The sequence below is a fragment of the Planctobacterium sp. R6 genome, from assembly GCF_055755215.1.
In genome coordinates this window covers 173015-230685 of sequence record NZ_JBVTQY010000003.1, presented here as the reverse complement: position 1 = coordinate 230685, position 57671 = coordinate 173015, and the positions used below count along the sequence as shown (strand labels likewise).

At 47.1% G+C, this 57671-nt stretch carries 50 protein-coding genes (1 of these 50 cut by a window edge); 30 read left to right on the top strand and 20 right to left on the bottom strand.

Annotated features, from left to right (window positions below; translation table 11 throughout):
* Positions 1-662: 662 nt before the first annotated feature.
* Positions 663-1271: a DUF6680 family protein gene (locus AC0J20_RS03895; RefSeq protein WP_473020688.1), complete on the bottom strand. Its 609-nt coding sequence runs from the start codon at positions 1269-1271 to the stop codon at positions 663-665.
* A gap of 1837 nt (positions 1272-3108) precedes the next feature.
* On the opposite strand from AC0J20_RS03895, the gene mnmG reads away from it, so the two are divergent.
* The 13 genes from mnmG to AC0J20_RS03830 all read left to right on the top strand — a co-directional run bounded on the left by mnmG (position 3109) and on the right by AC0J20_RS03830 (position 14610).
* Positions 3109-5004, top strand: a complete 1896-nt coding sequence (gene mnmG / locus AC0J20_RS03890) for a tRNA uridine-5-carboxymethylaminomethyl(34) synthesis enzyme MnmG (RefSeq protein ID WP_473020687.1) — start codon at positions 3109-3111, stop codon at positions 5002-5004.
* A complete protein-coding gene (rsmG, locus tag AC0J20_RS03885; RefSeq protein WP_473020686.1) occupies positions 5004-5654 on the top strand; it encodes a 16S rRNA (guanine(527)-N(7))-methyltransferase RsmG in 651 nt (216 codons plus the stop codon). The genes mnmG and rsmG overlap by 1 nt, the downstream gene beginning before the upstream one ends.
* Positions 5655-5656: 2 nt before the next feature.
* Positions 5657-6424 (top strand): ParA family protein, encoded by a 768-nt coding sequence (locus tag AC0J20_RS03880; protein ID WP_229530443.1) that lies wholly within the window; start codon positions 5657-5659, stop codon positions 6422-6424.
* A 127-nt stretch (positions 6425-6551) separates the two neighbouring features.
* The gene (locus AC0J20_RS03875; RefSeq protein WP_229530442.1) at positions 6552-7442 is read left to right on the top strand and encodes a ParB/RepB/Spo0J family partition protein; all 891 of its coding nucleotides are present in this window, start codon (positions 6552-6554) and stop codon (positions 7440-7442) included.
* Positions 7443-7585: 143 nt separating this feature from the next.
* Entirely contained in the window at positions 7586-7981 is a 396-nt protein-coding gene (locus AC0J20_RS03870; protein WP_473020685.1) for an ATP synthase subunit I, read from the top strand.
* 34 nt (positions 7982-8015) lie between these two features.
* Positions 8016-8855, top strand: a complete 840-nt coding sequence (atpB, locus tag AC0J20_RS03865; RefSeq protein WP_473020683.1) for a F0F1 ATP synthase subunit A — start codon at positions 8016-8018, stop codon at positions 8853-8855.
* A gap of 89 nt (positions 8856-8944) precedes the next feature.
* A complete protein-coding gene (gene atpE, locus AC0J20_RS03860) occupies positions 8945-9184 on the top strand; it encodes a F0F1 ATP synthase subunit C (RefSeq protein ID WP_473020681.1) in 240 nt (79 codons plus the stop codon).
* A gap of 41 nt (positions 9185-9225) precedes the next feature.
* Complete coding sequence (gene atpF, locus AC0J20_RS03855) at positions 9226-9696, top strand: F0F1 ATP synthase subunit B (protein WP_473020680.1); 471 nt, start codon at positions 9226-9228, stop codon at positions 9694-9696.
* Between the two features lie 13 nt (positions 9697-9709).
* Positions 9710-10243, top strand: coding sequence for a F0F1 ATP synthase subunit delta (gene atpH / locus AC0J20_RS03850; protein WP_229530437.1), 534 nt, complete (start codon positions 9710-9712; stop codon positions 10241-10243).
* A 14-nt stretch (positions 10244-10257) separates the two neighbouring features.
* Positions 10258-11799: a F0F1 ATP synthase subunit alpha gene (atpA, locus tag AC0J20_RS03845; protein ID WP_229530436.1), complete on the top strand. Its 1542-nt coding sequence runs from the start codon at positions 10258-10260 to the stop codon at positions 11797-11799.
* 55 nt (positions 11800-11854) lie between these two features.
* The gene (gene atpG / locus AC0J20_RS03840) at positions 11855-12715 is read left to right on the top strand and encodes a F0F1 ATP synthase subunit gamma (RefSeq protein WP_229530435.1); all 861 of its coding nucleotides are present in this window, start codon (positions 11855-11857) and stop codon (positions 12713-12715) included.
* A 31-nt stretch (positions 12716-12746) separates the two neighbouring features.
* Positions 12747-14132 carry a F0F1 ATP synthase subunit beta gene (gene atpD / locus AC0J20_RS03835; protein WP_229530434.1) on the top strand — a complete coding sequence of 462 codons (1386 nt, stop codon included), beginning with the start codon at positions 12747-12749 and terminating at the stop codon, positions 14130-14132.
* A gap of 61 nt (positions 14133-14193) precedes the next feature.
* Positions 14194-14610, top strand: coding sequence for a F0F1 ATP synthase subunit epsilon (locus tag AC0J20_RS03830; RefSeq protein WP_229530433.1), 417 nt, complete (start codon positions 14194-14196; stop codon positions 14608-14610).
* A 47-nt stretch (positions 14611-14657) separates the two neighbouring features.
* Here the strand turns inward: AC0J20_RS03830 and AC0J20_RS03825 are convergent, their stop codons facing one another.
* The 3 genes from AC0J20_RS03825 to AC0J20_RS03815 all read right to left on the bottom strand — a co-directional run bounded on the left by AC0J20_RS03825 (position 14658) and on the right by AC0J20_RS03815 (position 17015).
* Positions 14658-15524 (bottom strand): phytanoyl-CoA dioxygenase family protein, encoded by an 867-nt coding sequence (locus AC0J20_RS03825; protein WP_473020679.1) that lies wholly within the window; start codon positions 15522-15524, stop codon positions 14658-14660.
* 4 nt (positions 15525-15528) lie between these two features.
* Positions 15529-16431 (bottom strand): phytanoyl-CoA dioxygenase family protein, encoded by a 903-nt coding sequence (locus tag AC0J20_RS03820; protein WP_473020678.1) that lies wholly within the window; start codon positions 16429-16431, stop codon positions 15529-15531.
* A 71-nt stretch (positions 16432-16502) separates the two neighbouring features.
* Entirely contained in the window at positions 16503-17015 is a 513-nt protein-coding gene (locus AC0J20_RS03815; protein ID WP_473020677.1) for a hypothetical protein, read from the bottom strand.
* Positions 17016-17095: 80 nt separating this feature from the next.
* Here AC0J20_RS03815 and AC0J20_RS03810 point away from each other — a divergent pair, with 80 nt between their 5' ends.
* The gene (locus AC0J20_RS03810) at positions 17096-17959 is read left to right on the top strand and encodes a helix-turn-helix transcriptional regulator (RefSeq protein ID WP_473020676.1); all 864 of its coding nucleotides are present in this window, start codon (positions 17096-17098) and stop codon (positions 17957-17959) included.
* On the opposite strand, the gene AC0J20_RS03805 is transcribed toward AC0J20_RS03810, so the two are convergent.
* The 3 genes from AC0J20_RS03805 to AC0J20_RS03795 form a co-directional block, all read right to left on the bottom strand.
* Entirely contained in the window at positions 17956-18312 is a 357-nt protein-coding gene (locus tag AC0J20_RS03805) for a DUF2750 domain-containing protein (protein ID WP_473020675.1), read from the bottom strand. The two genes, AC0J20_RS03810 and AC0J20_RS03805, sit on opposite strands and share 4 nt — an antisense overlap.
* A 112-nt stretch (positions 18313-18424) precedes the next feature.
* Entirely contained in the window at positions 18425-19264 is an 840-nt protein-coding gene (locus AC0J20_RS03800) for a cyanophycinase (RefSeq protein ID WP_473020674.1), read from the bottom strand.
* Positions 19265-19292: 28 nt separating this feature from the next.
* Positions 19293-21272 carry an acetate--CoA ligase family protein gene (locus AC0J20_RS03795; RefSeq protein WP_473020673.1) on the bottom strand — a complete coding sequence of 660 codons (1980 nt, stop codon included), beginning with the start codon at positions 21270-21272 and terminating at the stop codon, positions 19293-19295.
* 384 nt (positions 21273-21656) lie between these two features.
* Between AC0J20_RS03795 and AC0J20_RS03790 the strand changes: the two genes are divergently transcribed.
* Entirely contained in the window at positions 21657-22904 is a 1248-nt protein-coding gene (locus tag AC0J20_RS03790) for an amidohydrolase (protein WP_473020699.1), read from the top strand.
* A 411-nt stretch (positions 22905-23315) separates the two neighbouring features.
* On the opposite strand, the gene yjdN is transcribed toward AC0J20_RS03790, so the two are convergent.
* Positions 23316-23750 carry a VOC family metalloprotein YjdN gene (gene yjdN, locus AC0J20_RS03785; RefSeq protein WP_473020672.1) on the bottom strand — a complete coding sequence of 145 codons (435 nt, stop codon included), beginning with the start codon at positions 23748-23750 and terminating at the stop codon, positions 23316-23318.
* A gap of 191 nt (positions 23751-23941) precedes the next feature.
* Between yjdN and can the strand changes: the two genes are divergently transcribed.
* From can to AC0J20_RS03750, 7 genes are all read left to right on the top strand, one after another.
* Positions 23942-24541, top strand: a complete 600-nt coding sequence (gene can / locus AC0J20_RS03780; RefSeq protein ID WP_473020671.1) for a carbonate dehydratase — start codon at positions 23942-23944, stop codon at positions 24539-24541.
* A gap of 301 nt (positions 24542-24842) precedes the next feature.
* Entirely contained in the window at positions 24843-27095 is a 2253-nt protein-coding gene (locus tag AC0J20_RS03775) for an acyl-CoA dehydrogenase (protein ID WP_473020670.1), read from the top strand.
* A gap of 66 nt (positions 27096-27161) precedes the next feature.
* On the top strand, positions 27162-27323 hold the full coding sequence (locus tag AC0J20_RS03770) for a hypothetical protein (RefSeq protein ID WP_473020668.1): 162 nt from the start codon (positions 27162-27164) through the stop codon (positions 27321-27323).
* Positions 27324-27815, top strand: a complete 492-nt coding sequence (gene ubiG / locus AC0J20_RS03765; RefSeq protein WP_473020697.1) for a bifunctional 2-polyprenyl-6-hydroxyphenol methylase/3-demethylubiquinol 3-O-methyltransferase UbiG — start codon at positions 27324-27326, stop codon at positions 27813-27815.
* A gap of 478 nt (positions 27816-28293) precedes the next feature.
* Complete coding sequence (locus tag AC0J20_RS03760) at positions 28294-29352, top strand: transporter family protein (RefSeq protein ID WP_473020667.1); 1059 nt, start codon at positions 28294-28296, stop codon at positions 29350-29352.
* A gap of 9 nt (positions 29353-29361) precedes the next feature.
* Positions 29362-29907 (top strand): YfiR family protein, encoded by a 546-nt coding sequence (locus tag AC0J20_RS03755; protein ID WP_473020666.1) that lies wholly within the window; start codon positions 29362-29364, stop codon positions 29905-29907.
* Positions 29907-31973 carry a putative bifunctional diguanylate cyclase/phosphodiesterase gene (locus tag AC0J20_RS03750; protein ID WP_473020665.1) on the top strand — a complete coding sequence of 689 codons (2067 nt, stop codon included), beginning with the start codon at positions 29907-29909 and terminating at the stop codon, positions 31971-31973. The genes AC0J20_RS03755 and AC0J20_RS03750 overlap by 1 nt, the downstream gene beginning before the upstream one ends.
* Positions 31974-32025: 52 nt before the next feature.
* Here the strand turns inward: AC0J20_RS03750 and AC0J20_RS03745 are convergent, their stop codons facing one another.
* The 5 genes from AC0J20_RS03745 to AC0J20_RS03725 all read right to left on the bottom strand — a co-directional run bounded on the left by AC0J20_RS03745 (position 32026) and on the right by AC0J20_RS03725 (position 37785).
* Positions 32026-32394 carry a hypothetical protein gene (locus AC0J20_RS03745; protein ID WP_473020664.1) on the bottom strand — a complete coding sequence of 123 codons (369 nt, stop codon included), beginning with the start codon at positions 32392-32394 and terminating at the stop codon, positions 32026-32028.
* 89 nt (positions 32395-32483) lie between these two features.
* Positions 32484-33686: a Na+/H+ antiporter NhaA gene (gene nhaA, locus AC0J20_RS03740; RefSeq protein ID WP_473020696.1), complete on the bottom strand. Its 1203-nt coding sequence runs from the start codon at positions 33684-33686 to the stop codon at positions 32484-32486.
* A 169-nt stretch (positions 33687-33855) separates the two neighbouring features.
* Positions 33856-34461 carry an RraA family protein gene (locus AC0J20_RS03735; protein WP_473020663.1) on the bottom strand — a complete coding sequence of 202 codons (606 nt, stop codon included), beginning with the start codon at positions 34459-34461 and terminating at the stop codon, positions 33856-33858.
* Between the two features lie 159 nt (positions 34462-34620).
* Positions 34621-36546, bottom strand: a complete 1926-nt coding sequence (gene speA / locus AC0J20_RS03730) for a biosynthetic arginine decarboxylase (RefSeq protein ID WP_473020695.1) — start codon at positions 36544-36546, stop codon at positions 34621-34623.
* 81 nt (positions 36547-36627) lie between these two features.
* The gene (locus AC0J20_RS03725; RefSeq protein ID WP_473020662.1) at positions 36628-37785 is read right to left on the bottom strand and encodes an ATP-grasp domain-containing protein; all 1158 of its coding nucleotides are present in this window, start codon (positions 37783-37785) and stop codon (positions 36628-36630) included.
* A 339-nt stretch (positions 37786-38124) separates the two neighbouring features.
* Between AC0J20_RS03725 and ppc the strand changes: the two genes are divergently transcribed.
* Complete coding sequence (ppc, locus tag AC0J20_RS03720; protein WP_229530413.1) at positions 38125-40749, top strand: phosphoenolpyruvate carboxylase; 2625 nt, start codon at positions 38125-38127, stop codon at positions 40747-40749.
* Between the two features lie 61 nt (positions 40750-40810).
* Here the strand turns inward: ppc and AC0J20_RS03715 are convergent, their stop codons facing one another.
* The 3 genes from AC0J20_RS03715 to rpmE all read right to left on the bottom strand — a co-directional run bounded on the left by AC0J20_RS03715 (position 40811) and on the right by rpmE (position 42956).
* Positions 40811-40984 carry a hypothetical protein gene (locus AC0J20_RS03715; RefSeq protein WP_229530412.1) on the bottom strand — a complete coding sequence of 58 codons (174 nt, stop codon included), beginning with the start codon at positions 40982-40984 and terminating at the stop codon, positions 40811-40813.
* A gap of 180 nt (positions 40985-41164) precedes the next feature.
* The gene (locus AC0J20_RS03710; protein ID WP_229530411.1) at positions 41165-42421 is read right to left on the bottom strand and encodes a malic enzyme-like NAD(P)-binding protein; all 1257 of its coding nucleotides are present in this window, start codon (positions 42419-42421) and stop codon (positions 41165-41167) included.
* Between the two features lie 322 nt (positions 42422-42743).
* Complete coding sequence (gene rpmE / locus AC0J20_RS03705; protein WP_229530410.1) at positions 42744-42956, bottom strand: 50S ribosomal protein L31; 213 nt, start codon at positions 42954-42956, stop codon at positions 42744-42746.
* Positions 42957-43164: 208 nt separating this feature from the next.
* On the opposite strand from rpmE, the gene priA reads away from it, so the two are divergent.
* The 5 genes from priA to AC0J20_RS03680 all read left to right on the top strand — a co-directional run bounded on the left by priA (position 43165) and on the right by AC0J20_RS03680 (position 51308).
* A complete protein-coding gene (gene priA / locus AC0J20_RS03700) occupies positions 43165-45372 on the top strand; it encodes a primosomal protein N' (protein ID WP_473020661.1) in 2208 nt (735 codons plus the stop codon).
* 120 nt (positions 45373-45492) lie between these two features.
* A complete protein-coding gene (locus AC0J20_RS03695; RefSeq protein ID WP_473020660.1) occupies positions 45493-46116 on the top strand; it encodes an SPOR domain-containing protein in 624 nt (207 codons plus the stop codon).
* 347 nt (positions 46117-46463) lie between these two features.
* Positions 46464-46988 carry an ATP-dependent protease subunit HslV gene (gene hslV, locus AC0J20_RS03690; protein ID WP_229530406.1) on the top strand — a complete coding sequence of 175 codons (525 nt, stop codon included), beginning with the start codon at positions 46464-46466 and terminating at the stop codon, positions 46986-46988.
* 12 nt (positions 46989-47000) lie between these two features.
* A complete protein-coding gene (gene hslU, locus AC0J20_RS03685; protein WP_229530405.1) occupies positions 47001-48329 on the top strand; it encodes an HslU--HslV peptidase ATPase subunit in 1329 nt (442 codons plus the stop codon).
* Between the two features lie 354 nt (positions 48330-48683).
* Positions 48684-51308, top strand: coding sequence for an ExeM/NucH family extracellular endonuclease (locus tag AC0J20_RS03680; RefSeq protein WP_473020659.1), 2625 nt, complete (start codon positions 48684-48686; stop codon positions 51306-51308).
* A gap of 74 nt (positions 51309-51382) precedes the next feature.
* On the opposite strand, the gene AC0J20_RS03675 is transcribed toward AC0J20_RS03680, so the two are convergent.
* Positions 51383-52036, bottom strand: a complete 654-nt coding sequence (locus tag AC0J20_RS03675; RefSeq protein ID WP_473020658.1) for a hypothetical protein — start codon at positions 52034-52036, stop codon at positions 51383-51385.
* 506 nt (positions 52037-52542) lie between these two features.
* On the opposite strand from AC0J20_RS03675, the gene AC0J20_RS03670 reads away from it, so the two are divergent.
* Positions 52543-53220, top strand: coding sequence for a helix-turn-helix domain-containing protein (locus AC0J20_RS03670; protein ID WP_377307111.1), 678 nt, complete (start codon positions 52543-52545; stop codon positions 53218-53220).
* 172 nt (positions 53221-53392) lie between these two features.
* On the opposite strand, the gene AC0J20_RS03665 is transcribed toward AC0J20_RS03670, so the two are convergent.
* Genes AC0J20_RS03665 through AC0J20_RS03655 form a run of 3 tightly spaced genes read right to left on the bottom strand, consistent with a single transcriptional unit; the run spans position 53393 to position 57396 of the window.
* Positions 53393-54484: a DUF917 domain-containing protein gene (locus tag AC0J20_RS03665; protein WP_229530401.1), complete on the bottom strand. Its 1092-nt coding sequence runs from the start codon at positions 54482-54484 to the stop codon at positions 53393-53395.
* Between the two features lie 2 nt (positions 54485-54486).
* Entirely contained in the window at positions 54487-56043 is a 1557-nt protein-coding gene (locus AC0J20_RS03660; RefSeq protein WP_473020656.1) for a hydantoinase/oxoprolinase N-terminal domain-containing protein, read from the bottom strand.
* Positions 56044-56094: 51 nt separating this feature from the next.
* On the bottom strand, positions 56095-57396 hold the full coding sequence (locus tag AC0J20_RS03655) for a purine-cytosine permease family protein (protein ID WP_473020655.1): 1302 nt from the start codon (positions 57394-57396) through the stop codon (positions 56095-56097).
* A gap of 152 nt (positions 57397-57548) precedes the next feature.
* Between AC0J20_RS03655 and AC0J20_RS03650 the strand changes: the two genes are divergently transcribed.
* Positions 57549-57671, top strand: partial view of an Lrp/AsnC family transcriptional regulator gene (locus tag AC0J20_RS03650; RefSeq protein ID WP_229530398.1) — the 5' portion only. Its footprint extends 375 nt past the window's final position; 123 of the gene's 498 nt are visible here — the first part of the coding sequence; the start codon lies at positions 57549-57551; its stop codon lies beyond the right edge, outside the window.

Below are 57671 nucleotides of genomic sequence, written 5' to 3'. Positions count from 1 at the left end.
CGGAAGCTAGTTTTCCAACCTCAGAATGCAAATAGCCGAAAAAACAAAAAAGAAACGTTTCTCGGTTGTACGAATGCGAGGGCCAATAAGGCCGGTCTCACATAATATAAAAATTTTAAACAAGGTAGGTTCTTCGCAACCTAACCTTTTAACCAGAAAATACTAACAATGACACCCATCATAACAATAGTCTGAATCCGCTCTCTGATGTGTTTCTTCCCAGAAATTTAGAAAACACTAATGGTGAAATCTGAGATTTGAAAAAAGAGAGCTGAATGAATTTTAAAGTGGATGTCTTTTTATTGTTTAATACTATCTTAGCAAACCGTAATCCTTCAATATCTGTGATCTGATGTGATTCTTCTAAGGGGCGATCCCCTTAAACCCCCATTCGCCCATGGCGCGAGAAAACATAAGCTGCAAGGACAGAACCTGAAGACCATCAATGAAAGTATGTCCCTATACTTGCATTGATTTGAGCAACATCCCTGTTGCCCATCTTCAGGTTTTACCTGTCCTTTTCGCTTATCTCGCGAATGGGCCTGATACCAACGCACTTCGAACTTTACAATAAAGAGTTATAGTATGTCATAGGGCAATATCCTGTTTAAAATTCAAATACCGACTGGTTGAATTAAACAAGATACATTGCTATCAATATTTTACTGACCATCAGTATTAGTTTGAACTGGTTTATTTTGTACTTCAGATTGCTCTTTTGACGGAATTGGGTCGAAAGGAGGTAAATAGGTCACAGCCATTGGAATAGAACGCTTACCATCTAAAACCTCCACCAAACCTTCACGTATTCGAGTTTGTTCACTTTCTATTCGACCATGCCTTACAGGATTGTAACACCCCCTTTTAAGTTGAACCTCGTCAAAGTCGTAACCCAAAGATTGCGCCATTGCATAAAGCAAACTTGTAAATAGCTCAAAACTTTTGTCTGTCCATGCATCAAGACGCTCATCAGGAACTCGATTATTTAAATGGTCGTTGTACACTTTCCAAGCATTCGTAACTTTTTTGTCTGCCTCTGATTGCCAACGTTTTCCAAATAAAGATCTCCCATAAAATTCCAAGTCAATCATATTCAAAGCTGAAACATGTTGACCCGAAAGTCTAGTAGCTCTTGTCTCCATGAGAGTATGGAACAATCTAAGCTTTCGCTCTTTTCTTCCTTTGATACTTTCAATAAGCTTTTGAGCTTGCACCGCTAAAATCGGACCTAATATAACCGCACTGATAGTAATCCAATCTTTAATTTCCATATTTAGCTCCACAAATTACCTCTCAATCACTACCTACAATTAATCACTAATCTTTGACATAAAAAAGTTATGAATTCTCAACTTGAACTAGTGTGACGGCACACGGTAACAATACCACTCTATAAAGGTAGTTCAGATCAGAACCTATAATAAAGTTTAGTGTGACTGTTCCTACATAGAGTTACAATGACACTCATTTTAATTTTGTTAAAACCCCCTCCAATGTATGTTCGAAGTCCGTTGGTATCAGGCCCTTTCGCGAGATAATACTAAATAGCAGAGATAGTTAACATGAGTGACAACAGGGATGTTGTCGCAGCCAATGCCAGCGCAGGGACGCGCTGTCATTGGTGGTCATGCTGACTCTGCTATTTCGGATTATGTTGTCTCGCGCCAGGGCTAAAGGGGGTTTTAGGGGAGCTCCCCTAAGAAGAAGTCACATCTGAACACTGAAGTTAAAAACTTCGTAGATGGTTAAAAGACATCTGACCCAAGAAATAATTCCAGGACATCCATTCCTAAGTTCTTTCCTTTCCCGCCAATATATAGTTCGAAGTCCGTTGGTATCTGGCCCTTTCGCGAGATAATACTAAATAGCAGAAATAGTTAGCATGAGTGACAACAGGGATGTTGTCGCAGCCAATGCCAGCGCAGGGATGTGCTGTCATTGGCGGTCATGCTGACTCTGCTATTTCGGATTATGTTGTCTCGCGCCAGGGCTAAAGGGGGTTTTAGGGGAGCTCCCCTAAGAAGAAGTCACATCTGAACACTGAAGTTAAAAACTTCGTAGATGGTTAAAAGACATCTGACCCAAGAAATAATTCCAGGACATCCATTCCTAAGTTCTTTCCTTTCCCGCCAATATATAGTTCGAAGTCCGTTGGTATCAGGCCCTTTCGCGAGATAAGCCTAAATAGCACAAATAGTTAGCATGAGTGACAACAGGGATGCTGTCATTGGTGGTCATGCTGACTCTGCTATTTCGGATTATGTTGTCTCGCGCCAGGGCAAAAGGGGGTTTTAGGGGAACGCCCCTAAGAAAAGCAATATCAAAACTCGGAGCAAACAAGTTCGCTACTTGTATCCAGGAAATCTATTCTTAGGCTCTTCCCTTCCCCGCTGATGTATATTCGAAGTATGTTGATATCTAAGCGGAACGCTTTAAGAGAAATCACTCAAAACACTGCAATAAAAGCTTAATTCCATTCTAAATAAACATACTAATCAGCGAATTTTGATTAATTCACAGGTTTAATGACCCACTATTGCCTGCCACCAAACTAAAAAAATCATCAGTTATCTACTCAAAAAGCACAAAATAACCGCTACTTTTGCCTGGTTTATAAACGCCTGAATCTTAAAACGATTTATTTTGCACTTAACTGCAATTTATTGATCAAAAGTTATGCACACAGAAGATTTCGCGATAAATAACGCAGATCACAAGTTATACACATGAAAAACAAAAATTATGAACACCTGTGGATAAATACGGGAATAAAGGGTGAGATCATGGTTCGAAGATCGTTGAACAACGTTTGATCACTTTTTCCTATGTGGATAACTATACCACTTATCACCGTAATACACCCGTAATATACAGCTTTAAATGACAACTTATTAAACTCGTAAGACATTGTTTTTATTGAAATATATTGACTTTTCCACAGATTTTCAGGTGCTTAATAATAAAAATAATAAAAGATCTATACAGATCTTTATTTTTTATAAGGTTTGGAGAAAACCGCTAACATTTGCAAACTGACTAAAATATAATCAGTTTACAAATACAAATTTGTGTATAGAATAAGCGCCCCATTTTTAACAGAGGCTATTGATGATTTACGCACAAGATTACGATGTGATCATTGTCGGTGGTGGACATGCCGGCACTGAGGCTGCATTAGCCGCAGCCAGAATAGGTGTACGCACGCTTCTGTTAACCCAAAATATGGAAACTCTGGGTCAGATGTCTTGTAATCCCGCAATAGGCGGTATAGGTAAAGGACACTTAGTTAAAGAAATTGATGCCTTAGGGGGTGAAATGGCGGTGGCCATCGATCACGCCGGTATTCAGTTTCGCACCTTAAATGCCAGCAAAGGACCTGCGGTTCGGGCTACCCGTGCCCAGGCAGACAGAGCGCTGTATCGCAGTCACATTCGTCATAAACTGGAACATCAGGAAAATCTCACTATTTTCCAGCAATCCTGTGATGATTTTATTATCGAAAACGATCAGATCGTGGGTGTTGTTACACAGATGGGGGTGCGCTTTAAAGCCAAAGCTGTCGTGCTTACAGCTGGTACGTTCTTGGGTGGCGTGATCCATATTGGTCTGGAAAATCATCAAGGGGGGCGTGCAGGTGATGCCCCTTCTAATGCCCTGGCAAAACGATTGCGGGCATTGCCGTTCAGAGTCGACAGATTAAAAACCGGTACCCCTGCCCGACTGGATGCCCGCAGTCTGGATTATTCTGTGATGCAGGAACAACCGGGCGATACACCGTTACCGGTGTTTTCCTATCTGGGAAACAGAGAGCAACATCCGCGGCAGATTTCCTGTTACATCACCCACACCAATAGCCGGACCCACGATATTATCCGCTCCGGACTGGACCGTTCTCCTATGTACACCGGTGTGATTGAAGGCATAGGTCCGCGTTATTGTCCTTCCATCGAAGACAAAATCATGCGTTTTGCCGATAAGGAAACGCATCAGATTTTTGTGGAGCCCGAAGGTCTGAATTCCATTGAAGTCTACCCCAATGGGATCTCCACCAGTTTACCGTTCGATGTCCAGATGGCATTGATCCACAGTATTCGCGGTTTCGAAAACGCCCATGTCATTCGCCCTGGTTATGCCATCGAGTATGACTTTTTTGATCCCAGAGATCTGAAACAAACGCTGGAAACCAAATTTGTGAATGGCCTGTTTTTCGCCGGTCAAATCAACGGTACTACAGGCTATGAAGAAGCCGGTGCTCAGGGGTTGATGGCGGGCGCTAATGCCGCGCTGCAGGTACTGGGCAAAGATCCCCTGATCTTAGGTCGCGAACAGGCTTATCTTGGGGTTTTGATTGACGATTTGGCTACCCTGGGTACCAAAGAGCCCTACCGCATGTTTACCAGTCGCGCCGAATATCGCCTGTTACTGCGGGAAGACAACGCCGATATTCGCTTAACCGAATTAGGCTACAAAGCCGGTTTGGTGGATGAACATCGCTGGCAGGCGTTTAATGCCAAAGTGGAAGCGGTTGAGCAGGAAAAACAACGTTTGCGCTCTACCTGGGTGCATCCAAAACACCCGGTAGTACCAGAGCTGAACAGTATTTTGAAAAACCCGGTTACCCGCGAACACTCTCTGGAAGAGCTGATCCGCAGACCGGAAATGAATTACGCCACACTGATGTCATTGCCAGCACTGGATTCCGGTTTACTGGATGCCAATGAGCAAGCTGCGGAACAGGTGGAAATTCAAATCAAGTACGCGGGTTACATTGCTCGTCAGATGGATGAGATTGAACGCACCAAGCGCAATGAGCATACCAAGATCCCTGCGGATATGGATTTTTCGGTTATTTCCGGGTTGTCCAATGAAGTGGTGGCAAAATTATCGGATGCCAGACCCGAAACTATCGGTCAGGCTTCCCGAATTTCTGGTATCACGCCAGCGGCGATTTCGTTATTATTGGTTTATCTGAAAAAACACGGTTTATTGCGTAAATCCGCCTGATGAATTTTCCCTTTGAAAAAATTGCACTGGATTTTGATAATGCAGTGCAACAACTTGGCTTGTCTGTTTCCGCGGAGCAAAAACAAAAACTGCTGAGTTTTTTGCAATTGCTGCACAAATGGAACAAGGCCTATAATCTCACCTCGGTCAGAGATCCGGAGCAAATGCTTTATGTCCATATTCTGGACTCCATTGCTATTGCTCCTTTCCTGTCAGCACAACGCTATGTCGACGTAGGAACCGGACCGGGATTACCCGGCATTCCACTGGCCATTATGAATCCTGATAAACATTTTACGTTGTTAGACAGCTTAGGAAAGCGCATCAGGTTCATTAAACAGGTTGCATATGAATTATCTCTTACTAATATAGAGCCTGTGCAATCCAGGGTTGAGGATTTTCAACCCGACTCTGCCTTTGATGGTGTTCTCAGTCGAGCCTTTGCGTCAATTGCCGATATGTTACAGTGGTGTCATCACCTGACTGATCAAAACGGTGCATTTTTGGCGCTCAAAGGACAATATCCTGAGCAGGAATTGCAGGCTTTGCCGGCGCAGTTTTCTGTGCTTAAGGCGGAGCAAATTGTAGTACCGGGACTGGACGCAGATCGTTATCTGATAACCATGAAAAAAACAGAATTGGAAGAATAGTTTTGGGCAAGGTAATCGCAATAGCAAATCAAAAAGGTGGTGTGGGTAAAACCACTACCGCGGTCAATGTGGCTGCTTCCATGGCGGCAACGAAGCGCAAAGTGTTGTTGATAGATCTCGATCCCCAGGGCAATGCAACTATGGGTAGTGGCATTGATAAATACGAGGTGGAATCAACAGCTTACGAGTTATTGATTGAAGAAAAACCGATTCAGGATGTGATTGTTGAAGCCACCACAGGTAAATATCATCTGGTGGCAGCCAACGGTGACGTTACTGCGGCTGAAATTAAACTGATGGAAGTCTTTGCCCGGGAGTTGCGACTGCGCAATGCCATTCAGCCGGTACGCGAGCACTACGATTTTATTTTTATTGACTGCCCCCCTTCGCTCAGTCAGTTAACGGTCAATGCCATGGCAGCAGCCGATTCCGTATTAGTGCCTATGCAGTGTGAGTATTACGCGCTGGAAGGTTTAACGGCACTGCTGGATACCATTCAGAAGTTGGCGTCAGTGGTTAACCCACAGCTGAAAATCGAAGGCGTGTTACGCACCATGTACGACCCGCGCAACCGTCTGGCCAACGATGTATCTGAACAACTAAAGCGGCATTTTGGGGAGCAGGTATATCGCACCGTTATTCCCCGTAATGTGCGTCTGGCAGAAGCCCCCAGTTTTGGTGCGCCTGCCATGTATTACGAAAAATCATCCACAGGTGCCAAGGCCTACCTGGCGCTGGCCGGTGAAATTTTGCGTCGGGGTAAAAAGTAAATCAAACCTGTAGTTCGGGCCTTGGTCCGACAATACCAGGTCGTTTTGACAAAGCGGTCGGACTGACGTCCGGCCTGTAAAATCCGATTACCTTCAGGTAATTGCCAGTATTGTCCAAGAGATTATTATGTCAGCGAAGAAAAGAGGATTAGGACGGGGCTTAGATGCCTTGCTAGCAACCAGCCAGACACAGCGCGAAGTGAAAATCGATGATGTGCCTGAGATAGCGGAAAACAAAGGCGAATTACAAAAACTGCCGGTGGAATTTTTACAGCCTGGTCGCTATCAACCTCGTAAAGACATGTCTCCGGAAGCACTGGAAGAACTGGCCTCCTCCATTCGTTCGCAAGGAATTATCCAGCCTATCGTGGTTCGCCAGATGGCTGAAAACAAATATGAAATTATTGCCGGTGAACGTCGTTGGCGTGCAGCACAGCTTGCTGAACTGGATGTGGTGCCTTGCCTGATCAAAGACGTGCCGGATGAAGTGGCTGTTGCTATTGCCCTGATTGAGAACATTCAGCGCGAAGATCTCAATGCCATGGAAGAAGCCCAGGCACTGGAAAGATTAATTCTGGAATTTGAGTTAACCCACCAGGAAGTGGCTGAAGCGGTAGGCAAATCCCGCACCACCGTAACGAATCTTTTACGTCTGAATAATCTCAATGAGGATGTTAAAACCTTACTGGAACACGGTGACATCGAGATGGGGCACGCCAGAGCCTTGTTAACCCTGGAAGGTGAAAAACAAAGTGAAGCAGCACAAACGGTGGCCAACAAAGGGTTAACCGTCAGAGATACCGAGTCACTGGTGCGCAAAATTATGCAACCTAAGCCGGAAAAAGCAGAACCGGTAGAAGACCCGGATGTAAAAAGTCTGGAAAATCGTCTGGGTGAAAATCTCGGCACCACTGTTGCCATCTCTCATAATGCCAAAGGCAAAGGCAAGCTGGTGATCAACTTTGGCACCCTGGAACAATTAGACGGGATTTTGTCCCATATTGAAAAGAATTCATAAAAACGTCGCGGTAAAGTAATTCTGTGATGATAATGTAACCGGATCTTTCAGACTTAGAGCGGTTTGGCTTGAAAACTGGTTTTAAAGCAGTATACTTTTCGCGCTTTAAGTTTCTGTGTGACCCTATGAGGAACTCTTAGCTTATGGATTTGGCAAAAGCCGGTAAAAGGTTGGCCAAACAGATGCTAGTCTTGCAATTTGCGATAGTCATCCTGTCAGGTATGGTATTTTTTCTGATGGATGGCCTCTCCTCCGCAATCTCCGTAGTCACTGGTGGAACATTGAGCGTATTGACCAATGCTGTTTTCGCGTTTTTTGTGTTCCGCTTTTCCGGCGCCAGTAAAACCAGAGAAGTCGTAAACAGCATGAAAAAAGGGAACAAATTAAAATTGTTGCTGGTGTTGTTGGCTTTCATGGCCATTTACCAAATTCCCTTTTTGGATAAAGCGAAAGTGATTTTAGGGTTTTGCAGCATGTTGTTACTGCAGTACCCAATACTGATTATTTTGCACCGTGTGAATAACAAACACGTTGCCTGAAAAGATTTTTAAACTTAAACATTTAGGATAGAAAATGGCTGCATCTGGTGGTGAACTGACAGGTTCACAATATATTTTGCACCACTTAACCAATGCAAAGATGTGCTCGACCGATACGGGTCTGGCCTTCAATAAAGCATGTGCGGATAGTGGATTTTGGGTTTGGCATATTGATACCCTGGGTTGGTCAATTGCGTTAGGTATTTTGTTTTTAGCCATTTTTAGAAGTGCGGCTAAAAAAGCGGATACCGGTGTACCAGGTAAGTTTCAGTGCTTCATCGAGATGATCGTGGAATTTGTTAACGATACCGTTAACAGTACTTTCCATGGCAGAAACCCGGTTATTGCACCTCTGGCATTAACGATATTCATGTGGGTATTGTTGATGAACATCATGGATATCATTCCGATTGACTGGTTACCGGCTACGGCAGGTTTAATCGGCGCGTCTTTCTTCGGCATGGATTCGCATGATGTGTACATGAAGGTGGTACCTACTACAGATCTTAACCTGACCTTTGCCCTGTCTATCGGCGTGTTTGTGTTAATGATTTACTACTCATTTAAAGTGAAAGGATTTGGCTTTGTTAAAGAGCTGTCTATGAATCCTTTTAACCACTGGGCATTTATCCCGGTAAACCTGGTGCTGGAACTGGTTACTCTGTTCGCTAAGCCGCTATCGCTGGCACTGCGTTTGTTCGGTAACCTGTACGCAGCAGAACTGATCTTCATCTTGATCGCAATGGTGGGCTTGTTCCAGTTACCACTGCATTTCATTTGGGCCGTATTCCATATTCTGGTAATTCCGCTACAGGCATTTATTTTTATGATGCTGAGTATCGTTTACCTGAGCATGGCACACGAGAAACACTAGATTCAACGGCAGCGTATTTCGATTTTAAATTACGCTGCTGACGATTTTTAAACTTCAACTTTAAACTTAAACTAAAAGGTAAATTAAACATGGAAATCTTAGGTAATTTGTATATTGCTGTTGGCATCCTGATCGGTCTTTGCGCCTTAGGTCCGGCGATCGGTTTTGGTATTTTGGGTGGTAAGTTCCTTGAGTCTTCTGCTCGTCAGCCTGAACTGGCGCCTGCACTGCAAACTCGTATGTTCATCGTAGCGGGTCTTATCGATGCGATCGCGATGATCGGTGTAGCTATTGCTTTGTATATGTTGTTCGTTTTGGGCGCTAACTAATTTAGACACCTTTTTATTAAACGAACAGAGGAGATGGGGTTGTGAATATCAACGCTACTCTAATTGGACAATCACTTGCATTCATCGTGTTCGTACTTTTCTGTATGAAATACGTATGGCCACACCTGTTGGGTGCAATTGAAGAGCGCCAAAAGAAAATTGCTGATGGTCTTGCTGCGTCTGATCGCGCGGAAAAAGATCTCGAATTAGCTCAGAAAAAAGCAACTGAGCAAATGAAACAAGCAAAAGCACAGGCGGCTGACATCATTGAACAAGCGAAAAAGCGCGCGACACAAATCGTTGATGAGGAAACTCAACGCGGTCACGAAGAGCGTGCCAAAATCATTGATCAAGGTAAAGCCGAAGTCGAAGCTGAACGTAATCGTGTTAAAGAAGAACTTCGCAAACAGGTTGCAACTCTGGCAGTTGTGGGCGCGGAGCGTATCTTAGCTCGTGAAATTGATTCAGCAGCACACAGTGACATTGTTGAAAAACTTGTCACCGAGCTATAAGGGAGACTGAGCTATGTCTGAATTGACAACCGTTGCTCGTCCCTATGCGAATGCTGCATTTGATTACGCAGTAGAAAATCAGGCCGTCACTGACTGGCTGGATATGCTGCATTTTGCTGCAGAAGTTGCCAAAAACGAAACTGTTAAAGAAATGCTCAGCGGCGCTGTCGCAGCAGAAACCTTAGCGGATTTGTTTATCAATCTTTGCGGTGAACAATTGAATGAGAATGGCCAAAACTTTATTAAAGTTTTGGCTGAAAACAAGCGCTTACAGGCCTTACCAGAGATTTTGGTACTGTTTACTGAGTTGAAAGCGGAATACGAGAAAGAGATTGACGTTGATGTTACATCAGCGACGGACCTTTCCGATGCGCAACAACAGGAAATCAGCCAGTCTTTGGAAAAACGCCTTGCACGAAAAGTTAAGCTGAATTGTAACGTGGATCCTAAATTGATTGCCGGCTTTGTAATCCAGGCTGGTGACATGGTTATCGACGGCTCCATTAAGAGTAAACTCAACCGTCTTACGGACGCGTTACAAGCATAACGAGGAAAAAGGGCATGCAACTTAATTCCACTGAAATTGCAGAACTGATCAAAAAACGTATTGAACAGTTTGAAGTAGTAAGTGAAGCTCGCAACGAAGGTACTATTGTTAGTGTTACTGACGGTATCATTCGTGTACACGGTCTTGCAGATGTAATGCAAGGTGAAATGATTGAGCTTCCTGGCAATCGCTACGCGATTGCATTGAACCTGGAACGTGACTCTGTTGGTGCAGTTGTCATGGGTCCATACGCAGACTTAAAAGAAGGCACAAAAGTTAACTCTACCGGCCGTATCCTTGAGGTACCAGTAGGTCGTGCACTTTTAGGCCGTGTTGTTAACACTTTGGGTGAGCCAATTGATGGTAAAGGTTCTATCGACGCTGAAGGTTTTGAACCTGTTGAAAAAATCGCACCTGGTGTTATCGACCGTCAATCAGTAGATCAACCAGTACAAACTGGTTACAAATCTGTTGACTCTATGATTCCAATCGGTCGTGGCCAGCGTGAGCTGGTTATCGGTGACCGTCAGACGGGTAAAACAGCTCTGGCTGTTGATGCCATCATTAACCAGAAAGGTACCGGCATTAAGTGTATCTACGTAGCGGTAGGCCAGAAGGCTTCGACTATTGCTAACGTAGTGCGCAAGCTGGAAGAGCACGGTGCAATGGATCACACCATTGTCGTTGCAGCTTCTGCTTCTGAATCAGCAGCACTGCAATACCTGGCGCCTTACTCTGGTTGTACTATGGGTGAATTCTTCCGTGACCGCGGTGAAGATGCGTTGATCATCTATGATGATTTGTCTAAGCAGGCTGTTGCTTATCGTCAAATCTCATTGTTGTTACGTCGTCCGCCAGGTCGTGAAGCTTACCCAGGTGACGTTTTCTATTTGCACTCCCGTTTGTTAGAACGTGCTGCACGTGTAAACCCGGTTTACGTAGAGCGTTACACTAACGGTGAAGTTAAAGGCAAAACGGGTTCACTGACTGCGTTACCTATCATTGAAACGCAAGCCGGTGACGTATCTGCTTTCGTACCTACCAACGTAATCTCCATCACAGATGGTCAGATCTTCCTGGAAACTAACCTGTTTAACGCTGGTATTCGTCCTGCTGTTAACGCCGGTATCTCGGTTTCTCGTGTTGGTGGTGCAGCTCAGACTAAAATCATCAAAAAGCTGGGCGGTGGTATCCGTTTGGCATTGGCTCAGTACCGTGAATTGGCGGCTTTCTCGCAGTTCGCATCTGACCTTGATGAAGCCACTCGTGCTCAGTTAGAGCATGGTGAGCGCGTAACCGAGCTGATGAAGCAGAAGCAGTATGCGCCTCTGTCCATTGCTGATATGGCGGTTTCTCTGTTTGCAGTAGAAAAAGGCTTTTTGAAAGACATCGAACTGAACAAGGTTCTGGATTTTGAATCGGCTTTACACTCTTACATGAACAGTGAAGAAGCTGAGCTGATGGGCAACATCAACGCTTCTGGTGATTACAACAAAGACATTGAAGGTGCTTTGGCTGCGGCCTTAGAGAAATTCAAGTCAACACAAACGTGGTGATGAACCCGAAGGAATGAAGCGTCAGCTTCATTCCTTGTAATCACAGGAGAGTATGATGGCAATCGGTAAAGAGATAAAAGGCAAAATCGGCAGCATCAAGAATACGCAAAAAATCACCAGCGCGATGGAGATGGTTGCGGCTTCGAAGATGAAAAAAGCGCAAGATCGCATGCTTGCCAGTCGTCCTTATGCAGTCAGTATGCGTAAGGTTATCGGCCACATTGCTCATGGTAACCTGGAATACAAACATCCCTATCTGGAAGAGCGTGAAGTTAAACGCGTTGGTTTTATTGTTATATCTACCGACCGCGGTTTGTGCGGTGGTTTGAATACCAACGAGTTTAAGCTTGTCACTAAAGCGGTAAAGGAATGGCAAAGCAAAGGCGTGGAAGTTGATTTCGCGGCCCTTGGTGCCAAGGCTTGCGGCTTTTTTAATCGTTTCGGCGGCAAAGTATTAGCTGCTGAATCCGGTTTAGGTGAAGCACCTTCAGCCAGTGATGTTATAGGTTTGGTTCAGGTGATGTTGGAACAATTCAACGAAGGTAAACTGGATAAGATTTTCCTGGTGAACAATCGTTTTGAAAATACCATGTCACAAGTACCTGAAATTGAGCAATTGCTGCCTTTGCCAAAATCTGATGATGATGATTTAAAACATCGCTGGGATTACATCTACGAACCGGATCCAAAACCGATTTTGGATACATTGTTGGTTCGCTACATTGAATCTCAGGTATATCAGGGCGTCGTTGAAAACGCAGCATCAGAACAAGCTGCACGCATGGTAGCCATGAAAGCGGCTACGGATAACGCCGGTAACCTTATTGATGAGTTACAACTGGTATACAACAAAGCACGTCAGGCCGCAATCACACAAGAAATCAGTGAGATTGTTGGTGGTGCTGCTGCGGTGTAGGCAAAGGTTTATAAATTAACGGAGACTAAATATGAGTCTGGGTAAAGTCGTCCAAATTATCGGTGCTGTTGTGGATATTGAATTTCCACAAGACGCAGTACCAGCAGTGTACGACGCACTTAAAGTCACTGGTGGTGATCTCGAGGGTTTGACTCTTGAAGTTCAGCAGCAGCTGGGTGGCGGTGTTGTACGTGCCATTGCATTGGGTACTACTGACGGTCTACGTCGTGGTATCAAAGTTGAAAATACAAACAGTCCAATTCAGGTGCCGGTTGGTACAGCCACACTTGGTCGTATCATGGACGTTTTGGGTAATCCAATTGATGAAGCAGGTCCTATCGGTGAAGAAGAGCGTATGTCCATTCACCGTGAAGCGCCCTCTTATGAAGATCAGTCCAGCTCCATTGAGCTACTGGAAACAGGCATCAAGGTAATCGACCTGGTATGTCCGTTCGCTAAGGGTGGTAAGGTTGGTCTGTTCGGTGGTGCCGGTGTAGGTAAAACCGTAAACATGATGGAACTGATTCGTAACATCGCTATCGAGCACAGCGGCTACTCAGTATTCGCCGGTGTGGGTGAGCGTACTCGTGAGGGTAATGACTTCTATCACGAAATGAATGAGTCAAACGTACTGGATAAAGTATCTCTGGTATATGGTCAGATGAACGAGCCACCGGGCAACCGTTTGCGCGTAGCACTGACAGGTCTGACGATGGCAGAAAAATTCCGTGACGAAGGTCGTGACGTTCTGTTTTTCGTCGATAACATCTACCGTTATACACTGGCAGGTACTGAGGTATCAGCACTTCTGGGTCGTATGCCTTCTGCGGTAGGTTATCAGCCTACTCTGGCAGAAGAGATGGGTGTACTACAGGAGCGTATCGCTTCTACTAAAACAGGTTCAATCACGTCAATTCAGGCGGTATACGTACCAGCCGATGACTTGACTGACCCTTCACCTGCTACAACGTTTGCTCACCTGGATGCAACAGTCGTATTGTCTCGTGATATCGCTTCTTTGGGTATCTACCCTGCAGTTGACCCGCTTGACTCTACTTCGCGTCAGTTGGATCCACTGGTAATCGGTCAGGAACACTACGAAACTGCTCGTGGCGTTCAGACTGTACTGCAGCGTTATAAAGAACTGAAAGACATCATTGCAATTTTGGGTATGGACGAACTGTCTGATGAAGACAAGCAGGTCGTAACTCGTGCTCGTAAAATTCAGCGTTTCTTGTCTCAGCCTTTCTTCGTAGCCGAAGTCTTCACTGGTTCACCGGGTAAGTACGTATCTTTGAAAGATACTATCGCAGGATTCAAAGGAATTCTGTCTGGTGAATACGACAGCCTTCCTGAGCAAGCCTTCTACATGGTTGGCTCAATCGAAGAAGCTGTAGAAAAAGCGAAGAATATGTAATTGGTCAGGCGTATTGAGTTAATCAATGTGCCTGAGTCCGGGTCCACCGTAGGAGGGGGATATGGCAGCTATGACAACACATCTGGATGTAGTGAGTGCCGAGCAGAGTTTGTTCTCTGGTCGCGTTGAACATCTTCAGGTGACGGGTAGTGAAGGTGAACTGGGTATTCATCCAGGTCACGCTCCATTGCTGACTACCTTACAGCCCGGCATGGTTCGTTTAGTGAAGCAACATGGCGAAGAAGCCCACATATACATCAACGGCGGTGTTCTGGAAATTCAACCAGGCACAGTAACTGTTCTTGCTGATGTGGCGATTCGCGGTGAAGAGCTTGACGAACAATCAGCCCTGGAAGCCAAGCGTCGTGCTGAAGAGCACATTGCTAACCCAGGCTCTGACTTTGACTATGCCGAAGCGGCACACGAATTAGCGCAAGCTATCGCACAGTTGCGGGTTATCCGCTCTATGCGCAAGTAAGCTGATTTTAGAGATTAAAAAACCCGGCCTGTGCCGGGTTTTTTGTTTCAGGGATAATCTTCTCGTTTCACTGGGGGAAACGCCCAGTTAGAAGGCGTAGGCTTTTCCCTGTTGGCATATAAGTCCTGGTAAAACTCTGAGGGTAGTTCTTTGACATGGGAATCATCTTTCATATCTGAATCGTTCATTTTTATGGCCTTGGCATGCAGCAGTGCCATCCAACGCTTTCTCAAATTTACCCAGTTTTCGCTTTGTGAACCTGTCGCCAGTATTTCTTTGGCAGGTCGAAATTCGACATAAATTGTTCGTCTGGAACCCGGGCTGACTTTAGGTGTTGAGCCGTGCAATGTCATAACGTCGTGAAATAACACATCCCCCGCTGTAACTGGCACTTGTTGGTGCTGTGGTATATTCCAACCATGCTGCGATGCCAGCTGATGAACATCTTGTTTTTGTTTATGAGAGCCGGGTAGATAGCGCAAACAGCCATCATTTTCATCAGCGTCATCCAGATACACACCCATGGCAAAATAAGGGGCTGTGCCATCGTGAATTGAATCTTGATGCCATGGCACTACGGCCGCAACATGCGAACTTTTAAAATTGATATCAACACCAAGAGGGATGATGTCGCCACCGCCAAGAGATACTATGGCTTTATAGACTTGGGGTGAGCTTAATAATTGGTTTACCAGGGCAGCTTCAGTGCGATAAACATGATTTATCCTGAATACCGTTGTGGGTACCTCAAGGCTGTCCACTGCCGCTTGCTCTAAATCCAGTTCACTGGATAGCGCCAAGGCCTTATTTTCCAGGGCTTTGGCCATGTTATCCAGCCGGGTTAATAAAGCAGAAGGTACGGCGTTTTTAACCACACAATACCCTTCATTTTGATACTTGTTTTTAAGACACATATATCTACCAGTCCAGCATATCCTCTGGTACCGGGTAATCTTTTGATTCCACCGGAAAGGTTCCCCAGACCGCAGGTTGAGGTGGTTCCCTTCTCTCTAATATTTCGTTAACCAATAGCTGCACTTCTGGCGCATCAGGATAATCCTCCCGCCATTGTTGTGGCCATATAGCGGCAGCATCTTTTTGCAAAACTAAACTCATCCATTGCTTTCTGAGTTCAGCCCAATGTTCAGTTTGGGATTGAGATTCAACAATAGATTGCCACGGCCGCAACTCAATGTAGATGGTGCGCCTGACACCTGGAGAGCGTTTCGGTTGTGAGCCGTGTAAGATCATCATATCCTGAACTAAAATATCCCCGGCTTTTGCCGGTTGCTCAACAACGCCGGGGATTTCCCAGCCGTGCTCTTTTGATAAGCCCTCGATATCGTAGAGTTTGTGTTGTGTGCCTGGTACATAACGCAAACAGCCGTCACCGAGCGGCGCATCATCCAGGTAAATACCGACATTTAGGTAGGGATAATCGCGACTGTGCTGTGCGCCCTGATGCCATTTAATTACCGGGTGAGGGTGTTGTTGTTTGTACAGTATATCCATTTGTACCGGTACACTGCCCACGCCGCACAGGGTTTTAGTCAGGTCTAACATTGCCGGTGTGGCCAGGGTCTCCAATACCAGTTCGGCATCTATGGCAAATATATCATCGTAGCGCATGAGTCTGGGACCGGCTTTGTCCTGTACGATGGCGGCACCGTGAGGTTGCTGATTGTTTTTATGGCTGTTAACGGCCTGCTCTTCCAGTTGTTGGGCCAGATGTTGCCAACGGGAAAGTAGTGATTGTGGAAGGCCATTTTCGACTAAACAATAACCTTCGTCGTGAAACTGTTGAATTTGATTTTTTTCCATTGCTACACCCTGTACCTGTTATCCAGTTCAGGAGTGTAGCTAAGGAAACAAAATTAGCCAGAAAAAATACGCTAATCTTTCACTTTGGATCTGCTGTAGAAGCCCAGAAACGCATCCTGCCAGGTTTTTCCATCATCCTGGCTATATTGCCAATGTTGCTTTACCTGACCGTCTTCCAGCGGTGTATAGCTAATCTTATGTAGTACCGGGATACCATCGCTGCCCGGGCGGGTTCCTTTTAAAATCATGGAATTTCCCTGTAATCCGCCGTCCAGATAAAGTGCACCTCCGGTGGCATCTATCCAGGTTTGATGCCACTTTTGGGTTTGACGGTCGTAAAAATTAACGCTTTTACCGCTGCTGCCTTTGGCGCCTTGCCAGTTTTCCTGCAGGGTACAGTCGTTAAGCAGTAACTGGATGTTATTGTAGCCCTGAAGGTTACCGTCTTTGTCTTTTACTACCCAGTTGCCTACCCAGAAATCAAACTGTCGGTGCGCTTTTGAGGTGCAATCAGGTACTGACTGCTGGGCACCGGCAGACATGGAAATGAAAACCAGGAATAGGACGTTAAATAACACTTTCATGTTGTGGCTACCTGTTTTTGTCTAATAGCTGCTATCTTAGTCTGTAACATAAATAAAAACTTCCAAATTATTGCTCAAAAATGACGTCAGAGGCGCAGTGTTCGGGTTACAGTCAGTTGCTATTGAATCATCCGAAAATGAAAATCGGGCGATTCAGTTGTCCTGCTGCAAGTCCGGACTTTACTATTGCCGGTGCGATCTCTTTGCCCACTTTAGTGTTTCCTGTGACACCCACTTACATTGAAAAAGCCTATGCAAAGCGGTTTTTATCGGATGCCACCCGGGTCAATATTTATGATGGTGTGCAACCTTATCAACGCCAGGCACTGGACCCCAGAGGTGATCAATGTCACTGGTTTGAATTTACAACAAAGGATTTTTATCAGGCATTGCAGTTGAGTGATTTTCGGGTATTTCAGGTGTGCGAAAACGCACTGAACCTGGATCAGATAGCTATTCAACCTGGTTTGTATCTGGCACAGCTTAAGCTGTTTAGCGCCTTACGAAACGGGGAATTAAGTGCGGAGGCGGGTTATGAACAAGGGCTGCTATTGTTAGACTGTGTATTAACCCTGCAAACAGACAATAATATTGCCTGCCTGTCAGCGAAAAAGCGCAACGCGTGGCAGGCGCTGGCTAATGGCGCGCAACAGATGATAGCAATGTGTCCGGAAGATAATATTTCAGTGGATTGGATAGCAAAGCAATTAAACAGTTCAGCGTTTCATCTGTGCCGGGTATTTAAAGCGGTTTTTGGCATGAGTTTGCACCAGTATCGCTTAATGCTGCGGTTGAGTTTAGGCCTGGTCCGGTTAATGGATAATCAATCAATAACCGATATTGCCATGAACATGGGTTTTGCATCGCTGGCTCATTTTAGTACAGCGATGCAAAAGGCGGTGGGATGCAACCCGCGAGAAATTCGACGCCAGTTACAAAGTTAACCTAATCGTTCAGCCAACTCCCAGGGTTCAATCACCAAACCTTCATCGTTTTCATCTGGCATTACTAAAATGGACACCTCGTCCTCTTCCAGACCTGGCGTCCAGTCTTGTAGCCACTTTTCCACAGAAATGGCCATGGGGTTACAATGGGCCCAATCATCTGTACACCACAATTTTGCCATCGCTTCTTCTGGCCAGACACCGATGCAGTCTTCCTGTTCGCTGTTAAACATCACAGCACCCACATCATCTGCCAAAATCCACAATTGTTGGTGCTTCTTTACCTGATTGATCAGATAGTTATAGCGCTGCTCAGCGGGTTGATTGAGCAGATCTTGTAGGTTTTTATCCATGGTTATCGTTTTTAATCTTTGAGAGTTATCTTCAGTATAACAGTAAAGGACATTTTAAGAGATACCAGGCGCTTATTGCTTCCCTAACTATTTCAATGACATTAACCCAGATTTAAGAAGCCGCAATAATCTTCTTGCGTTTCGAAGGCTTAATCTGCGCCCATTTCGTCATATCAAATCGCGAGCCCTGCACTAAAAACGACGTGGCGATGTTATCCACATCCACCAGTTCGTTTTCTTTAATATCGTGAAAGTTGGAGTAACGCATTTGGTCGGCGTTGAACATGACCACAATGCCGGCACCAAACACTTCCAGCTTGTCATCTGGGGTAATAAAGGCTGCGGTATTCTCGCCAACACCGATGCCGCGTTTGCTGTGTCCGGAGGCCAGAAAGGCGCAAATTCGCGGGATTCGGCCGCGCTCCATAAAGTGGGTGTCCACGGTAATACTGGCGGTGACACCAAATCCCGGTTCATAAAACACTGCGCCTTTTTGAAAGTCTTTGTCGTCGCCGTCGTAGATCAATGGATCACTCATGATCATAGCGCCGGCACTGGTACCCGCCAGGTGCAGACCGGACTGAAAATACCGATCTTTGATCACTTGTAAAAATCCTGTGTGTAAAAATACATGAGCCAGTTTCACCTGATCACCACCGGTAAAGAAGATCAGGTCAGCTGTCCGGGCAATGTCCAAATAACGTGCTTCTTCGGTATCCCGACGCTCTTTGATATCTAATATTTCTATGTTGTCCACACCCAGACGACGGAAACAGGCTCTGTATTCATCGCCTAACTCATAGCCATACATGGACGCCGTTGGGATAACAGCGATCGATTTAGGCTGGGTTTTTTCCAGCAGTTTTTGTAAAACTCCGGTGTTACTTTGTCTGTCTTCAGCGCCTCCGATTAAAGTGAGTGTGCCTTTATTGTTGTGCATTAATTTAAACATCCAATTTGCTAATTAAACTGCTTTTAGCCTAGCTCCCCAACAAGGGAGCCGGTTGTAGAATCATTTTTTTGCCAAAATGCGCTTTGATTTCATGCAGGATTAGGGAATGAAACTCGTCTTCAAATTCCACCTGCATCTTTTCTGGTTCTTTGTCACCGCGTCTTACTTCAACGTCATTGCCAATCCGGATCATCACGATAGCGCCGGGCTCCATGTCTTCAGCAAGAATCATTTCGGTTTCGTTGGGATCTTCCAGTACCAATAGATCTGAGCTGTTGTAATACATCCCCTCGGTTTCGTATACCGCCAGCGGCATTTCGGCCAGCAACATTTCCACCCGCGGATTTCTGAGTACATTACGCATATTGGCGTTGTAATCCGGGTTCACCGGAAACTCGTGTTTTTTCAGGAACATGCCTTCTGTACACACGCCGGCAGGGTAGCGGCAGATGTCATGATGCATAACATAATCGATAATGCGTTTCATGCCAGGTTTGCTGAGTTTATTAAAGGTCAGAATGGGGATGCGGGCGTCGAGACTCTCATCAAAGAAGGTTTCGATAATACGAGTGGGTACATCGATTGAGCGACCGTAAGCAGGCTTGAGGTGCATGTAAATACCGGGAGCGGCATTGATTTCAATGATGCCAAAATTGGCGCGCTTTTGGCCTTGTCTGGGTTTCCAGTCATTGGCTATGTCGTCGGTGATCACATCCAGGGCAAATACCGTGAGTTTGAAATGCTGTGAAATTGCCCGACTCATGGCGATAATTTCAGGGTGCACGATATCGGTCACATCCTCACTGACACCGCCTAAGGATAAGTTGGCTACTTTGCGCAAATAGACTTTTTCACCGCGCTCGACCACTGAGTCCCGATGCAGGCCCGCGTCCTCCAGAGTGTTGTCCATCACATCATCTGTGAGGATTTTACCCAGTGGCGAGGTAGCGGTATCGGCGCGTATTTCTTTGCCGTTTTCGATGTTGATCAGCTCCATCACTGTGGATTCACCGTCACCAACTATGTAGGCCGGATCGCGTTTAACCGCCGCAACAAATTCACCGTCTACGCACAATATGCGGTGATCGCTGCCCTGAATAAAGGTTTCAATAATAATTGATTGTGGCTCGCCTTCCGGTACAGCGGCAATCGCATTGAGGAAGGCTTTGCGCAATTGATCCTCGTTTTCAATGTTGGCGGTTACACCAATGCCTTTGTGACCCACAACCGGCTTGCAAACGACCGGATAGCCGATATCTTCTGCCACTTCGATGGCTTCTTCCAGTTCAAACACCACTTCGCCCTCGGGCACCGGGAAACCGTATTCCGCCAAAAAGGCTTTGCAGTCATCTTTGCGGCAGGTGAAATCAGAATCCACATGGCTGTCTACATCAAAGGTGGTGGCGATACCTCTGACCATGTTTTTGCCATAACCATATTGGAATAAGCCTTCATCCCAGAGATAGGTAACAGGGATGTGTTTTTTGGCGGCCGCTTTGAGCAAACTGTATGAGGTAGGGCCACCAAATACCGAGCGGTTAAAGGAATCCTGTAATTCTGAAAATTGCGCATCATAGTCAAAGTCATTGTTATCCGGATCGCAGATATACTCAAACCAGTCCCAGACAAAATAGACCACTTTCCAGGAGGTGGTTTTGTGAACCACCTGAAAGGCGATTCTTGCGCCTTGTTCCTTTTCCTGAATTTCCAGTTTGTTCATATGAAGATTCAGATCCAGGCGATTAATGGCAGAAACGGTTTGCCCAAACAATTGTTGATAGCTTTGAAATTCCTGGGTTGCCAGCTCCGGGAGTCGTTCCGCGATGGCGGAGTGTAAATCGTTTAACGGAATGGGTTTGGGGTGACCGGTGAAGGCAAAGTCAAAGGCCAGGGCTTCACAGGACAGATCGGGATTTGGGCCTACATAATGACGAAGATTGAAGATATCAAAGGCATCTGAATCTTTTGCATTGGTACGTGACGTTTGTTCCGGCACTGACTTAGTCATAAATGTGTCCTGTTGAATTGATTGGCGTTAGGCCTGAGGTAGCGACTGAATGCCATGATTTCACCACGCTACCAAATGTCTAAAAGCATAGCAATAATGCACGATATGCCCACTTTTTCAGAAAAAAATAGACATGCAGGCACAATGAAATTTTATACCAGTTTGTCCACCAGAGAGCTGAAAACCCTCGTCTGACGAAGATAAAATGAATATCTATGCAAACTAAAAAAGCCATAAATTTTGCTACCGTCTTTCAGGCTGACTGCATGTAAATTTAGTTGAGTCTGTCGGGGCTACGCGGTTAGTATCAGAAACAGACTGATTCTACCCAACAGCAGGACAACAAAAATGATAAAAAAAATCGCACTGGGCATTGCTGCTGCAATGTCTCTTCAGGTGAGCGCGGATGTTGCTCAGGTGGCCGATGAAATTGAACCCAAGGTTATCGAATGGCGACATCACTTTCATCAGCATCCGGAACTGTCTAACCGGGAGTTCGAAACCGCCAAATATATTGCCGACTATATGCGAGAGTTGGGCTTTGAGGTGCAAACCGGGGTGGCGAAAACCGGCGTTGTGGCCATTTTAGACAGCGGGAAACCCGGACCTGTGATTGGCTTGCGGGCTGATATGGACGGTCTGCCGGTACTGGAAAGCAACGATTTAGCGTGGAAATCCACCGCCAAAGGAGAGTACAACGGCAACGAAGTGCCGGTCAGTCATGCCTGTGGCCATGATACGCATATGGCGATGTTAATGGGCGCTGCCACGATACTGGCCAGTAAAAAATCGGAACTCAAAGGCCAGGTGAAGTTTATTTTTCAACCTGCCGAAGAAGGCGCACCTGCCGGAGAGCGCGGTGGGGCTGAGGTGATGGTAGAAGAGGGAGTGCTGAAAAACCCGGATGTAGATGTGATCTTTGGTCTGCACATCTGGGCCGGTTTAGATGTCAACACGGTGGCATACCGCGCTGGGGGGATTATGGCTGCGGTGGACCCTTTTAAAGTGGTAGTTAAAGGCAAGCAGGCTCATGGTGCCTATCCCTGGTTGAGTGTCGATCCGGTGGTGACTTCGGCTCAGATTATTATGGGGCTGCAGACTATCGTAAGTCGGGAGCTGGAACTGGTGGAAGATGGCGCTGTAGTCACCATTGGGAAAATTCAGGGGGGCGTGCGCTCGAATATTATTCCCAATGAAGTGGAAATGGTGGGGACTATTCGTACCCTCAATGATGCGGCGCGCGAGCACATTTATGAGTCTTTACCGCGCAAAGTGAAAGCGATAGCTGAAAGTATGGGGGCGACGGCGGAAGTGACACTACCACTGGATTACAATTATCCGGTGACGTACAACGATCCCGAGCTGATGGCAGATATGGTAGATACCCTGGTGCGGACTGCCGGTAAAGACCATGTCACCAGTCGCAAACCGACGACCGGCGCTGAAGACTTTTCTTTCTTCCAGAAGGAGATCCCAGGGCTTTACCTGTTTGTAGGTGGTAAACCGCTGGATGTCCCGGTGAAAGAGGCTCCGGCACACCATACCCCGGAATTTTATGTGGATGACTCAGGTATGAAACTGGGCGTAAAACTACTGACAAACCTGACCATGGATTATATGGCTAAGCACTAGCGTGTGTTGAACTTTTCGGTACAATTTTGCAGCAGTCTGTGTGTAATTTATTTGCTAATTCCTTGTAGCTCACCTGCTTCGCAGGCCAGCTAAAGCTGTTCTATGCTGTTCCAACAGCATTTGGTAGACAAGGTGAATGCTTGAAGGTCTGGTGGCTCTCGATAACTGCTCCTGCGTTATTCTAATCACCGACATCCATGCAGGGATAAATCAAAAGCATTTAACGCAGATAATTACACACAGGCGCTGCCCGCAAGGTTCGTCATATAAGCGCTTTACTCTTTGTCACAGGCCTTTGACTTAGAACCACCAGGCCTGTACCGTGATTAAAGCGCTAATATTTACGACAAATTTCGTACAGCAAAGGTCAACACGCTCTGGTCAGTATTATCCGGGCCAGGGAGGGGATTATTACATTGACGGCATCTCATCGCTGTCAACATTTACCATCCAGCTGACGCCATATTTATCTTCTACCATACCGAAAATTTTCGCCCAAAATGTCGGCGCCAACGCCATAGTGACCTTGCCTTCTTCTGCCAGAGCAAAAAAGTATTTTTCTGCCAACTCAACACTGTCTGCGGCTATTGATAGTGAAAATCCTTTAAACTCTGCAGCGCCGGATTCCGGGCTATCAGACATCATGACCCGGGTTTCACCAAACTGCAGTTCAGCATGCATGATCTTCTCGTCCAATCCCGGCGGCATCTGACACGCTTCGCTTTCTTCGGGTGGCATATCCTGAAAGCGCATCAGCATAATCACTTCTGCACCTAAGCTTTTTTGGTAAAAGCTAATTGCGTCTTCGCATTGTCCTTTAAAATTCAGATAGTTTAATAGCTGCATAGTTGCTCCATGTATTCACAAGTGGGAGATCCAGGTATAGCAGTTGATTGCTATCCGGCAACTGTGTCCGGGTAAAATTCTGCTTTTCATGGTTAAATCAGTCAGCTATGGGTTAGACAGATCCGAGCTTTCATGTGTACTTATCCAGGTTATACTTTGCCGCAAAGTCGCACGTAAATATGAAGGTATAAATGCAGGACATTCAGTTACTACTCGATAACAATGCCAAATGGGCGGAAGAAATCGACAGAGAAAACCCCGAGTTTTTTGATAAGTTATCCAAACAACAAAAACCCAAATATCTGTGGATTGGCTGTGCCGACAGTCGCGTACCTGCTAATCAGATCGTGGGCCTGTTACCGGGAGAGTTATTTGTACATCGCAATGTGGCCAATATGGTGGTTCACACTGATCTGAATTGTTTGTCAGTATTGCAGTTTGCCGTTGATGTGCTCAAAGTACAGCATATTATTGTTTGTGGGCACTACGGTTGTGGCGGGATCACCGCGGCACTGAAAGGCGAACCGCTGGGACTTATCGACAACTGGTTAGGGCACATTCAGGATGTTGCGGGTAAGTACGCCCATGAACTAGAAGGTCTGGAAGGCGAAGCCAGAGATGATCGCATGTGCGAAATCAATGTTATCGAGCAGGCAAATAACGTTTTGAGAACCTCAGTGGTTAAATCGGCCAAAGCTGCCGGACAGGAGCTGAACGTGCACAGTTTTATCTATGGCATTAAAAACGGTCGTCTGAAAAAACTGGGCGAAAACATGTCATTGTCCGCCTGATTATCTTTTCAGAGCTACCTTGTCGGTAGCTCTTATGCCTCTTTTTCGCCAATTTAGGGTGCAAAATTAGCCCAATATGGCTTGCTGACAAGGCTCAAAAACGCCTCCAGGCAGCAATTTCTAAAGCCCCTCTTAAAGCACTAAAAACAATTGTAAATCAGTTGTTTATTACAGGCGCTCAGTACGGCTTTTTGCTTAAAAATAATACAATTTTTTGAATTGTTTGTTAAAAAACTTTGATCCAAAAATCATTTTCTATCATAATCATTTCAACTGGTCGGATGTCAGATGAGTGAATATTATGAGTATACGTACAACGTTTAAGAAGGTTTTACCCCCAATTTCAGTTACAGAGCAAGAGGCGCTGGACGCCGGTGATGTGTGGCTGGAAGCTTCTGTCTATCGTGGCGTTCCCGATATGGCGGCACTGAGAAATGTGCCTCAGGCAAAATTAACAGCAGATGAGCAGGCATTTATTGATGGTCCTCTGCGTGAACTAATCGAAATGGTTGATGATTATCGTCTGCAGGAAGACGGTGTTCATGTTCCGCAAGAGATTCTGGACTTTTTAGGCAAGAATAAATTCTTCGCCCTGATCATTCCAAAAGCCTACGGTGGTCTGGAGTTCAGTCCTTATGCTAACTCGACCATTGTGTCGAAAATTGCTTCTCGCAGCTGTGCTGTTGCGGTAACTGTGATGGTGCCTAACTCCTTAGGTCCGGGCGAGTTACTCATGCACTATGGTACTAAAGCACAGCAAGATTACTGGTTACCCAAACTGGCCATTGGTCAGGATATGCCCTGTTTTGCATTAACAGGTCCTGACGCAGGCTCTGATGCCGGTGCGATCCCCGATATTGGTGTTGTGACTAAAGGGATGTGGGAAGGCAAAGAAGTGCTGGGTCTGTCTGTCACCTGGGACAAGCGCTATATCACCCTGGCGCCAATTGCCACTGTGTTAGGTTTGGCGTTCAAGTGCCTGGACCCCAATGGACTGTTGGGAGACAAAGTCGAATTGGGTATCACCTGTGCCTTGATCCCTAAATCTCACCCTGGTGTGCAGTTAGGCAATCGCCATGATCCAATGGGGATGCGTTTCTACAACGGTACCACTCGTGGTAAAGATGTGTTTATTCCAATGGACTTCATCATTGGTGGTCAAAACAACATCGGTCGCGGTTGGCAGATGCTGGTTGCATGTTTGGGTGCAGGTCGTGGTATTTCACTGCCGGCACTGGGTACATCGTCGGCTCAGTCGGCATTTAAAGCGGCTACCGAATATTCTTTTGTTCGTGAACAGTTTGGCGTACCAATTGGTCGTTTCGAAGGTATTCAGGAAAAGCTGGCCGACATGGCGGGTAAAACCTTCCTGTTAGAAGCGATGCGTCAATTGACAACTGAAGGTCTGGGCTTAGGTCTGAAACCCTCAGTGGTGACCGCGATGGCTAAATACCACATGACGGAGCTGGGTCGCGAAGTACTGCAGCACGGCATGGATATCACCGCAGGTAAGGCCATTCAGCAGGGTCCACAAAACACCATGGCCAATGGCTACAAAGCACAGCCTATTGCTATCACGGTAGAAGGGGCTAACATTCTGACCCGCAGTTTGATGATTTTTGGTCAGGGTACAATGCGTTGTCACCCTTACATGAAAGAGCTGGTGGAGCAGATTCACAGTAATGAGAAAGACGCAGATGCGAAATTTAACAAATTACTGAGAAAAACCATCGGATTCAGTGTGGCGAATGCTTTCCGTAGTATGGGTAAGAGCTATTTACCATTCCTGCGTGGCAGCACGGCTAAATTGCCTGAAGTGGCTAAATACGAGAAGCGCCTGAACAAGGTAGCCTCTAACCTGGCGACAATGGCTGACCTGGCATTATTGGTGTTAGGTGGTGATCTGAAAAAAGCGGAAATGTTGTCTGCGCGTTTGGGTGACATGATGAGCTATGGTTACATGTCGATGGCGGCGATTCGTTTTTACGAAGCTAAAGTCAGCGAAGCTAATCGTGCCGATGCTAAGCCTTATTTTGAATACGGCATTCAGTGGGCCTTACAACAGGCAGAGCAAGCGCAAAAAGCGTTTGTGGCTAACTTCCCGAACACTGCAGTACGTGGCCTGATGCGTTTGTTAACGGCAACTTACAGCAACAGTACGCATGCCATTTCTGATGATTTGGTGCGTGAGTTGTCAGAAGTCAGTCTGCAGAACAACGCGTTCCGCAATGAAATTACCCATCTGGTAGAAACCAAAGCGGGTGATGGTTATGACATTAACTATCAGGCATTTATCGCCAAACACGCCGTAATGCCGATTTTGCGCAATATCCAAAAAGCCTTGCGCAAAGAGCCAGTGGCTCCGGGTTCTGATTTCGTCACCATAGTTGCAGAAATGCAAAAACGTGGTGTACTGAACCAGGCTGATGCTGACGCCGTATTAGATTATGATGCTAAACGACGTGTGGCAGTCAGAGTCGACGAATACGACTTTGATTTGAACTTACTGAGCGATGAAGTTCCGGTAGCGGTTGAGCACAAACCCGCTGCGTAAATACCGAAGAGCTTTAAAAGTTTGAAAGGGCGACATTGAGTCGCCCTTTTTTGTACAGGCGAAAAAATGCTGGATAAAAGCCGATTAACCTTTGTGGAAAAAGACAACACAAACACTGCTGAAATTGCCCGGTTCGATAAGCTGGCGGCGTCGTGGTGGGATCCCAACGGTCAGTACCAACAGGTACTGGCCTTTAATGCCTGTCGCTGGAAGCTGATTGAACAGTAAATAACACACTATTTTTCAGGGTGCGATTTGTCAAAGTTAAATGCGCTGGATGTCGGTTGTGGTGGTGGCTTACTGTGTGAACCGTTAGCCAGGCTTGGCATGACTGTAACCGGTGTTGATGCCAGTGCCATGAGCATTGCAGTAGCTCAACGACATGCACAGCAAGGCGGGTTGGCAATTGAGTATCGTCACTGTCTGACTGATGCGCTATTAAAGGATAATCGTCAGTTCGATATCGTGATTAATACCGAAGTGATTGAGCATGTGCCTGATCAACAAGCCCTTTTGGATGATTGTTGCAGTTTGCTAAAACCGGGAGGCTTACTGGTACTGGCGACGCTGAACCGCACAATTAAATCCTATATCGTAGCCATTGTCGGTGCTGAGTATGTGATGCGCATGTTGCCCGTGGGCACACATAGCTGGAAAGCCTTTGCTATACCAGTTCCACTATATATTTACCCATCTCAGTGGGTGATGAAAAGCATTTAGACAAGGCGGATGTTTACAGGTCTAGCGGGCCTAAATCAAAAACATCCAACGCAGTATAAATGCTTTTCAGCCCCATCGTAGACGCACCTCAGGAACATTATTTCTTTGTTGTGCGAAGTTCACAAGACCACCAGTATTCTTTCATTCGCACGCCTCGAACTAATGTCCCTGAGGCTGCGCTGAGAGGGCAAATATATAATGGAACTGGTATTTAACCTCAGGAGCTGAAGGCGATGTTGCGAAGCGGGCAATGTGATGTTTTTTCTGAGGTGGGATTAAAATATAACCCGTTGACCAAAGTATGGCGAAAAAGTAACGATGTTTCGGTAAATTATCTTCAGTTCGCCGCCAAAAAAGCCTGATATCGCGACTTTTACGGTATTTTTTAGTGCATTGAAATGAGGGATTGAGTTAGTCTTGGTGGCGGGAATGATAAGTACAGAGGATGTTTCACCGATACTAATTTATGAGGTTTTGCTTGGTCATTTTTGCGGGTGCCCGTCACGCTTTACTGGTTTGTTTTTCGTTATTGCCAGCATTGGTTTTTGCTCAGACTACCCCGGCTGAATTCGCTGAAATGAGCCTGCAAGAATTGTTGACCCTGTCCACTGAAGAAACTCCCCAAACTCACAAACGCTGGTCCTGGTCTTTGCGTTATCAACAGGCGCAATTTGAAGGTTATCTGGACGGTTCAGAGACATTAAGCCTGGACGAGGTGTTGTTTGTGCCTGGTGGCGAAGTGCGTAGCGCGAAGAACTTTCCCGTAGTGCCCACTGTGATAAAACAACGCGCCACTATATTTGGCATCAATTATCAATGGCGGGAGCGTTGGCGGGTAAGTCTGGCTTTGCCATATGTGCAGCAGGAAACCGCTCACATCTCAATTGTGCCAGGGTATCAGCAATTTTTGTTGAAAACCCATGGCATCGGGGATATTACCCTGGCCACCAGATACAGATTGTACGCCGATCCCGATGAGAGCTTACACGTCAATTTGGGGCTTAGTTTGCCGGTGGGTTCCATAGATGAACAGGGGGATACACCCAGAGCCCCGGGTGAGCAGCAATTGCCCTACACCATGCAACTGGGTTCAGGTACCTGGGATTTCCCCATTGCCTTGAGTTACCGGCTTACCGGCGCTCATGATGTCAGGGTCGATGTTGCGGCGAATATTCGCACCGGACAAAATGACCGCCACTATCGGCTGGGAAATCGATACAGTGTTAAAGCTAAATATCAGCGGCCCATTAGTGACAGTGTCAATGTGGCATTGGGGGTTGAGTTAAGCCATACTGATCGTATCCATGGGGCCGATGAATCACTTCTGGTGGCAACGGCCTTTCCTTATCCGGCAGGCACTACGAATCCGGATATGTATGGTGGGCGTAAGGCGTTAGCCAGTGTTGGTTTTGCCTGGCAGTACAGTGCGGATATGAATCTGTCTGTGGAATTTGCCAAGCCCCTATATCAGCACCTCAATGGCCCTCAGCCACAGGAGCGTTGGCGCGGTGCTGTTATGCTCTCCAGAACCCTGTAAGGCTGGCTCATGCTAACGTCACGCTTTTGCACACACCTACGTCGTTCCATTCTCGTGATGGCTGCGGGTTTGCTGACTTTGCCAGCGGTTGCGCAACAAGCTCAATACGATGCATTGTCCCGACTGGACAAGCTTAAAGCGGCTTATGTGTTTAATTTTACCAAGTTCATTGACTGGCCTGAATTCGATCGCCGATCGTCGCGAAAGAGCGTTGTCATATGTCTGAACAAACATAATCCATTGCTTCTTTTTTTGCGGGAAATGGTGCAGGGGCAGACGATAGGCAAACAGCAATGGGCTGTTGAGGTACTGCCGTATGATGTGGGCACACGCTGTGATTTAGCTTATTTCGGGGAGCAGGCCAGGCCTGATCCTGAATTGCTGAAGGAGATCCTGGTGGTGTCTTCTGACATCCGATTTCATCAGAATATCGCGACTTTTTCTTTTTATGAGGAAGGAAAACGGCTACGCTTTGAAGTAGACCTGCAACAATTACAACAATTAGAGTTAGAAGCCAGTTCGGAGTTGTTAAAACTGGCCCGGATAAAGCGTTGATGAATAAGTTATTTTCCTGGTACAAACAATTGTCTTTTTTCAAAAAGCAATTATTGGTCGCCACTATTGTGACAAGTATCACCCTGATACTGGCTTCCATTCTGTTGTACGGAAAATTCATCGCAGATCACAAAAACACCTTGCTGGAAAATCTGCGAGGCAAGGCACAGCTAATCGCTGAAACTTCCCGCTCTGCGCTGTTATTTGGCGATCATGAAACCGCCAATAACCTGTTAGGCTCGCTGCGCGCATTTCCGGCTACTCAATACGCACTGTTACTGGACAGCGAACAGCAGACCTTTGCCTCCTATCAGCGCAGCCCGGACATGAAATTACCCGGAGTTGAATCGTTGCAGGAACGGGCACAGGTGCTGGATTCGCTGCTGCATGTGTATCAACCGGTCAGAATGGATAATGAGGTAATAGGTTATGTACTGATTGTCTCAGAAAGCAATGCGCTGTCTGATCAGCGGCTCAATTATTTGCTGATCTTATTCCTGGTGTTTGTGGTCAGTATTGCGGTGTCTTTCTTTTTGCACTGGCGCTTGCAGTCTTTTATTGCCGCTCCCATGAACAAGCTGGTGGAACTGGTGGGTTATGTGGCCCGTAATCGTCGCTACAACCGCCGGGTAAGAGCGAAAGGCAGTGATGAATTGGGGACCCTGATCACCGGGGTAAACAGTATGCTGGATACCATAGAACAGCACGAAAAGCAGTTACACGCGCACAGTGAACGTCTGGAGTCGCTGGTGGCACTGCGTACCGAACAGTTATTCAATCGCGCTAATTACGATGCATTAACGCAATTGCCGAACCGACACCTGCTGGTGGACAGACTCAATCACGGCATTGATAACGCCAGCCGTGAAAATTCCCAGATGGCCTTGATGTTTTTAGATCTGGACAGGTTTAAATACATTAACGACAACCTGGGGCATTCCGTCGGTGATGAATTGCTGGTCAAGGTAGCAGAAAAGATTTCTTCGGTGGTGCGCAAAGCAGATTCGGTATGTCGCTGGGGAGGCGATGAGTTTATTGTCCTGTTGGAACACCTGCACAACAAAGAAGATATTATCCCACTGGCTGAGCAAATCATTTTTACCCTGAGCGAACCTATTGAGTTATCCGGCAACCAACTGCACATCACCACCAGTATCGGTATTGCCCGCTTTCCCGAAGATGGTCAGGATTCCTCTACCTTACTCCGACACGCTGATGTCGCCATGTACCGCGCGAAAGAGAAAGGCCTGAGTCAGTACTGCTTTTTTGAACACGACATGATTGACGGCTCGATGGAACGTTTGACGTTGGAACACAAGCTACGTCTGGCACTGGAAAACAAGAGTTTTCACCTGGTGTATCAACCTCAAATTTGCACCGAAACAGGCCGCGTTTGTGGCATAGAGGCACTGATCCGCTGGCAGGATGAGGAATTGGGTTTATTGAATCCGGTACAGTTTTTACCGGTGGCTGAAGATGTTGGTCTGATGCATTCATTGAGCTTGTGGGTACTGGAAGAAGCCTGTACGCAAAATGCAGTGTGGCAAGAGCAGGGCTGTGAACGCACGCGGGTAGCGGTTAATCTGCCGGCGTCCTTCATTATGCATCCCAGCGCCGTTGAGCAAATCACCCAGATCCTGGACAGAACGCAACTTTCTCCCAGTTGTCTGGAGATTGAGATCACTGAAAACACTTTTATATCCAATACTGAACACGCCATAAAAGTCCTGGAACAGTTAAGGCAAATGGGCATTAACATTGCTGTGGATGACTTTGGCACGGGTTATTCCAGTATGAGTTACTTGCGGGATTTACCGGTCGGCACCCTGAAGATTGACGGCAGCTTTGTGCGCCAGATGGGGGTTGATACCATCAACGACGGGATTATTCAGTCGATTATTACTTTGGGTAAAAGTCTGGGTTTGAGTCTCATAGCTGAGTGTGTCGAAAACAAGGAACAGGCAACACAACTGAAAAGCATGGGATGCGATATGATTCAGGGATACTACTTTAGCCGACCTTTGTCAGCCGACGACACCACAGCGTTTTTACTGGCCAGAAAGTAATTTTACTGCACAGGCCCCTCTAAGGAGCCTGGAATTGTTCAACATTTAGCAGTTAAATTGCTTGTTCTTCCATCACCATTGCGGGTTGTGGTGCTAACAACCCGGTGCGGTAACTGAATTGTTTCTTGCGCTTTAACTTGCGCACAAAACTGTTGTTTACCCGGCTAAGAGCGGAGTTTAGCGCCGCTATCCAGTGACTCTTTTTATCAATGACCACAATCAACGGCATGTTGTCTGATTTTAGCTTCACTTTGACCTGTTTATCAGGGCCACCCTTGGGGCCATTGATATCACTCAGGGTAACAGTCAGTGACTGCACTGCCTGGCGGGTGCGGCTAAAGACACTGTCTACTCGCCTTTGCACCGTTTCTCTGTGTAACTTTTGCAGGTTCAAATTGGCTGATTTAACAATAAGTTTCATAAAGATCTCCTTAGAAAAATTTGGGTTTGGCTGAAAAGCCGATAGTCTTTCGGTGACCACAGCGCTGTTGAACTGTGATCACCGGGCAATTAATTTGGTTTAAGGCTTAACGGTTCTGCTTTGGGCTTTGATATACTCAATATCACAGCTGCCAATACCGCTGATAAAATCGAACCCATTAGTACGCCCACTTTAACGCTGAGCTGATAGTCAGCCCCCTGGCCTTCGAACGCCAAAGAACCGATAAACAAACTCATAGTAAAACCAACACCGCAGAGTAAAGTGACTCCATAGAGTTGCAGCCAGGTGGCGTCTTTGGGCATTTTGGCCAGCCCTGATTTAACCACTAAGCAGCATATTCCAAAGATACCCACCTGTTTACCAACAAACAGACCCGCTGCAATCCCCAGGGTAATAGGGTTAAACAAATCGGCCATGGTTGCGCCAACGATTTGTACACCTGCGTTAGCCAGTGCAAATATCGGTAACACCATGAACGAAACCCAGGGGTGTAAGGCATGTTCCATGTGCGACAGCATAGGGTTGCCATCGGGGTTTTGGACTTTCAGGGGAATAAACCAGGCAATGGCAAAGCCCGCTAAAGTGGCGTGCACACCAGACTTTAATACCGCTGCCCAGACCACGACACCAATCAATAAATACGCTGCCGGATAGCGCACATTGAATCGGTTTAGCACCGCTAATAAGCCCAGGCCCACTAAACTGATCAGTAGGGAAATCACGGACAGATCCTGAGAATAAAACAGTGCAATGATGACAATGGCACCGATATCGTCAAATATTGCGACACTGAGCAAAAACAGTTTTAGGGATAGTGGCAGGCCTTTTCCGAATAAAACGAATAGGCCTAATGCAAAGGCGATATCTGTGGCGGCGGGTATTGCCCAACCATTGACAGCTATTGGATCTTCACTGGTAAACCAGTAGTAGAACAAAGCGGGTACTGCAATACCGGCGACGGCGGCAAACGCGGGCAGGGTTATCTGCTCAATAGAGCGCAGCTGACCATCCAGTATTTCCCGCTTTATTTCTAATCCAATCAGAAAAAAGAATATCGCCATCAGGCCGTCATTTACCCACAGTAAAAGCGGTTTGGCGATTTCAAAAGTACCCAGTTTGATGACAATTGGAATGTCTAAAACACCTTGGTAAAAGGATACTAAGGGGGTATTGGCCATTACCATGGCGATGAATGCCGCGAGTACCAGCAATATGCCACCCGCCGCATCGTGATTAAAAAACTGTCTGATATTGTCTTTCACGTTGTTCACTCCGATAATTCGGAGCAATTTATACATCGAAGTTTGTTTTCGGTATATTCGAACGTAATAAACCTTTAATCAGAAAATATCTGAATAAATTGATTTTGTTGATGAAACTGAGTTATCAACGCTATGCAACGGAGTGAATGTTTTTTACACAATCACTCCGGAATTACTATTAGAGTGAGTTCAGTTTGTCTTTGATGAGCTGCTCGTGATTGGCTTGCCATTGCTCCAGGCTCTGAGCGGCATCTTTGTCCCGGCGTTTTTTGCCGATTTCATAAACTTCCGCGGCCAGTGCTTTGGGCAATACTGCAATGCCTTCTTCATCGGCTACCACTATATCACCAGGATGCACGGTGACACCGCCACACTGGATAGTCTGGTTCAGTGGTTCTTTGACTTTTTTAGCACCGGGTTTAGGGCAAACTCCGCGGGCGAAAATGGGGAATTGAATGTCTCTGACCTCTTCAATGTCTCTGACCACGCCGTCAATAACAAACCCGGCAATACCGCGTTTTTGGGCGATGGCACAAACATTTCCGCCAGATACTGCAAATTTCTCATCAGCCTGGCAAACAATAATATCGCCCGGTTTGGCTTCGTATATCGCAGCGTGCAGCATCAGATGATCGCCCGGGGCGCATTTTACGGTGAAGGCCGGACCGGCGATGCGGGGTATTTTGTGCCACAGCGGTTTGATGTGGTAATGCATAAACTGCTCGCGGGGCAGTCCGTCAGCATAATCACAGGGGGAGACGGCGGCAAATTCCAGTTCATTCATTTTGGAGATCCTTGCAGGGAAACTGTTCTGAGTCTTCTAATTTACTGAAAATTTCATAGTTGTACCACACTGCCATGGCACCATTAAATAATTCAGGTCCAAATTAAGAAGCGTAGATTCAACAAAAAACGGCCCTGATTTGCAGAGCCGTTGCCTATTTTAACTGGTGGTTTTCAGGTAGGTGTAACCTTCAAGGCAAGCTTCGTAAAAGTCGATTAACTTTACCCCGTCCCGCGGTTTTAATTCACCATCTGAGATCTTCTTATCGATCACCCGTTTGACATCCTGAGCCATGGTCTTGGGATGGTACTGCATGATGTTAAGCACATGTTCCACCGAGGAGCCACGCACGATCTCTTCGATGTAAAAATCTTCCGGATCATCGTCATAACTAAAGATGTGAACCTCGTTAAGGCGACCAAACAAATTGTGCATATCGCCCATAACGTCCTGATAGGCGCCGGTCAGGAATAAACCAATGTAATAGTGTTCATCGGGCTTGAGCTCGTGCATTTTGATGGTAGGTGCGACGCCATCTTCACCGATGAAATTGTCAATTTTACCGTCACTGTCACAGGTAATATCGGCAATGGAACAGGTCACCGTGGGTTCTTCATTCATACGGGTAATTGGTACTACCGGTAAGATCTGATCTATCGCCCAGGTATCAGCAGCAGACTGGAACACGGAAAAGTTACCCAGATACTGAGACGCCATTTGTACTTCCAGCTCTTTTAGCTCTTCCGGAATAAACTCTTCCTGCTTCAGGCGCAGTTGAATAACCTGCATGATCTGCCAGTAGAGGGTTTCAACGGTAGCTAATTGCTCCAGATTTAATACCCCTAACTTAAACGCGTTCAGCGCCTGTTCTTTCCAGTCACCGGCATCGTTGTAAATTTCCTGGGAGTTGGGATAACGATCCAGGTTTTCCGACAGATCGCGAATGTTACTGACGATAAAGTGTTCTTTTGGATCGCAGGCCAATACCGACTGACTACCTGTTGGCTTAATTTCGCTGACAATTTCGGTCACAACACAACTGTGATGGGCGGTTAAGGCTCTGCCACTTTCACTGACCAGATTCGGATGAGGTACGCCTTCTGCGTCGCAGATCTCCTGCATCCCGTAAACAATATCACCCACATATTCTTTGATGCTGTAATTGCGGGAGGACTCGTTAGTGGAAGCACTGCCATCGTAGTCAATGCCCAGACCGCCGCCGACATCGACAAATTCCAGATTGGCTCCCAGGTGGCGCAATTCTGCATAAATACGGGCGCCTTCGGTTACGGCGTCTTTGATGGCACGGATATCGGTTAACTGGCTACCAATATGGAAATGCAATAGTTTCAGGCGATCATCCAGACCCTGATCTTTCAGATAGCGAACCGCCGTCACCAGTTCAGACGTGGATAAGCCAAACTTGGCTCTGTCACCGGCTGAGCCTGCCCATTTACCGCGACCGCGCACCGACATCTTGGCCCGCAGACCAATCTCCGGAGTGATTTTTAGCTCTTTCGCCAGTTTAGCAATGGTGTACAACTCACTGAATTTTTCGACGACGATGATGATGCGGCGACCCATTAACAGGCCCATAAAGGCCAGACGCATAAACTCTTCATCTTTATAACCATTTAAAATGGTCAGCGCGCCTGGATTGGTGTTGTAAGCCAGTACCGTTAACAGTTCGGCTTTTGAGCCTGCTTCCAGACCAAACTGGAAGGGTTCACCGGCGTCCACTACCTCTTCCACCACTTCCCGCATCTGATTAACTTTTACCGGATAAACTCCCATGTAATGGCCCTGATATTCAGCATTACTGATGGTGTCGCGAAATACCTGATTCAGTTTCGCTACCTGAGCCCGCAAAATGTCATGGAAGCGCACAACCACCGGAAATTGGACGCCTTCTGCGCGGATTTCGTCGATAACGGATTTGAAGTCGATGCGTAAGCTTTCATTGTTTTGTGACGGTGTTATTTTAAGATTGCCGTTTTCGCCTATCTCAAAATAACCCGCGCCCCATCGCTTTACACGATAAAGCTCCTCCGCATCTTCAATGGTCCAGTTGTTCAAATTCTTGATCTCTCAATGTGAAAGTGCCCCGTTGTGGAGCACCTCATAAATTTGTTGCCAGTATAGTTTTGTTGTTGCCTAAATCCAACATCAGGGAACGAGTCTTTTTGCAATATCCTGCAATAACCACTGCACCCGCTCATGATCGTCAGATTGCACTACCAGGCTGTTGTAACCATCGGTGCTGTAGCGATACCTGATTTCCTGCTCGTGAAAACTGTGTGTATCCACTGGTTGTGGCCCCTGAGGGCAGGCGATCAGACCGGCGTAGTCGTACCGCAGCGCTGGCAGGCTGTAGTGTTCATTGTGAAAATCTGCCAGTTCCATTTTAGCTGCCTCCTGCCAAATCCGGATATTGGAAGCGCATTCTATAGTGCGTTCGATATTGCCGCCGGCCACTCTGGCTGAGGTCTCTAAAAAGCGAAACTGGCCGTCTTCACCTTTGATAAATTCACTGTGACTGGGGCCATAATTGCGCCCAAAGGCTGCCAGCAATTGCCTGTTCAACTCTGTCAGTTGCCTGACATCCTCGCTGTCTCTGGGCAAAACCCGGGTGGAGAAGATGCCCTGCCCCTGCAACATGGTTAAAGGTGGTGCACCATACTGGCTTGCCTGGCTAAAGATCACTTCGTCTTTCCAGCACAGTGAATCCACGTGAAACACCTCGCCTGCGACAAACTCTTCCAATAAAAACCAGGATTGTTGATCGCCTAAGTTTTCCAGTTTTTGCCACAGATCGTCTTGCTGATAGAATTTTTCAATACCTTCGGAGCCCGCCAGTGTTCTGGGCTTTAAAATCCAGGGGGCCGGTACGGTTTCCATAAATTCATACACCTGGTGATGATTCATTATGCCGGTGAAGCGGGGTTGTGGGATTTGCTGTGCGGCCGCGGCACTGCGCATGGCCAGCTTGTCACGAAACAATCGTGCCGTGGAGTGCTGCATGCCGGGAAGCCGCGTGTGTTCCCGCAGGTCAGCGCTGTGTTCTACATCATAATCGTCCAGCGCCACTATGCGGTCGATCGGATGATGGCGCATCATATAGGCCACCGTATAGGTCAGGTCAGGCTGAATGCGCAAATCTCGCATGGTGTGAAATCTGTCGATACAGTCCCAGGGCCAGGGGTGATCCTTAAACCTTTCATTGGCGATGACGAATACTTCGCAGCCCTGGAGTTTGCACTCGCGAATAAAATCCGCGCCTTTAAATTCGCTGGCGAGGGCCAGTATCGTTGGCGTTTGCTTCATAGTTCAGGCTCGCTCAGATCCCGTATTCATGGCAATGTCATTTGCTATTGATCGGGTTTTTAAGGTAGAAAGTAAATAGTTAGACGAATCAAAATAATAAGATCCAAACCGACATTCACAAGCAGTGCGTGTTGCACTTTATAGCAAAACTGCGTAGCAAAGCACTACACGCTCTAAGCATATAGTGGCATATAGCAGAAAGCGACAGATATTATTTCGGCCTTTAAATGCACTTCAATTCAGTAATTCTTGTAATTTAATTACAAAATGAGGTAAGTTTAGGGGCTTTCTGTGGTCAAAAACCACAAAAACTGTAATTTTATTAAATCCGGAGAGCCTATGTCAGACGCTATGGAAAACCAGCTAAGAGATACTGTTCGCCAACTCGGCAGTACTTTAGGTACCACCATTAAAGATCAGTTGGGTGAAGAATGGTTGCAACGCATCGAAACGATTCGAAAGTCTGGGCGCAAGTCAAATCAGGGTGATCAGGAAGCCACTCAGCAATTACAGGCCTTGTTTTCCGAACTGGAAAATGAGCAACTGTTGACCATTGCCAGAGCGTTTACCCAGTTTTTGAACCTGGCCAATATTGTCGAGCAGGAACACAACAGCAACGCACACATTGAAGATCCAATGGAAAAGCTATTGGCGCGTTTGCAGGACATGGATTTTTCTCAGGAATCGTTTGCTGAAACCCTGGCAAAACTGGATATCGATCTGGTATTGACTGCTCACCCGACAGAAGTGTATCGCCGTACTTTTATCCATAAATATTCTGAACTCACCCAATGTGTTAAACAGCTCAGAGATGACAACCTCAGTGCAGTGCAACGCAAGTCGGTAGAATTGCGTATCGCCGATCTCATTACTCAGGCCTGGCACTCAGAAGAAGTTCGGGCAGTAAGGCCCACACCAGTTGATGAAGCACAATGGGGCTTCGCCGTTATTGAAAACTCACTGTGGGAAGCGGTGCCGGATTTCATTCGGGAACTGGATGGCAAACTGGCTGCTCAGTTTGGTCAGCGATTACCGCTGGATGCCACACCGGTACATTTCAGCTCCTGGATGGGCGGAGATCGCGACGGTAATCCCAATGTTACCGCTAAAGTCACCCAAAAAGTCTTATTGTTAGCCAGAAAGCGCGCAGCGCGATTATTTGCTGATGACATAGAGCGTCTGGTGGTGGAGTTATCCATGACCGACTGTGACGATTACATCCGGGGTATTGTCGGAGAAGAAGCGTTAGAGCCGTATCGCGCGCTGTTGCGCCCGGTTTGGGACCAACTAATCCTCACCCGTGACGGCATTGCCAGTCATCTGGATGGTTTCCCGGTGGATCAGGAAGACTGGATCCAGTCTGATGAAGAGATATTAGCACCACTGATGGCCTGTTATAACTCGTTACACGCCTGTGGCATGAGTAATGTGGCTGACAGTCTGTTGCTGGATACCATTCGTCGTGCCCATTGTTTCGGTGTGCATCTGTTGCGCCTGGATGTGCGGCAGGACTCAGAGCGCCATGCCAATGTGTTTGGCGAGCTGACCCGTCATCTGGGGATTGGTGATTACAACCAGTGGACAGAAGCTGACAAACAGGCTTTTTTACTGCATGAATTAAACTCCAAGCGTCCGCTTTTTCCCACCAACTGGCAACCCAGTGACGAGGTGAAAGAGGTGATTGATACCTGCAAGGTGATTGCCCAGAACAATCGCGAAGCCTTTGGTATTTATATTATTTCTATGGCCAGCCTGCCTTCAGATGTGATGGCGGTGCAGTTACTGCTGCAGGAAATGAATGTCAGCTGGCCGATGCCGGTGGCGCCGCTGTTTGAAACCCTGGACGACCTGAACAACGCACCAAAAGTCATGACCGACCTGCTGGCTATTGACTGGTATCGCGGTTATATCAAAGGCCAGCAATATGTCATGATTGGTTATTCTGACTCGGCAAAAGACGCCGGGGCGCTGGCCGCAGGGTGGGCGCAGTATGAATCCCAGGAAGCGTTAGTGGCAATTGCGGCGAAAAGCGATATCAAACTAACCTTATTCCATGGCCGGGGCGGTACTATTGGTCGTGGTGGCTTACCGGCTCATTCAGCAATACTATCGCAGCCTCCCGGTTCACTGGATGGCGGCTTCCGGGTGACGGAGCAGGGCGAAACGATTCGCTATAAATTTGGTATGCCGGCACTGGCCAAGCGCAGCCTGAATTTATATGCCAGTGCCATACTGGAAGCCTTTATTCTGCCACCGCCTGCACCTAAGCCAGAGTGGCGTCAGGCCATTATCGATATGGCTGCCGATGCCCGTGACAACTACCGTAAAGTGGTGCGTCATGATCCGGATTTTGTGCCTTACTTTCGCGTTGCGACACCGGAGCAGGAGTTGGGCAAATTACCACTGGGTAGCCGTCCTGCCAAGCGTAAACCCACCGGCGGAATTGAAAGCTTGCGGGCCATTCCCTGGATCTTCGCCTGGGCGCAAACCCGTATGGTGTTGCCGTCCTGGCTAGGGGTTATGCCTGCAGTGCAAAGCGCGCTGGATAAAGGGCAGGGAGAATTACTTCAGGATATGTTAGCCAGCTGGCCGTTTTTCCGTTCGCGATTATCCATGCTGGATATGGTGTTCTACAAGGCGGATACCAGAGTCGGGCAGGCGTACGATGAAAAACTGGTACCTCAGGAGCTGCGCCACTTTGGTGAAAAACTCAGAACCGAACTGACCCAGAGCATCGAGTTACTATTAACCCTGTTGCAACAGCAAGAAGTGATGGAGTCCGATCCCAAAGGCAAACAGTCTATGTCTATTCGGGCGGATTACCTGCAGCCTCTGCACTATTTGCAGATGGAGTTGTTACAGCGCATCCGGGCGTTAGGTGATACCACCGAAGACCGCACGCTGGAAAAGGCCATGATGGTGACCATTACCGGGATTGCAGTGGGGATGCGCAACACAGGTTAGTGTTAACGTGATATCAGAAACAAAAAAAGAGTCGCAATCGCGACTCTTCTTGTTTTATTAATTAGTTCTTTGCTCTCAGCTTTTCCCAGACTTTGCGGGGAAACTGAAACTGTGCTTCCAGTTGCGGTTGCGCTTCTTTTAGCTTAGACAGCTTAGGCTGACACTGATAATGCTCCAGAAGCTCTTTCGTCAATGCCTCCCTGGTGGCTGGACGATTGGTATCAGGGCTTGTCATTTTTCGAACTCTTATAATTATTTAATCGTACGAATCATGTCATTTTACTGATGTTACATATCATTTTGTGGTCTGATAAACACCGGGCAGACCAACAACAACCACTTAATACTCAGCATTACCACCCGGCTTCAGTGAACTGAAGCCTAACCTTAGGTCAGCAAAATTACCGTTCGTTTTTTACGCGGGTAACTCTGACAGATAATTGACGGGAAGACAACTCATTTTTGACGCTCCGGAATCTATCGCTGCCTGAGCAACAGCGGTTGCTACACGGCGACACAGGCGGGTATCCATTGGCTTCGGAATAATATACTCCTTGCCAAATTCCAGATGATTGACATGAGCAGCCGCCAACACTTCGTGGGGGACATCTTCTTTAGCCAGTGCTCTTATCGCTTCCACCGCGGCTACTTTCATTTCATCATTGATAACCGTAGCTCTGACATCCAGTGCACCGCGGAAGATAAAGGGAAAGCACAATACGTTGTTGACCTGATTGGGGTAATCAGAACGGCCGGTGGCGATAATTAAATCGTCTCGTTCCGCCATGGCCAGTTCGGGTTTAATTTCCGGGTCGGGGTTAGCGCAGGCAAAAATGACCGGATTGGGGGCCATTTTGCGCAGGGCTTCAACACTTAACAGGTTGGCACCGGATACACCTAAAAAGGCATCTGCCCCTTCAATCGCATCTTCCAGCGTGCGTTTGTCGGTTTCATTGGCAAACTTTTGCTTGTGAGGTTGCAGGTTGTCACGCTCACTGTGGATAACGCCCTTACTGTCCAACATAAAAATGTTGTGTCGTTGCGCCCCACATTTAACCAGCATATCCATACAGGCTACGGCGGCAGCACCTGCCCCTAAACAGACAATTTTGGCATCAGACAGATTTTTACCCTGGATTTCTAACGCATTCATCATACCGGCGGCAGTAACGATGGCTGTACCGTGCTGATCATCGTGGAAAACTGGTATATCACAGCGTTCAATCAGGGCCTGTTCAATCTCAAAACACTCGGGGGCTTTGATATCTTCCAGGTTAATACCGCCAAACGAGATGGAAATATTGGCGACGGTATCGATAAATTCCTGTACCGTATCGTGCTGCACTTCAATATCGATGGAGTCAATACCGGCAAAGCGTTTAAACAGCAGCGCTTTACCTTCCATTACCGGTTTGGACGCCAGTGGCCCGAGATTCCCTAAACCTAAAATGGCACTGCCATTGGATATTACTGCGACCAGGTTGCCTTTAATGGTGTATTTATAGGCGTTCTCAGGATCGGCTGCAATTTCTTTCACTGGTTCTGCTACACCCGGGCTGTACGCCAGTGCCAGATGTTCAACAGTTTCAGCTTGCGTTGTTAATTCAACGCTGATTTTTCCGGGTTTAGGAAAGGCGTGATAATCCAGCGCCTTTTGACGTAATTCAGACATAAAGATGTAGGGCCTCAGTAAGTAGTGGGTTATGTCGTCGTCGGTACTTGAAAAATTCTGTTTTAGAGTGTGCTCTAATTACTTATAGTTATAAATATGCGCTGGGCGCTTTGTTTTTATTATTACGCACCAGACTCAAGATTGCTATAACAATTCTTTTTGTAACGGCAACTGTAACATAACAGGCGCACTTACAGCTATGCATAAATTGGCTAGTCGGAGCAGGGGTGGAAGTTTGAGCACTGACTCTGTGAGCGGTTTTAGAGATACAAAAAACCCGGCGTCAGCCGGGTTTTGAGCGATAAATCGGTAAGGGGCAATCTTATTTTTTGCCCAGTACTGAAAAGCGCTTTTTAAAGCGGTCAACACGACCACCAGTATCAACGATTTTTTGCTTACCTGTGTAGAACGGGTGACAAGCTGAACATACGTCCAGAGCCAGATCGTTTTTCAGAGTAGTACGGATCTTGAAGCTGTTACCACAAGAGCAGTTTGCGTTGACTTCGTTGTATTCCGGGTGAATACCTTGTTGCATGGGGCACCTCAATATTAAGGCCGTATCGCTAACCAACCCGAAGCTGGCCACCATACGATGTTAATTACAAAAATTCTTTCTCATTTTGCCCTTGAGGCAAAGAGGCGCGCATATTAATGTATCGTCTTTCGGGGATCAAGCGAAAATGCCTAAAAATTGAGCGTCAGCCCCACAAAAGCCAGATTCTTTACAGATTTATCCAAAACTCATGAGCCAATTGTTTGCAGAAGTAGCTCTGTCGATCCCTAAACGACAGGCCTTCGACTATCTGATACCCGAAAGCCTGCAGGGCACAACGTTGATCGGTAAGCGGGTCAGAGTGCCTTATGGTCATGGCGAAAAGATTGGCATTGTAATTAACAGCAAGTCAGAGTCACAGTGGCAGGCCAATAAGCTGAAAGAGCTTGCCCAGGTGCTTGATGAGCAGCCCGTGTTAAAGCCAGACATGATGGCCTTGTTAAATTGGGCGGCCGGTTATTATTGTTATCCCATCGGTGATGTGTTGCTCACGGCTATCCCTGCCAAACTGCGCAAGGGAGAGCCGAATAGCCGGGCAACAGAAAAGTTCTGGCGCATTAAACCCGACCTAACACAGGAACAGTGGCAAAGTCTGAGCAAGGCACCAAAGCAACAGGCGTTACTGCAGTTATTGAAAGAACAGCCAGTCCGGGAAGCGGAGTTATTACAACAGTTTAACAAGCCGATTTTGTCAGCCCTGTATAAGCAAATGCTGATTGAATATGAAGAGCGGGAAGTTAAACAGGACCTGAGTTGGACCAAATCCTTACAGGTGAACGCCCGACCTTTTGCGTCCACCGAGCAGGCACTGGCCATCAGCGCCATAAACAGCCACAAGGACTTTCAGCCCTTTTTAATCGAAGGGGTTACCGGCAGTGGAAAAACCGAAGTTTATCTGCAAATCATTGAGAACCAACTGCAACAACAGCGTCAGGTGATTGTGCTGGTACCGGAAATCAGCCTGACGCCACAAACCCTGGCGCGCTTTCAACAGCGTTTTGGTGTCCAGATAGGTGTCTGGCATTCGGGATTGACCGATAACGAACGACTGGCGGTCTGGCAAAAAGCCGGGGATGGCGAGCTGGGTATCATTATTGGCACCCGCTCTGCGGTATTTCTACCGCTAAAGTGGCCGGGCATGATAGTGATAGATGAAGAGCACGACAGTTCCTTTAAACAACAGGATGGCTTTCGCTATCACGCCAGGGATCTGGCACTGATGCGCGCCCGACGGCTCAATATTCCGGTGGTGATGGGCTCAGCCACGCCGTCACTGGAAACCTTAAACAATGCACTGACTTCCAGATATCGACACCTGCATCTGAGGGATAAGGTAGTCAAAGGCAGTCGGGTGATACAACAACTGCTGGATATCAGAGAGCAGCATCTGGATGCCGGGCTAAGCCCCTATCTGGTGGAGCGTATCTATGCCCATTTAAGACAACAGCAACAGGTGATGATTTTTATTAATCGTCGTGGCTATTCTCCGGCCATCATGTGTAACGATTGTGGTTATGTAGAAACCTGTCAGCATTGTGATAAGCCTTACACCTTCCACAAATCTACTCAGCAATTGCACTGTCATCATTGTGGTTCGGTGCGTAAACGCCAGTATAGCTGCCAGTCTTGCGGCAGTCACAATTTGTCTGCCGATGGGGTGGGAACAGAGCAATTAGAGGAAGCCCTGGCCCGCATTTTTCCGGAATACCAGGTGGCGAGAATTGACAGCGACACCATGGCCAGTAAACGCGCGCTTAATCAGACATTGGAGGATATCAACCAGCGTAAATACCAGATTCTGGTGGGCACCCAGATACTGGCAAAGGGGCATCACTTTGCACATTTGTCTATGGTGGCGATACTGGACGTGGATGCGGCATTGTACAGTGCCGATTTCAGGGCTACGGAACAACTGGCTCAGTTGGTAACGCAGGTGGCTGGCCGCACCGGCAGGGCAGGTAAAGAAGGCGAAATGTGGCTGCAAACCTGTCACCCTGACAATGGCTTGTTGCTGGATCTGTTGCACAATGGCTATGGGCATTTTGCCCGAACCACCTTAAAAGAGCGACAGGCAGCGCAACTACCGCCCTTTGAATTTCAGATACTGCTCAAGGCCGAGGCCATTAAACTGTCAGACTGTCAGCAGTTTTTATTACAGGTGGCGAAAATGTTCCATATGGAACAGTCACTTAATGAACCAGCCTTAAAAGTCATAGGACCCTTTCCGTCATTAATGGAAAAACGCCAGGGCCGCTACCGGGTGCAATTGTTATTATCCCATCTGCAACGCTTGCCATTGCACCGCGCTGTGAATAAATATATGGCGAATATAGAAGGGCTTGCAACAAAACAGAAAGTACGCTGGTCTGTGGATGTGGATCCCACTGATTTTTATTAGTTTTTTAATATTCCTGCGAAACGCGCAAAGAATTTAACTTTGAAGTGGTTTCCACCATAGTTCAGACACGGTAAGATCTGCCGCGCGCTAAATATCACAACACAACTATAAAATTAATTTATGGCACCAAAAGATTACGTCGCCAGGGACAGAGTTCCTCCAAAGAAAGGCACAGGAGCGGCTGCAAAAAAGCGGCCCAACAACAAATCATCCGGCAATTCCGGCAGAAGCCGGGGCAATCAATCCGCCCAAAAACCGGTGGAATCACAGGGACAGGCTACGCCCTGGTTAAGAATCGTGTTTACCCTGGCGGTGATCATCGGCTTTGGGGTGTTTCTGTGGAGTATTAAAGATGCATCCGAATCAAACAAGCCGGTTGCCCAAAAACAGGAAACCGTGAAAAAAACAGAGGATAGTTTGCCCGAAGCACCAAAGGAAGAATGGGAGTTTATGAAAACCCTGACGGATCCTGATTACGAAATTGAAGTAGAAAAACCGGATACCAGTCAAACATCCGATACCACTTATGTACTTCAATGTGGCTCGTTCAGACAAAAAGACCAGGCTGAAAGTATGCGCGCCCGTATCGCATTTCAGGGGCTGGAATCCAATATCAAAGAAAGTAATGGTAACAACGGTCGTTGGTTCAGAGTGGTGATGGGGCCTTACGATCGCAAGCGCATGGCGGAAAAAGATCGCCACACCCTGCAACGTGCCGGATTTACCACGTGTCGCATCTGGTAAAGGTATTTTTTACATCTCTGGGGGGCTATAGGTACACTTTTTTCGGAACCGAAGTCTAACTCAGTCATTATCATTTGATTGAAATCATTGGCGGGGCGCCGACTGCGCCTTCAGGTGACCTGGCTGCACTTCGAACAAATACTTGCTTTATCTCTAAATGAGCATCCATGTTCTCGCCCCGGCAAACATGCCAGTAAAGCAAGCAACCCAAGTGTTGCGCCAGACATTCACTTACAACTTGTGAAATCGTCAGCGACGCAAAAACCTTGAAATCACACTAATCACCCCCACAAATTGCTCATAGTCTGAAAGTGCGCACTATGGCGCCAAATTAAGCAGGAACAAAAATGACAACGATAGTGTCTGTCCGCCGCGGAAATCAGGTGGTAATGGCTGGCGATGGTCAGGTTTCATTGGGCAATACCGTGATGAAGGGTAATGCCAAAAAAGTCCGTCGTTTGTATCACGACAAAGTTTTAGCCGGATTTGCCGGTGGCACCGCGGATGCTTTTACCTTGTTTGAGCGTTTTGAGTCAAAACTGGAAAAGCATCAGGGGCATTTAACCAAAGCCGCTGTAGAGTTGGCTAAAGACTGGCGAACTGATCGCATGTTACGTCGACTGGAAGCGCTGCTTGCGGTGGCTGATGAAACCGCCTCCCTTATCATTACCGGCAACGGTGACGTGATTCAGCCGGAAATGGATCTGATCGCGATAGGTTCCGGTGGCAATTACGCTCAGGCGTCTGCGACCGCTTTGCTGGAAAATACTGAACTGTCCGCCAAAGATATTGCCGAAAAGAGTTTATTTATCGCCGGAAGTATTTGCGTCTTCACCAATCACAGCCAAACTGTGGAAACACTGGATTACTAATCAGGATCAAGCATGTCTGAAATGACCCCTCGTGAAATCGTCCATGAGTTGGACAACCATATTATTGGTCAACAAAATGCCAAGCGTGCGGTAGCTATTGCACTGCGCAATCGCTGGCGTCGCATGCAGTTGGATACTGAATTGCGTCAGGAAGTGACCCCTAAAAACATTCTGATGATAGGCCCCACCGGTGTGGGTAAAACCGAAATCGCCCGACGTCTTGCCAAACTGGCCAATGCCCCGTTTATCAAAGTGGAAGCCACTAAATTTACCGAAGTGGGTTATGTGGGTAAAGAAGTGGAGTCCATCATTCGGGATCTGGCGGATATTGCCGTCAAGATGACCAAAGAACAGGAGCTGGCCAAAGTGCGTTATCGCGCCGAGGAATCCGCGGAAGAACGTATTCTGGATGCCTTGTTGCCGCCGGCGGAAAATGTCTGGGGTGAAAAAGAACAGACCGAAGACAAGGGTTCCCGTCAGGTGTTCCGCAAAAAACTGCGGGAAGGACAACTGGACGACAAAGAAATCGAAATTGATGTTGCGCTACCGCAGGTTGGCGTTGAAATCATGGCACCGCCAGGCATGGAAGAAATGACCAATCAGCTTCAGGGTATGTTCCAGAACCTTTCTGGTACCCAAAAGAAAAAGAAGAAGCTGAAAGTTAAAGACGCGCTGAAATTGCTGGTGGAAGAAGAAGCCGCCAAACTGGTGAATCAGGAAGAACTGAAAGAAAAAGCGCTGGAAGCCGTAGAGCAAAATGGCATTGTGTTTATTGATGAAATCGACAAAATCTGCAAGCGGGAAAATGTCAGCAGCGCCGATGTCTCCCGTGAAGGTGTGCAGCGTGACCTGTTGCCTTTAGTGGAAGGTTCAACCGTTAGCACCAAACACGGTATGGTCAAAACTGACCACATACTATTTATTGCCTCTGGCGCTTTCCAGATGGCGAAACCCAGTGACTTGATCCCGGAATTGCAGGGCCGTTTACCTATCCGCGTGGAACTGTCGGCCTTAACAACCGACGACTTCAAACGCATTCTCACTGAGCCCAGCGCTTCGTTAACCGAGCAGTATCAAGCCCTGATGGCCACCGAAGGCGTCAATTTATCCTTCTCTGAAGACGGTATTGATCGCATTGCCCACGCCGCCTGGCAGGTGAACGAAACCACCGAAAACATCGGTGCCCGTCGGCTGCACACGGTACTGGAACGTCTGATGGAAGATATCTCTTATGACGCCTCAGAAATGGACGGTGAACAGGTCATCATCGATGCAAAATACGTGAATGAGCATCTCGAATCCCTGGTAGAAAATGAAGATCTGAGTCGCTTTATTTTATAACTCAACTCTGATGTTAAAAGAAGCCCGCTGTCATTGCGGGCTTTGTTGTTTTTGCGACAACACAAATGTGTCTCCAATGTAGCAACGCATCCTTTTTTACCCGAAATCTGACGCTCAGAGTTTATTTATACCCGTAATTCCCGGTGTTATTTTTATTCATTCTTATAAATAAACTTATTTTTAAACGCTAAGCCCCTGATTTTATTGCTTTGTTAACAAGCCATTATGATTTTTGTTAAAGCCTTCCTGTCTTAACCGAAACCGGCAAAGTAGTTGTTGTGAATTGACGCTGATTTCTGTGTCTCAGGCACAGAAATAATAACAACAACAGACCCTAATACAGGAACCCTATCCATGTTGACAAAACTCTCTCTGATTTCCGCCGCTGTAATGGCGGCAACCTCTGCCCTGGCCGATGATATTTACATTTCTGAATATATCGAAGGCAGCAGTTATAACAAAGCTATCGAATTGCATAATCCTTCCGGCGCCGCCGTTGATCTCTCGGCCTACAGCCTGGATTTTTACTTTAATGGCAACACCTCGGTGGGATACAGCATCGCACTGGAAGGTTCTCTGGCTTCTGATGCTGCCTATGTGGTGGCTCATGGCAGTGCCGCTCAGGCAATTTTAGATAAAGCCAATCAACTGAAAAGTGGTAGTTGGTTTAATGGTGACGATGCAGTGGTACTGAGTAAAGAGGGTGTCGTGGTTGATGCTATCGGACAGGTGGGCGTTGATCCGGGGTCCAGTTGGGACAGCAATGGTGCCAGCACTAAAGATAAAACCTTACGGCGTATCAGTGGCATTGTCAGCGGTGACGGTGATGCGTTTGATGCGTTCTACCCTGATGTTGAATGGCAGGTTTTTGATAAAGACAGTTTTGATGATCTGGGCAGTCATGGCGGAAATGACGGTGGTAGCGACGGAGACAACGGCGACAATAACGTCGATTTAGGACTTTGCTCAGAGGCCGCCACCCTGATCAGTGCAGTGCAGGGAACCGCTGCCGAGAGTCCGTTAAAAGGCACTAGTGTGGTAGTGGAAGCCATAGTGGTGGCGGATTTACAGCAAAATAATCAGCTTAATGGCTATTTTATTCAGGAAGAAGATAGCGATACCGACAATGATGCTGCCAGTTCTGAAGGGGTGTTTGTGTACGACAGTACTACCGAGGTCAATGTGGGTGACAAAGTTCGCCTGGTGGCTGAAGTTCAGGAATACTATGGGGCAACGCAATTGGGTAACGTGGCCGCCGCAGAAGTGTGTGGCACAGGCTTTAGCGTTACCGCTGCCAGTATCAGCCTGCCGGTGGCAAATAACGAGGCATTGGAAAGTGTAGAAGGTATGTTGGTGAACATACCACAGACCTTAACGGTGGCCGATAACTACAGCCTCAGCCGTTACGGTGAAATCGTGGTGTCATCAGGGCGGTTGTACAACCCGACTCAGATTGCCTTACCTGGTGACGCGGCCAATGCCGTTGCCGCAGCTAACGCCTTAAATCAAATCACCATTGATGACGGCAGTACGCAACAAAACCCTGATGCGGTTCCCTATCCTGCTCCGGAGCTAAGCGCTGCCAATACCCTGCGCGCAGGCACCGAAATTCAGGGGGTTACGGGGGTCATTACTTATGGCTTCAGCAAATACCGGATTCATCCTACACAATCGTTGAATTTTGTAGACGCCAATCCCAGAACGGTTGCGCCTGAATATAGCTATGAGGGCGAATTGCGGGTGGCCAGTTATAACGTATTAAACTACTTCAATGGCGATGGTCAGGGTGCCGGATTCCCTACTTCTCGTGGTGCCGATTCAATGGAAGAGTTTGTGCGTCAGCGGGATAAAACCATCGCAGCCATTCTGACCATGGATGCGCATATCGTCGGCCTGTTGGAAGTGGAAAACGATGGCTTTGGCGAATTTAGCGCCATTCAGGATCTGGTCAATGGCCTGAATGATAATGCCACTGAAGGTGAGTGGGATTTTGTGAATTTTAATGCGGATAATATCGGAACTGATCAAATTACGTCTGCAATCATTTATCGCAAAGACATGGTGGCAGAAGTAGGCACCGCTGCCCATACTACCGCTGTGCCTTTTGATTATGGCAACCGCGCACCGGTGGCTCAGACCTTTAAAGACCTGTCCAACAACGATGAGTTAACCTTTGTGGTGACTCACCTGCGCTCTAAAGGCAGTTGTAGCAGCGCCGAAGGTGACGATCAGGACTTAGGCGACGGTCAGGGTTGCTGGAATGCCACCCGTGTGTTGGCCGCCAATGAGTTAATGTCCTGGCTGACCACTAACCCCACCGGAATAGCCGAGTCAGACATCATGATTCTGGGTGACATGAATGCCTATGGCATGGAAGATCCCATCACCACCTTTAAAGGTCATGGCTTAACGGATTTAAAAACAGCGTACCTGGGCAGCTATAATCACTCCTATATTTATCAGGGCGAGTCAGGCAGTCTGGATCACGCATTTGCATCAGCCAGCCTGAGCAACAAGATAAAAAGCGTAACGGATTGGCATATCAATGCGGATGAACCCATCGCCTTAGATTACAACACCGAGTACAAGTCAGCCTATCAGCAGGCCAATCTGTATGCCCCTGACGCGTACCGCGCCTCGGATCACGATCCGGTGATCATCGAAATTGATACCTATCAGGAGTCTGAGCTGGAGTGGGCAAATTTATCCGGCAAACGCGGATGGCGTACCTATCAATTTGAGTTGCCAGAAGACGCAAAATACCTGGAAGTGACCACCAGTGGCGGTCAGGGTGAACTGTCATTGTGGCTGAATCACGATAAAAAGCCCAACAAACGCCGTTATCAGTGTCGTTCAGATGATCAGGGCACCGCACAGCGCTGCGTCATTGAGTCACCAGAATCCGGCAAATGGTACATCCGACTGCGCGGCGAAAAACGCTATTCTGGTGTGTCTATGAAAGTCTATAGCCACAACTAACGGCTACTTTTTTTGCCGTATAAATGAAAGCCGGATTACCTGACGTGATCCGGCTTTTTTGTGATGCTGTGTTGCTACTCACTTGATTTTCTGGGTCTCCAGGGTTCAATAGGTTGCATAAAATAACGCCACCAAACGTACTTCCAGGGAATTAAAACCAGTAATATCGCAATTCCGATAATTGAAGCTTTTGCATTGACGATGCCCGGTATCTCCTGGCCAGCCAGCCATGGCGGAAGGGCAACGACAGATAACCAGACAAGCTTCCAGGCGATTTCATAGAGCATAACAGGCAGAAATGCTAAAGGGCGAAACACGCCACCGATCGCCAAGATGGCAAGGGTAAACAACATTGAATGCCCAAGTCCCCGCCAGTTAGTCCATTCAGACGCTCCCTCTAAAATATAATTCAGCTGCTTTGAACCCAGCACCATTACCATGGCAGCAAAAATGATTCTAAGCCCCCATGTTTTCCATAGTGGCACGGGTGGAGCACTGCTGGTTATTGCTTCATTCTCGTTCATATTACTTCTCCTTTTGAGACTCTTATTGATTGCTGCTTCGGTATTAAGTGCGACGCTCAGGATGCCTGCTTTTAGTCTTTCAGCGCATCTTCTCAGGTCGCACTGATAGCCCTGTTTACACAGAGCCTTCAGGCTTTTTGGGATAGTGGTTTTTGATTGTCCAAAACCATCCCTCGTTTTCTGAGTTCGCAGCAATGCTGCCATGGGTAAGGGCTTCAGGAGCATCGAATTTGAAAATCGATACACGAAAAACACAAAAATAAGAAAAATTTCGAAAATGAACACAGTTCACGTACTATCAATGTTGGCAAAAGAGAGAGCAAAAATTGGAACTAAACTGGGACTTGCTGAAATTGGCTCAACTATGCATAGTTTTGCTGAGTCTGACGCTGGCTATCATTCATTTTCGTCGAAGAGAAACGCATATTTTACATGTTGCTTTTGCCGTTTTTTGTGCCTCATCGTCAATGTATATTGCCGGTAAATTATTAGACGACTATTGGTCCCCTTATCACCATTTGCTCGGTACTTTGGGCTTTGCCACTTGTAGCGGCTATTGGCTGTTTGCGCGGGCGTTTTTTCGAAAAGCTAATCCTATAAATCGCCATCACCTGCTTTTCGTCGGTTTTCTTGGGGCATGTCTTATATTGCGACACCTTTTAAGGTTTACGGAAAAAATGTGGCTTGTTAGCACTGACTGGATCCCTGTATTGACAACCATTTTATCCGAAACCATTGCGTTGTTATCTTCAGGTATGCTCATTCTCGCGTTTTGGGAGGGATATCGAGGGCTGCAGAGTGCCAGAGCGCTGCAACGTAAAATAATTATTATTTACCTGGCTTCACTTGTTATCTCTATTATTAGTGTAATGTTGATTGCCACAGTACTGCCCAAAGATGTATTGGCTGGTGCAGGTCGAGACTGGCTCGTTGTTTTCGCTTACCTGTTGATACTGATCAACACTCATGGCCTGATTGAATTTCGTCAACATCAGCTTGAAATAAAATATAAAGTCGTTGATTCAACCGTTCATGAAGAAAATACACTCGCACAACAGCTCCGAGAGTTATTGATTGAAGAAAAACGCTTTTTGGATTCGAATTTACGGGTCGTAGATATTGCTCGTGAACTGGACGTTCCTGAATATCGGATCCGAGCCATTATGCTCAATCATTTTAATGCCAAAAACTTTAATCACTACGTTAATCAGTTGCGCATTGAATATGCAAAAACCTTATTGCAAGCACCTGATAAACTGGACTGGCCGGTGCTTGTTGTGGGGATTGAAAGTGGCTTTGCATCTGCCGCTCCATTTACGCGGGCGTTCAAAGAGTTTGCCGGTTGCACTCCAGGGCAGTATCGCAAGCAACAACTGGCAAACGAATAGCTCTGGATAACAACAGCAGGTATGGCGCATTTCACGTTGATGATCCAATGTGTAATCAGTAACATCGACCTCTCCGCTATTGTCGTTATTTATCAGTCGTTTATGCTTTACTGATAGATTAAGAGTGTAACGATCAACATTTACCTGACGAGAATCTTAAAGCGCATGTCAATCATGTGGGAATTTCTTCCAGCGGCACATAGTCAAAATCAAAACCAAAGCATCGAGGGCTGACGGCAGCTAGTGCTTTTTCGCTGCGAAAAAAAGCAGGGCAAGCCACGGCAAATACGGCCACTCTTTGCCCGTAGCGCAGTCGTTCAGCGTTGATGGGTTGAACTGTTTCGTAATCTACGATCACAATCAAATCAGGAACAGAGGCCAACACTTTGTCACCTTCTCTGGCCAACAGGTACTCGTTCTTGATGCTGATTTTTATTTCGCGATTGGTGTCTGAAAAATCCATGATGCTGGCTTGTCCCAAATCATAACCGCCAACAATCTGGGTGCTTTTGTCAATAATTTTACCGCAACTAAGTAGTCGGCACGTTCCGTACAGGGATGTCTCAAATAACTCCTGAAGCGCGGGCAGAATTTGCTCGGCGTTACCTTTGTGTTGCTTCAGCAATTGCCCTAACTGAATGGCGAAGCTTAGGGTGCCAGGAATAATGGCCCTTTTAAGCTGTTTTCCTGTCATGGGGTGCTCTGCCGTGGTGAGCATTCCGCCAGATGCCACAGTTAAGGCCCGAATGTGGCGCTCATAGGTGGCAGTATCCTTAGTGGAAAAGCTGGTGACATTGCCCTGATAATCATAGGCGACCGCTGGAGAGGGGGATACACCTTCTATGGCGTAGCTCATCATCTGCGCTTCGGGCAATGCCCGTCCCATTCCGTCTCCATCCACTATGGCCGTGCCAGAGGTGGCTGCGGCAATCAGAGGCAGCAAGGAGTTGGCTCCGCCAATCTCAAAAGCGGCAACAGCATCCACAGTTTCTCCTGTGTGTTTTTGCCATGCTTGCAAGGTTGCAGATGCTTCGGTCAATGAAGGTAATAGCTCCAGACTAACGGTAGGTGCACCAACACCGCCAAGAGTGATAACGCGAGCATCATCTTGTAAGTTTTCCGGGTTAAGCAGAGTTACATCCCCATAAGTCCGCAGCGCTTGTTTGGCTAATTGCAGCGGTACATAAGGATCACCTCCGCCACCTGTTGCTAAAAATACTGCACCCAGTGCCAGGTCATCCAGTTGTTGTACAGAAATCTTCATGCTTAAGCCCCCTTATCGCTTGCAAATACGATGTCACCAATGACTTTCACCCGCACTTTAATGTTTCCGTCATCCATATAAGGAATGTTGGTTTCTTCGATGTCTGCCAATTTCAGACTATCTGCATTGGCACCTGCCGCTACGGCGTTGTTTATTGCCTGACTTTCTACCTGTGCAATGGCGGCTTCTCTGGACATTTGGCGATAGTTGAGCATCGCCTCTGCTTCTCCACCGACCTGGGCTATAGAAGCGCCAATGGCATTGGCCACGGCGGCATTTTCCGGGCGGATAATTTGTGATGCCGAAGGCAAATCATCCTGCACCAGGATCGCACCCCCACCCACCAGAATAACGGGTACTGGTTTGCTGCTGGGCTTCATCATATCTATGTGTTGATCTAATAGTGCGTGCATGGTGTTGCGAGCATTTTTAATTGTGTTTTGCGACAGATGTTGGAGAAAGCGAGCATTGCCGATATCCGCTTTGCCTGATGCCACGATAATGTCTGTTGCCGTCAAGGTTGAACCGCCAAATATCAACGCCTCCTTTACCAGGTTGTGTCCTGTAGATTGTGGGCCGATGCGTAGGCCATCATCCTGCACAATACTGCCTCCGCCTAACCCCACTGCTTGAATATCAGGCATGCGAAAGTTAGTACGTACTCCGCCTACTGAAATGACGATATTTGACTCTCTGGGAAAACCATCCTGTAAAATCCCGATATCAGAGGTAGTGCCTCCTATATCCACCACTATGGCATCTTTGAGTCCTGTGAGTTTACTTGCTCCTCTGAGTGAATTGGTGGGTCCTGAGGAAAAGGTTAACGCTGGATATTGAGTGATAAATTGCGCGTTCATCAGCGTGCCGTCGTTTTGACTGATAAACATAGGGCAATTCAGGCCCTCATTGTGGATTGCTTGTAGCATGGCGCTGACCACTTTATGGGCGAACGGCAGTAATGCCACATTCAATGCAGCGGCATTTTCCCGTTCTAAAATTCCCAATTTACCCATTTTATGAGACAGAGTGATATTGGCATCCGGGATCTGTGTCTTGAGTAATTTTTCTACCTGAAATTCAGGCTCTGGATTCATGGGAGAGAAAGCCGACGCCACAGCGATATTTTTAATACCACTAACGCGAATATCGGCTATGACTTTGTGAATTTCTTCCTGATTGAGTGGACTTAACGGCCAGCCATCATAGAGATATCCACCATTGACCTGATAGGTTTTCAGTTGCATAGCGCCAACCAGATCTGTTGGCCAGTCACAACCCGGTGGCAAACCTTCTCCTGAGGGAGAGCTCATGCGAATGATGGCCGTCGGTGCCAATTCCCGGCGTTCCACGACGGCGTTGGTAAATTGTGTGGTGCCAATCATCACTGATTGAATTTGTGTAGCGGATATCGCTGAATCCTGAATAACCTGCCTCAGTGCTTGGATAATACCGGACAGCACATCCTGACTGGTAAGGGCTTTGGTGGCCGCCAGCAGTTGCTCTCCCTGCATTAACACAGCGTCGGTGTGTGTACCGCCGACATCGATACCTATTCGCATTGTCTGACTCCTGAATCGGGTGGATTCGATACTGATAAAGGGTTTAAATAATTAATTTGCAGTGTTGCCCGGTGGTGGCTTTACTGCTAAAAATCGTTTGCTGGTGACCCAGTAAACTAGTGCGCAGAGTAAAATGGCATCCAGCACATTGATACCTGTGACAGTGGGTAGTGTGATGAACATCTCAGTTATCGCCAGGCCGGCACCGGTAAGCCAGGCAATAGCCGCAGCGGGAGAAAATGGGATTTTTTGCGCCAATGTGAGCGCCTGGTAATCACCGCGATACAGCAAAAAGTAATCAACCATGATTACACCTGCCACCGGCACAAAGATGGCGGACAAAATCACCAGAAATTGAATGAATACTTCCAGAATGTTGAAGGACGCAGCAACAATTCCGGTAATGCCAAGCAGTGCCGTATTTAAATTATTTTGTGCTTTTGGCCAGGTTGCCGCAACGCTTAAACAAGTGCTGTAAAGGTTCAGAGAATTTAAGATCCAACTGCCGCAGATAACAATCGCAAATGCCATAACCCCTAAACCAATAGCCAACATTAATTGCAGAATTTCATGGCTGTTAGTCGCTGCACCTGCCCAGGCGGCAACGATCATCACCAACAACTGCACCACCAAATAAGACCAAAAAGCAGTATGCCATGCGCCGTGTTGGTGTCGGCTGAAACGGGTAATATCAGGTAAAATAATAGCGCCTATAATAATGGCGCCGACGATAGCGCTGACACCCTGACTAATAGCAATCTTGTTCTCGCCTGGTACATTGAGAAAGTCAGCCAGGGGTAAAAGTTGCAGCGCGCTGTACAGCATATATAGAGTCACAAGCGCAATAACCGGCACCATCCAGGAGGCAATGCGGTTGATGGCTGAGAAGCCGATTACCGTGGTAACAGTCATCAGAGTACCGGCTATAAGTTCGATTGCGAAACCCGGTAGCACATCCATTTGATATTGTTGAAACAGGACGTTGACCGCCCCGGAAAACAGATCGATATTGACCCCAAACCAACCCAATAACGACAGGGCAAATGCCAGATTAATCGCAGCAGCACCTTTATCACCAAATGCAATACGTACCAGTTGATAGGAGCTCATGCGGGTCTGAACCCCGATAGTGCCCATGGCACCGCCAATCAGGGTTAATATCAGGCAGCCAATTAGCATGGCCAGCAATGCGTCCGGTATAGACAGGGAGTGTGCTACCTCTAGCCCTGTGATAAAGGTAGGTAGAGAAAAGGCAACCATAGCGGAGATGGCCGCAATACGAGGCCAGGCAATCAACTGGTTTTGATGGGGCAGCGTGTCCCTTTGCTCTTGCGGGGTCATGTCATTGTGCATTGTCTGAGCCTTTCAATGAAGTTGCTCTGATGGATGAATTAAGTCTAGAACATGGCAGAAAAATATTTGTTTGAAGTGATGGGTGAGAAAAACAGATTGTTTTTTATTTCACTGCAAATCAAAATCTTATTTTGTTCTAAGCGGAAAGTCTGATGACAAAAAAGAATATTAAGCTGGATGCAATCAATAAACGCATTTTGGCTACCATCCACAAACAGGCTGATTTGTCCAATCAGGAATTGGCGGATCTGGTGGGGTTGTCACCCAGTGCCTGC

Coding starts and splice junctions, on each gene's coding strand:
- AC0J20_RS03895 (WP_473020688.1), bottom strand. CDS start 1,271: ATGGAAATTAAAGATTGGATTACTATCAGTGCGGTTATATTAGGTCCG.
- mnmG (WP_473020687.1), top strand. CDS start 3,109: ATGATTTACGCACAAGATTACGATGTGATCATTGTCGGTGGTGGACAT.
- rsmG (WP_473020686.1), top strand. CDS start 5,004: ATGAATTTTCCCTTTGAAAAAATTGCACTGGATTTTGATAATGCAGTG.
- AC0J20_RS03875 (WP_229530442.1), top strand. CDS start 6,552: ATGTCAGCGAAGAAAAGAGGATTAGGACGGGGCTTAGATGCCTTGCTA.
- AC0J20_RS03870 (WP_473020685.1), top strand. CDS start 7,586: ATGGATTTGGCAAAAGCCGGTAAAAGGTTGGCCAAACAGATGCTAGTC.
- atpB (WP_473020683.1), top strand. CDS start 8,016: ATGGCTGCATCTGGTGGTGAACTGACAGGTTCACAATATATTTTGCAC.
- atpE (WP_473020681.1), top strand. CDS start 8,945: ATGGAAATCTTAGGTAATTTGTATATTGCTGTTGGCATCCTGATCGGT.
- atpH (WP_229530437.1), top strand. CDS start 9,710: ATGTCTGAATTGACAACCGTTGCTCGTCCCTATGCGAATGCTGCATTT.
- atpA (WP_229530436.1), top strand. CDS start 10,258: ATGCAACTTAATTCCACTGAAATTGCAGAACTGATCAAAAAACGTATT.
- atpG (WP_229530435.1), top strand. CDS start 11,855: ATGGCAATCGGTAAAGAGATAAAAGGCAAAATCGGCAGCATCAAGAAT.
- atpD (WP_229530434.1), top strand. CDS start 12,747: ATGAGTCTGGGTAAAGTCGTCCAAATTATCGGTGCTGTTGTGGATATT.
- AC0J20_RS03830 (WP_229530433.1), top strand. CDS start 14,194: ATGGCAGCTATGACAACACATCTGGATGTAGTGAGTGCCGAGCAGAGT.
- AC0J20_RS03825 (WP_473020679.1), bottom strand. CDS start 15,524: ATGTGTCTTAAAAACAAGTATCAAAATGAAGGGTATTGTGTGGTTAAA.
- AC0J20_RS03820 (WP_473020678.1), bottom strand. CDS start 16,431: ATGGAAAAAAATCAAATTCAACAGTTTCACGACGAAGGTTATTGTTTA.
- AC0J20_RS03815 (WP_473020677.1), bottom strand. CDS start 17,015: ATGAAAGTGTTATTTAACGTCCTATTCCTGGTTTTCATTTCCATGTCT.
- AC0J20_RS03810 (WP_473020676.1), top strand. CDS start 17,096: ATGACGTCAGAGGCGCAGTGTTCGGGTTACAGTCAGTTGCTATTGAAT.
- AC0J20_RS03805 (WP_473020675.1), bottom strand. CDS start 18,312: ATGGATAAAAACCTACAAGATCTGCTCAATCAACCCGCTGAGCAGCGC.
- AC0J20_RS03800 (WP_473020674.1), bottom strand. CDS start 19,264: ATGTTTAAATTAATGCACAACAATAAAGGCACACTCACTTTAATCGGA.
- AC0J20_RS03795 (WP_473020673.1), bottom strand. CDS start 21,272: ATGACTAAGTCAGTGCCGGAACAAACGTCACGTACCAATGCAAAAGAT.
- AC0J20_RS03790 (WP_473020699.1), top strand. CDS start 21,657: ATGTCTCTTCAGGTGAGCGCGGATGTTGCTCAGGTGGCCGATGAAATT.
- yjdN (WP_473020672.1), bottom strand. CDS start 23,750: ATGCAGCTATTAAACTATCTGAATTTTAAAGGACAATGCGAAGACGCA.
- can (WP_473020671.1), top strand. CDS start 23,942: ATGCAGGACATTCAGTTACTACTCGATAACAATGCCAAATGGGCGGAA.
- AC0J20_RS03775 (WP_473020670.1), top strand. CDS start 24,843: ATGAGTATACGTACAACGTTTAAGAAGGTTTTACCCCCAATTTCAGTT.
- AC0J20_RS03770 (WP_473020668.1), top strand. CDS start 27,162: ATGCTGGATAAAAGCCGATTAACCTTTGTGGAAAAAGACAACACAAAC.
- AC0J20_RS03755 (WP_473020666.1), top strand. CDS start 29,362: ATGCTAACGTCACGCTTTTGCACACACCTACGTCGTTCCATTCTCGTG.
- AC0J20_RS03750 (WP_473020665.1), top strand. CDS start 29,907: ATGAATAAGTTATTTTCCTGGTACAAACAATTGTCTTTTTTCAAAAAG.
- AC0J20_RS03745 (WP_473020664.1), bottom strand. CDS start 32,394: ATGAAACTTATTGTTAAATCAGCCAATTTGAACCTGCAAAAGTTACAC.
- AC0J20_RS03735 (WP_473020663.1), bottom strand. CDS start 34,461: ATGAATGAACTGGAATTTGCCGCCGTCTCCCCCTGTGATTATGCTGAC.
- AC0J20_RS03725 (WP_473020662.1), bottom strand. CDS start 37,785: ATGAAGCAAACGCCAACGATACTGGCCCTCGCCAGCGAATTTAAAGGC.
- ppc (WP_229530413.1), top strand. CDS start 38,125: ATGTCAGACGCTATGGAAAACCAGCTAAGAGATACTGTTCGCCAACTC.
- AC0J20_RS03715 (WP_229530412.1), bottom strand. CDS start 40,984: ATGACAAGCCCTGATACCAATCGTCCAGCCACCAGGGAGGCATTGACG.
- AC0J20_RS03710 (WP_229530411.1), bottom strand. CDS start 42,421: ATGTCTGAATTACGTCAAAAGGCGCTGGATTATCACGCCTTTCCTAAA.
- rpmE (WP_229530410.1), bottom strand. CDS start 42,956: ATGCAACAAGGTATTCACCCGGAATACAACGAAGTCAACGCAAACTGC.
- priA (WP_473020661.1), top strand. CDS start 43,165: ATGAGCCAATTGTTTGCAGAAGTAGCTCTGTCGATCCCTAAACGACAG.
- AC0J20_RS03695 (WP_473020660.1), top strand. CDS start 45,493: ATGGCACCAAAAGATTACGTCGCCAGGGACAGAGTTCCTCCAAAGAAA.
- hslV (WP_229530406.1), top strand. CDS start 46,464: ATGACAACGATAGTGTCTGTCCGCCGCGGAAATCAGGTGGTAATGGCT.
- hslU (WP_229530405.1), top strand. CDS start 47,001: ATGTCTGAAATGACCCCTCGTGAAATCGTCCATGAGTTGGACAACCAT.
- AC0J20_RS03680 (WP_473020659.1), top strand. CDS start 48,684: ATGTTGACAAAACTCTCTCTGATTTCCGCCGCTGTAATGGCGGCAACC.
- AC0J20_RS03675 (WP_473020658.1), bottom strand. CDS start 52,036: ATGGCAGCATTGCTGCGAACTCAGAAAACGAGGGATGGTTTTGGACAA.
- AC0J20_RS03665 (WP_229530401.1), bottom strand. CDS start 54,484: ATGAAGATTTCTGTACAACAACTGGATGACCTGGCACTGGGTGCAGTA.
- AC0J20_RS03660 (WP_473020656.1), bottom strand. CDS start 56,043: ATGCGAATAGGTATCGATGTCGGCGGTACACACACCGACGCTGTGTTA.
- AC0J20_RS03655 (WP_473020655.1), bottom strand. CDS start 57,396: ATGCACAATGACATGACCCCGCAAGAGCAAAGGGACACGCTGCCCCAT.